This window comes from Roseiflexus sp., from assembly GCF_057785375.1.
The window spans coordinates 1-56,601 of record NZ_JBYNRX010000016.1; the positions used below are offsets into that span (position 1 = coordinate 1).

At 61.1% G+C, this 56,601-nt stretch carries 56 protein-coding genes and 1 pseudogene (1 of these 57 only partly in view); 32 read left to right on the forward strand and 25 right to left on the reverse strand.

The genetic code is table 11. The annotated features are described in order from the left end of the window. The first annotated feature begins 222 nt into the window (after window positions 1-222). Both AC3EA7_RS02750 and AC3EA7_RS02755 read left to right on the forward strand, forming a co-directional pair. Window positions 223-924, forward strand: coding sequence for an HAD family hydrolase (locus tag AC3EA7_RS02750; protein WP_488612496.1), 702 nt, complete (start codon window positions 223-225; stop codon window positions 922-924). Window positions 925-941: 17 nt separating this feature from the next. Further along, window positions 942-2,153, forward strand: a complete 1,212-nt coding sequence (locus AC3EA7_RS02755; RefSeq protein WP_488612497.1) for a glycosyltransferase family 4 protein — start codon at window positions 942-944, stop codon at window positions 2,151-2,153. A gap of 273 nt (window positions 2,154-2,426) precedes the next feature. Here AC3EA7_RS02755 and AC3EA7_RS02760 read toward each other — a convergent pair whose 3' ends face one another. The 3 genes from AC3EA7_RS02760 to AC3EA7_RS02770 are packed head-to-tail and all read right to left on the reverse strand — an operon-like array spanning window position 2,427 to window position 5,404. Further along, window positions 2,427-3,326, reverse strand: a complete 900-nt coding sequence (locus tag AC3EA7_RS02760) for a dihydrodipicolinate synthase family protein (RefSeq protein ID WP_488612498.1) — start codon at window positions 3,324-3,326, stop codon at window positions 2,427-2,429. Between the two features lie 15 nt (window positions 3,327-3,341). Continuing rightward, complete coding sequence (gene accC / locus AC3EA7_RS02765) at window positions 3,342-5,117, reverse strand: acetyl-CoA carboxylase biotin carboxylase subunit (RefSeq protein WP_488612499.1); 1,776 nt, start codon at window positions 5,115-5,117, stop codon at window positions 3,342-3,344. Between the two features lie 20 nt (window positions 5,118-5,137). After that, window positions 5,138-5,404 (reverse strand): hypothetical protein, encoded by a 267-nt coding sequence (locus AC3EA7_RS02770; RefSeq protein WP_488612500.1) that lies wholly within the window; start codon window positions 5,402-5,404, stop codon window positions 5,138-5,140. Between the two features lie 51 nt (window positions 5,405-5,455). Between AC3EA7_RS02770 and AC3EA7_RS02775 the strand changes: the two genes are divergently transcribed. Together AC3EA7_RS02775 and AC3EA7_RS02780 are read left to right on the forward strand one after the other, a co-directional pair. After that, window positions 5,456-5,590, forward strand: a complete 135-nt coding sequence (locus AC3EA7_RS02775) for a hypothetical protein (RefSeq protein WP_488612501.1) — start codon at window positions 5,456-5,458, stop codon at window positions 5,588-5,590. Window positions 5,591-5,780: 190 nt separating this feature from the next. Then, complete coding sequence (locus AC3EA7_RS02780) at window positions 5,781-6,011, forward strand: hypothetical protein (protein WP_488612502.1); 231 nt, start codon at window positions 5,781-5,783, stop codon at window positions 6,009-6,011. A 78-nt stretch (window positions 6,012-6,089) separates the two neighbouring features. Here the strand turns inward: AC3EA7_RS02780 and AC3EA7_RS02785 are convergent, their stop codons facing one another. Next, window positions 6,090-7,841 (reverse strand): Rqc2 family fibronectin-binding protein, encoded by a 1,752-nt coding sequence (locus tag AC3EA7_RS02785; RefSeq protein WP_488612503.1) that lies wholly within the window; start codon window positions 7,839-7,841, stop codon window positions 6,090-6,092. A 36-nt stretch (window positions 7,842-7,877) separates the two neighbouring features. Between AC3EA7_RS02785 and AC3EA7_RS02790 the strand changes: the two genes are divergently transcribed. The 8 genes and pseudogenes from AC3EA7_RS02790 to AC3EA7_RS02825 form a co-directional block, all read left to right on the forward strand. Next, entirely contained in the window at window positions 7,878-8,510 is a 633-nt protein-coding gene (locus tag AC3EA7_RS02790; protein WP_488612504.1) for a guanylate kinase, read from the forward strand. Between the two features lie 33 nt (window positions 8,511-8,543). Then, on the forward strand, window positions 8,544-9,065 hold the full coding sequence (locus AC3EA7_RS02795) for a GatB/YqeY domain-containing protein (protein WP_488612505.1): 522 nt from the start codon (window positions 8,544-8,546) through the stop codon (window positions 9,063-9,065). Between the two features lie 33 nt (window positions 9,066-9,098). Further along, window positions 9,099-11,285, forward strand: a complete 2,187-nt coding sequence (locus tag AC3EA7_RS02800; RefSeq protein WP_488612506.1) for an HD family phosphohydrolase — start codon at window positions 9,099-9,101, stop codon at window positions 11,283-11,285. A 41-nt stretch (window positions 11,286-11,326) separates the two neighbouring features. Further along, the gene (gene ybeY / locus AC3EA7_RS02805) at window positions 11,327-11,794 is read left to right on the forward strand and encodes an rRNA maturation RNase YbeY (protein WP_488612562.1); all 468 of its coding nucleotides are present in this window, start codon (window positions 11,327-11,329) and stop codon (window positions 11,792-11,794) included. Between the two features lie 2 nt (window positions 11,795-11,796). Then, window positions 11,797-12,294: a diacylglycerol kinase family protein gene (locus AC3EA7_RS02810; RefSeq protein WP_488612507.1), complete on the forward strand. Its 498-nt coding sequence runs from the start codon at window positions 11,797-11,799 to the stop codon at window positions 12,292-12,294. Between the two features lie 8 nt (window positions 12,295-12,302). Next, a complete protein-coding gene (locus AC3EA7_RS02815) occupies window positions 12,303-13,559 on the forward strand; it encodes a glycosyltransferase family 4 protein (protein WP_488612508.1) in 1,257 nt (418 codons plus the stop codon). 532 nt (window positions 13,560-14,091) lie between these two features. Next, entirely contained in the window at window positions 14,092-15,219 is a 1,128-nt protein-coding gene (locus AC3EA7_RS02820; RefSeq protein ID WP_488612509.1) for a phospholipase D-like domain-containing protein, read from the forward strand. Window positions 15,220-15,388: 169 nt separating this feature from the next. After that, window positions 15,389-15,670 (forward strand): annotated as a pseudogene (locus AC3EA7_RS02825) (transposase); the annotation flags it as partial. Window positions 15,671-15,988: 318 nt separating this feature from the next. On the opposite strand, the gene AC3EA7_RS02830 reads toward AC3EA7_RS02825, so the two are convergent. Continuing rightward, the gene (locus tag AC3EA7_RS02830; RefSeq protein WP_488612510.1) at window positions 15,989-16,348 is read right to left on the reverse strand and encodes a hypothetical protein; all 360 of its coding nucleotides are present in this window, start codon (window positions 16,346-16,348) and stop codon (window positions 15,989-15,991) included. A 416-nt stretch (window positions 16,349-16,764) separates the two neighbouring features. On the opposite strand from AC3EA7_RS02830, the gene AC3EA7_RS02835 reads away from it, so the two are divergent. Then, on the forward strand, window positions 16,765-17,685 hold the full coding sequence (locus tag AC3EA7_RS02835) for an undecaprenyl-diphosphate phosphatase (protein ID WP_488612511.1): 921 nt from the start codon (window positions 16,765-16,767) through the stop codon (window positions 17,683-17,685). 46 nt (window positions 17,686-17,731) lie between these two features. Further along, the gene (fabF, locus tag AC3EA7_RS02840) at window positions 17,732-19,162 is read left to right on the forward strand and encodes a beta-ketoacyl-ACP synthase II (RefSeq protein WP_488612512.1); all 1,431 of its coding nucleotides are present in this window, start codon (window positions 17,732-17,734) and stop codon (window positions 19,160-19,162) included. A 67-nt stretch (window positions 19,163-19,229) separates the two neighbouring features. On the opposite strand, the gene AC3EA7_RS02845 is transcribed toward fabF, so the two are convergent. Beyond that, a complete protein-coding gene (locus AC3EA7_RS02845) occupies window positions 19,230-19,613 on the reverse strand; it encodes a response regulator (protein WP_488612513.1) in 384 nt (127 codons plus the stop codon). 76 nt (window positions 19,614-19,689) lie between these two features. On the opposite strand from AC3EA7_RS02845, the gene holB reads away from it, so the two are divergent. Together holB and AC3EA7_RS02855 are read left to right on the forward strand one after the other, a co-directional pair. Next, on the forward strand, window positions 19,690-20,742 hold the full coding sequence (holB, locus tag AC3EA7_RS02850; protein WP_488612514.1) for a DNA polymerase III subunit delta': 1,053 nt from the start codon (window positions 19,690-19,692) through the stop codon (window positions 20,740-20,742). Continuing rightward, the gene (locus AC3EA7_RS02855) at window positions 20,678-21,091 is read left to right on the forward strand and encodes a hypothetical protein (RefSeq protein ID WP_488612515.1); all 414 of its coding nucleotides are present in this window, start codon (window positions 20,678-20,680) and stop codon (window positions 21,089-21,091) included. Before holB ends, AC3EA7_RS02855 begins: the two co-directional genes overlap by 65 nt. On the opposite strand, the gene AC3EA7_RS02860 is transcribed toward AC3EA7_RS02855, so the two are convergent. The 10 genes from AC3EA7_RS02860 to tatA all read right to left on the reverse strand — a co-directional run bounded on the left by AC3EA7_RS02860 (window position 21,072) and on the right by tatA (window position 32,644). Further along, complete coding sequence (locus AC3EA7_RS02860) at window positions 21,072-22,568, reverse strand: gluconokinase (RefSeq protein WP_488612516.1); 1,497 nt, start codon at window positions 22,566-22,568, stop codon at window positions 21,072-21,074. The two genes, AC3EA7_RS02855 and AC3EA7_RS02860, sit on opposite strands and share 20 nt — an antisense overlap. 9 nt (window positions 22,569-22,577) lie before the next feature. Beyond that, window positions 22,578-23,207: a phosphatase PAP2 family protein gene (locus AC3EA7_RS02865; protein WP_488612517.1), complete on the reverse strand. Its 630-nt coding sequence runs from the start codon at window positions 23,205-23,207 to the stop codon at window positions 22,578-22,580. Next, a complete protein-coding gene (locus tag AC3EA7_RS02870; RefSeq protein ID WP_488612518.1) occupies window positions 23,179-24,381 on the reverse strand; it encodes a glycosyltransferase family 4 protein in 1,203 nt (400 codons plus the stop codon). The genes AC3EA7_RS02865 and AC3EA7_RS02870 overlap by 29 nt, the downstream gene beginning before the upstream one ends. Window positions 24,382-24,397: 16 nt before the next feature. Continuing rightward, entirely contained in the window at window positions 24,398-25,474 is a 1,077-nt protein-coding gene (locus tag AC3EA7_RS02875) for a lysylphosphatidylglycerol synthase transmembrane domain-containing protein (protein ID WP_488612519.1), read from the reverse strand. A gap of 94 nt (window positions 25,475-25,568) precedes the next feature. Then, window positions 25,569-26,522: an NAD-dependent epimerase/dehydratase family protein gene (locus tag AC3EA7_RS02880; RefSeq protein WP_488612520.1), complete on the reverse strand. Its 954-nt coding sequence runs from the start codon at window positions 26,520-26,522 to the stop codon at window positions 25,569-25,571. Next, window positions 26,474-27,976, reverse strand: coding sequence for an O-antigen ligase family protein (locus AC3EA7_RS02885; RefSeq protein WP_488612521.1), 1,503 nt, complete (start codon window positions 27,974-27,976; stop codon window positions 26,474-26,476). Before AC3EA7_RS02885 ends, AC3EA7_RS02880 begins: the two co-directional genes overlap by 49 nt. A 13-nt stretch (window positions 27,977-27,989) precedes the next feature. Beyond that, the gene (locus AC3EA7_RS02890) at window positions 27,990-28,943 is read right to left on the reverse strand and encodes a UDP-glucuronic acid decarboxylase family protein (RefSeq protein ID WP_488612563.1); all 954 of its coding nucleotides are present in this window, start codon (window positions 28,941-28,943) and stop codon (window positions 27,990-27,992) included. Between the two features lie 474 nt (window positions 28,944-29,417). After that, window positions 29,418-30,926, reverse strand: coding sequence for a sugar transferase (locus tag AC3EA7_RS02895; protein ID WP_488612522.1), 1,509 nt, complete (start codon window positions 30,924-30,926; stop codon window positions 29,418-29,420). A 71-nt stretch (window positions 30,927-30,997) separates the two neighbouring features. After that, window positions 30,998-32,317, reverse strand: a complete 1,320-nt coding sequence (obgE, locus tag AC3EA7_RS02900) for a GTPase ObgE (protein ID WP_488612523.1) — start codon at window positions 32,315-32,317, stop codon at window positions 30,998-31,000. A gap of 123 nt (window positions 32,318-32,440) precedes the next feature. After that, entirely contained in the window at window positions 32,441-32,644 is a 204-nt protein-coding gene (gene tatA / locus AC3EA7_RS02905; RefSeq protein ID WP_488612524.1) for a twin-arginine translocase TatA/TatE family subunit, read from the reverse strand. A gap of 614 nt (window positions 32,645-33,258) precedes the next feature. On the opposite strand from tatA, the gene AC3EA7_RS02910 reads away from it, so the two are divergent. The 7 genes from AC3EA7_RS02910 to AC3EA7_RS02940 all read left to right on the forward strand — a co-directional run bounded on the left by AC3EA7_RS02910 (window position 33,259) and on the right by AC3EA7_RS02940 (window position 38,828). After that, entirely contained in the window at window positions 33,259-34,029 is a 771-nt protein-coding gene (locus AC3EA7_RS02910; RefSeq protein ID WP_488612525.1) for an energy-coupling factor ABC transporter ATP-binding protein, read from the forward strand. Between the two features lie 7 nt (window positions 34,030-34,036). Further along, on the forward strand, window positions 34,037-35,224 hold the full coding sequence (locus AC3EA7_RS02915) for a cysteine desulfurase family protein (protein WP_488612526.1): 1,188 nt from the start codon (window positions 34,037-34,039) through the stop codon (window positions 35,222-35,224). A 254-nt stretch (window positions 35,225-35,478) separates the two neighbouring features. Next, on the forward strand, window positions 35,479-35,733 hold the full coding sequence (locus AC3EA7_RS02920) for a FeoA family protein (protein WP_488612527.1): 255 nt from the start codon (window positions 35,479-35,481) through the stop codon (window positions 35,731-35,733). Then, complete coding sequence (locus AC3EA7_RS02925) at window positions 35,720-35,974, forward strand: FeoA family protein (RefSeq protein WP_488612528.1); 255 nt, start codon at window positions 35,720-35,722, stop codon at window positions 35,972-35,974. Before AC3EA7_RS02920 ends, AC3EA7_RS02925 begins: the two co-directional genes overlap by 14 nt. Continuing rightward, window positions 35,974-36,504 carry a FeoB small GTPase domain-containing protein gene (locus AC3EA7_RS02930; RefSeq protein WP_488612529.1) on the forward strand — a complete coding sequence of 177 codons (531 nt, stop codon included), beginning with the start codon at window positions 35,974-35,976 and terminating at the stop codon, window positions 36,502-36,504. The genes AC3EA7_RS02925 and AC3EA7_RS02930 overlap by 1 nt, the downstream gene beginning before the upstream one ends. Window positions 36,505-36,518: 14 nt before the next feature. Then, window positions 36,519-38,234 (forward strand): ferrous iron transport protein B, encoded by a 1,716-nt coding sequence (gene feoB, locus AC3EA7_RS02935; RefSeq protein ID WP_488612530.1) that lies wholly within the window; start codon window positions 36,519-36,521, stop codon window positions 38,232-38,234. A gap of 294 nt (window positions 38,235-38,528) precedes the next feature. Then, window positions 38,529-38,828 carry a FeoC-like transcriptional regulator gene (locus tag AC3EA7_RS02940; RefSeq protein WP_488612531.1) on the forward strand — a complete coding sequence of 100 codons (300 nt, stop codon included), beginning with the start codon at window positions 38,529-38,531 and terminating at the stop codon, window positions 38,826-38,828. Here the strand turns inward: AC3EA7_RS02940 and AC3EA7_RS02945 are convergent. The 4 genes from AC3EA7_RS02945 to AC3EA7_RS02960 form a co-directional block, all read right to left on the reverse strand. After that, window positions 38,806-40,209, reverse strand: coding sequence for an FAD-dependent oxidoreductase (locus AC3EA7_RS02945; RefSeq protein ID WP_488612532.1), 1,404 nt, complete (start codon window positions 40,207-40,209; stop codon window positions 38,806-38,808). The two genes, AC3EA7_RS02940 and AC3EA7_RS02945, sit on opposite strands and share 23 nt — an antisense overlap. A 186-nt stretch (window positions 40,210-40,395) precedes the next feature. Further along, window positions 40,396-41,127: an SCO1664 family protein gene (locus AC3EA7_RS02950; RefSeq protein WP_488612533.1), complete on the reverse strand. Its 732-nt coding sequence runs from the start codon at window positions 41,125-41,127 to the stop codon at window positions 40,396-40,398. A 1-nt stretch (window position 41,128) separates the two neighbouring features. Then, on the reverse strand, window positions 41,129-41,641 hold the full coding sequence (locus tag AC3EA7_RS02955) for a DUF3090 family protein (protein WP_488612534.1): 513 nt from the start codon (window positions 41,639-41,641) through the stop codon (window positions 41,129-41,131). A gap of 27 nt (window positions 41,642-41,668) precedes the next feature. Then, window positions 41,669-42,406 (reverse strand): MSMEG_4193 family putative phosphomutase, encoded by a 738-nt coding sequence (locus tag AC3EA7_RS02960; protein ID WP_488612535.1) that lies wholly within the window; start codon window positions 42,404-42,406, stop codon window positions 41,669-41,671. A 551-nt stretch (window positions 42,407-42,957) separates the two neighbouring features. Here AC3EA7_RS02960 and AC3EA7_RS02965 point away from each other — a divergent pair. From AC3EA7_RS02965 to AC3EA7_RS03000, 8 genes are all read left to right on the forward strand, one after another. Next, window positions 42,958-44,484 carry a cryptochrome/photolyase family protein gene (locus tag AC3EA7_RS02965; protein WP_488612536.1) on the forward strand — a complete coding sequence of 509 codons (1,527 nt, stop codon included), beginning with the start codon at window positions 42,958-42,960 and terminating at the stop codon, window positions 44,482-44,484. A gap of 432 nt (window positions 44,485-44,916) precedes the next feature. After that, complete coding sequence (locus tag AC3EA7_RS02970; RefSeq protein ID WP_488612564.1) at window positions 44,917-45,126, forward strand: DUF2256 domain-containing protein; 210 nt, start codon at window positions 44,917-44,919, stop codon at window positions 45,124-45,126. A gap of 44 nt (window positions 45,127-45,170) precedes the next feature. Beyond that, window positions 45,171-45,983, forward strand: coding sequence for an FAD-binding domain-containing protein (locus tag AC3EA7_RS02975; RefSeq protein ID WP_488612537.1), 813 nt, complete (start codon window positions 45,171-45,173; stop codon window positions 45,981-45,983). Between the two features lie 9 nt (window positions 45,984-45,992). Next, window positions 45,993-46,985 (forward strand): 1-acyl-sn-glycerol-3-phosphate acyltransferase, encoded by a 993-nt coding sequence (locus tag AC3EA7_RS02980; protein WP_488612538.1) that lies wholly within the window; start codon window positions 45,993-45,995, stop codon window positions 46,983-46,985. A gap of 72 nt (window positions 46,986-47,057) precedes the next feature. Further along, a complete protein-coding gene (locus AC3EA7_RS02985; protein ID WP_488612539.1) occupies window positions 47,058-47,513 on the forward strand; it encodes a hypothetical protein in 456 nt (151 codons plus the stop codon). Continuing rightward, window positions 47,510-49,309: an alpha-amylase family glycosyl hydrolase gene (locus AC3EA7_RS02990; protein WP_488612540.1), complete on the forward strand. Its 1,800-nt coding sequence runs from the start codon at window positions 47,510-47,512 to the stop codon at window positions 49,307-49,309. Before AC3EA7_RS02985 ends, AC3EA7_RS02990 begins: the two co-directional genes overlap by 4 nt. 196 nt (window positions 49,310-49,505) lie before the next feature. Continuing rightward, the gene (locus AC3EA7_RS02995) at window positions 49,506-50,045 is read left to right on the forward strand and encodes a hypothetical protein (protein WP_488612541.1); all 540 of its coding nucleotides are present in this window, start codon (window positions 49,506-49,508) and stop codon (window positions 50,043-50,045) included. Between the two features lie 213 nt (window positions 50,046-50,258). Next, window positions 50,259-51,518, forward strand: a complete 1,260-nt coding sequence (locus AC3EA7_RS03000) for a hypothetical protein (RefSeq protein ID WP_488612542.1) — start codon at window positions 50,259-50,261, stop codon at window positions 51,516-51,518. Between the two features lie 202 nt (window positions 51,519-51,720). Here AC3EA7_RS03000 and AC3EA7_RS03005 read toward each other — a convergent pair whose 3' ends face one another. Next, the gene (locus AC3EA7_RS03005) at window positions 51,721-52,146 is read right to left on the reverse strand and encodes a hypothetical protein (RefSeq protein WP_488612543.1); all 426 of its coding nucleotides are present in this window, start codon (window positions 52,144-52,146) and stop codon (window positions 51,721-51,723) included. Between the two features lie 136 nt (window positions 52,147-52,282). Next, on the reverse strand, window positions 52,283-52,984 hold the full coding sequence (locus tag AC3EA7_RS03010; RefSeq protein ID WP_488612544.1) for a TetR/AcrR family transcriptional regulator: 702 nt from the start codon (window positions 52,982-52,984) through the stop codon (window positions 52,283-52,285). A 116-nt stretch (window positions 52,985-53,100) separates the two neighbouring features. On the opposite strand from AC3EA7_RS03010, the gene AC3EA7_RS03015 reads away from it, so the two are divergent. Continuing rightward, window positions 53,101-53,418: a hypothetical protein gene (locus AC3EA7_RS03015; protein ID WP_488612545.1), complete on the forward strand. Its 318-nt coding sequence runs from the start codon at window positions 53,101-53,103 to the stop codon at window positions 53,416-53,418. Window positions 53,419-53,421: 3 nt separating this feature from the next. On the opposite strand, the gene menE is transcribed toward AC3EA7_RS03015, so the two are convergent. The 3 genes in view from menE to menD are tightly spaced (at most 12 nt apart) and all read right to left on the reverse strand, a layout consistent with a single transcriptional unit that may run on beyond the window. Next, complete coding sequence (menE, locus tag AC3EA7_RS03020; RefSeq protein ID WP_488612546.1) at window positions 53,422-54,897, reverse strand: o-succinylbenzoate--CoA ligase; 1,476 nt, start codon at window positions 54,895-54,897, stop codon at window positions 53,422-53,424. Next, window positions 54,894-55,757, reverse strand: coding sequence for a 1,4-dihydroxy-2-naphthoyl-CoA synthase (gene menB, locus AC3EA7_RS03025; protein WP_488612547.1), 864 nt, complete (start codon window positions 55,755-55,757; stop codon window positions 54,894-54,896). The genes menE and menB overlap by 4 nt, the downstream gene beginning before the upstream one ends. A gap of 12 nt (window positions 55,758-55,769) precedes the next feature. Further along, window positions 55,770-56,601: the final stretch of a 2-succinyl-5-enolpyruvyl-6-hydroxy-3-cyclohexene-1-carboxylic-acid synthase gene (menD, locus tag AC3EA7_RS03030; RefSeq protein WP_488612548.1), read on the reverse strand. 896 nt of this gene lie beyond the right edge of the window; 832 of the gene's 1,728 nt are visible here — the last part of the coding sequence; its start codon lies off the right edge, out of view — the gene reads right to left on this strand; its stop codon occupies window positions 55,770-55,772.

The window sequence follows — 56,601 nt, forward strand, 5'->3', positions numbered from 1 at the left end:
GGGAGGTTGCAGGTGCGAGGGCAGGAAGGCATTCCTGACTTTTGATACCTATCCTCATAGAACAGAAGCATTCACTAAAGGGAGGTTGCAGGTGCGAGGGCAGGAAGGCATTCCTGACTTTTGATACCTATCCTCATAGAACAGAAGCATTCACTAAAGGGAAGTTGCAGGTGCGAGGGCAGGAAGGCATTCCTAACCCCTCATCCCTAACTCCTGATCCCTATGATTACCGCCATCGCATTTGACGCCGACGATACGCTCTGGCACAACGAGAACCTCTATTCTCTCACGCAGGAGCGGTTCAAACGCCTGCTTGCACCCTTTCAGGATGTCGCAACGATCGATCAACGGTTGTATACGACCGAAATGCGCAACCTGGCGTTCTTCGGGTACGGGATCAAAGGGTTTACGCTATCGATGATCGAAACCGCGATTGAGATAAGCGACGGGCGCATCGGGGCGTATGAGATTCGCCAGATTATTGACTATGCCCGCGATATGCTGCGTGCGCCGGTCGAGTTGCTGCCGGGAGTGCGCGAAACGATCGCATTGCTCAGCGACTCCTACCGGCTGATGATTGTCACCAAAGGCGATCTGTTCGATCAGGAAAGCAAGATTGCGCGATCCGGCATCGCCGATTATTTCCAGCACATCGAAATTGTCAGCGAAAAGACGCCTGCCGCCTATGCCGCCGTGATGAAGCGGCATGGCATCGAACCACGCCGCTTCTTAATGGTTGGCAATTCGCTGAGATCTGATATCCTGCCGGTGGTCGAAGTCGGTGGGAACGCGGTCTATATTCCGTACCACCTGACCTGGGATCACGAACGTGTGACCGGCGAAGGAGCAATCGCTGGCAGATATGTGACGTTATCGCACATCGGTGAACTGCCGACCTGGCTGGCACAACTGCCTGCCGTCTGATACTATCGGGATAACCTGTGCCTTACACGATTCTAATGCTGGCGTCGACCAGTTTTTTTTCGGATTACGGCAACCACGTGCGCATCTGGGAGGAGGCCAAAGCCGTTCAGCAACTCGGGCATCGGCTGGTGCTGGCGACCTACCACAACGGCGACGATATGCCCGGGCTCGACATTCGCCGCTCGTGGGACGTGCCCTGGATCCGGCGCGCTGTCGTCGGTTCATCGCGCCACAAATTGTACCTGGATGTCGGGCTTGCGTGGCGCAGCCTGCGTGTTGCGCTGGAGATCCGCCCAACCATTCTTCATGCCCACACCCACGAGGCGGCCTTCATCGGGCTGGCGCTGAAGCGTCTGCTGGGCATTCCGCTTATCCTGGATTATCAGGGGAGTATGACCAGCGAAATGCTCGATCATGGCTTCATCAAACGCACCAATCCGATCTTTCCATTATTGACGCGCCTGGAACGCATGATTAACCGCAATGCCGATGCGGTTATCACATCGACGGTCAATGCTGCGAATCTGCTGCGCCGCGATGGTTCGGTGCATCCCGACCGGCTCTACACGGTGGTTGACAGCGTCAACACGCAGCGGTTCCGCCCCTTCGACGGATCGCCGGAATGGGAGGCGCAGCGCTGTGAATTGCGCCGCCAGCTCGGCATTCCCCAAGATCGGCGGATTGTGGTGTACATCGGGTTGCTGGCGCCCTACCAGGGAACGCATCACCTGATCCAGGCGGCGCAGATCGTCACTGCACATCGGCCAGATGTGCATTTCCTCATCATGGGGCACCCCGACCCGGCCAGTTATCGCGCCTATGCTGAGTCGCTCGATGTGGGAAGCTATGTCACACTGCCAGGGCGCATTTTCTACCGCGACCTGCATGCCTACCTGGCGCTTGGCGAGGTGGCGGTCGCGCCAAAGATGAGCCGGACGGAGGGAAACGGCAAGATCGGCAACTACATGGCGATGGGGTTGCCGGTCGTCGCATTCGATACGCCGGTCGCGCGCGAGTTTCTTGGGGACTGCGGCATCTACGCCGCCTACGGCAGCGTCGAAGACCTGGCAGCGAAGATCGAACTGGCGCTCGATCAACCGGAATGGGCGCAGGAGGTGGGCCGGCGCGTGCGCGAGCGCGCCGTGCGCGATCTCTCATGGGAGCGCGCAGCGCGCCAGATCGAGGAGATTTACCACACGGTCGTCGGCGCGCCAGGGGCGAAACCGTGAGGGTGGAAGCCGGCGCCTGTGGAGCTGTCGGGGGCTGAGCCTGTCGAAGCCCCCGCCAATCACAAGGCGGTCAACGCGCGCAAGATTGGTCAACGGCAGGATGATCGTCCTCTGAGAGCCTGGCGGCTCCGTTGAATCAATCTCCGTTGAGGAATCAATCCGGCATCGCCCGGTTCAGCCCGCGCAGGCGGGCTTGGCAGCAGGAGCCCGCAGCTTCAGCCGCCGGGCTACAAGGCGGAAGAATATTTCTTCACCCTCCAAAAGCTTGTCCGTTCATGACCGCACCTGCGTCGCTTCGACCTGCTGCACCGCCGCCCAGAGCGCCTCCGCTTCGTCGGGGGTCAGATCGATGAGCGGGAAGCGCGATGAGGTGTGCGGCAGATGCGCAAGGCGCGCCAGTAGCGCCTTAATCGCCGGTGGATTGCCATACGGCTTCAGCGCCTGGCTGCGCGCCGTCACCCGCTGCTGAACAGGCGCCACATCGACGCCGTTCAGATGGGCGGTTATGACAGCGCGCATGTCACGTGGGAAGACATTGCTCAGCGCAAAGATGCCGCCTGCTGCGCCATCGCGGAGCGCTTGCGCAAACAGCGCTGCACTGCCGACATAGACCCGTAATGCGGGAAACTGCTGCGTCAGCATGACCAGATAGGCAGGATCGCCGCCGCTGTCTTTCAAGCCGTACACCATATGCGGGTGGCTCTGGTAGAGACCTTCGATGACGGCGGGAGAAATGGGGATCTGGCTCATCGGCGGGATATGGTACAGGATCAGGCGCGCGCCGGACGGCAGTGCATCGCACAGCGCGCGGTAGTATCCAAGTAAACCGGCGTCGCTCAGGTTCTTGAAATAGAACGGCGGCAACACCAGCGCCGCCTCGGCGCCGCGCTCGATGGCGTAGCGCGTCAGTGCAATCGTATCGCTCAGCGCCGCGCAGCCGGTTCCCGCGAATACCCGCAATCGTCCACGGTGTTGCAACACCGTATCGAAGATTGCCATGCGCTCGGCAACGCTCAACGACTGCCCTTCGCCGGTTGTGCCGCAGGGCACGACGCCATCGACCCCCTGCGCTTCGAGCCAGCGCAAATGCCTGATGATGAATGCATGATCGACAGCGCCCGACGGCGACGCAAATGGCGTCACGCTGGCGACGAAGAGTTCTGGTGCAGCCATAGACCTCTCACACTGTTAAGCCGCTGCTTCTCCAGCGGCGCGATAGGTTGCCAGCACCGTGCCAGGCTCGACGGTCTGCCCGACCTGCACGCGCACCTCGCCGATAACCCCCTTGCGCGGCGCGGCGATTTCGTTCTCCATCTTCATGGCTTCGATCACGAACACCACCTGGCCCGCTTCCACCTCCTGACCAGGCGTTGCCAGCACCGCCGAGATGGTTCCCTGCAGCGCACTGGCAACCCCGTCGGCAATGGGATGGAGTGCGCGATGTGCGGCGCGGTCGCTTGCCTGCCGGGCGCGCCGTTCCGTCCGCTCTGCGCGTGTCTCGGCTTCCGCTACCCGCACAGCAAAGAGCCGTCCGTTGACCTCGACCTCGAAGATGCGCGCCGGTCCGCCGGATACTGCGCTGGCTGACACCGGGCTCAAAGGCCCCTGAACCAGTGTCCCCAACTGATCCGCGAGGTGCTGTGGAATAAAGTTGATCGTCGCCTGGCCTTCTTGAAACACCGGGTGAGACATGGTCAGGATATGGAATGGAATGGTATGCGCCACACCGACGATCCGATAATCCATCAAGGCACGACGCATACGCGCAATCGCCTCAGCGCGATCGTCGCCCCAGCAGATCAACTTGGCAATCAGCGAGTCGTAATGTTGCGGAATAGTATACCCCTTGTGCACGCCGCTGTCGACACGCACGCCAAAGCCATACGGTTCGCTGTACTCGACGAGCGTTCCCAGCGACGGGCGGAAGTTGTTGGCAGGGTCTTCCGCATTGATCCGGCATTCAATCGCATGCCCACGGATCGCAACGTCGTTCTGGGTCAGCCAGAGCCGTTCACCACGCGCAATTCGCAACTGCGCCTTCACCAGGTCGATGCCAGTCACCATCTCGGTGACGGTATGCTCGACCTGAATGCGGGTATTCATTTCGAGGAAGTAGAACTCGCCATCCTGGTAGATAAACTCCAGCGTACCGGCGCTGACATACCCGACCTGCTTCGACAGGCGCACGGCCGCTTCTCCCATGCGTTTGCGCATCTCAGGCGTCATCACCGGCGATGGGCTTTCCTCGATCAACTTCTGATGACGGCGCTGCACCGAACACTCACGCTCGCCAAGGTAGAGCACGTTTCCGTGGGCATCAGCCAGCACCTGAATCTCGATATGGCGCGGATCGGTCAGATATTTCTCGACATACACATCCGCGTTGCCGAAACCAAGTTCCGCTTCGCGGCGCGCGCTCTCGAACGCCTGCCGCAATTCGCTCTCCTCGAACACGACGCGGAATCCGCGCCCGCCGCCGCCAGCAACGGCTTTGATGGCGATGGGGTAGCCGTACTCATGAGCGCATGCGCGCAATTCCTCGAGCGTACCGATAGGATGGAGCGTCCCGGGCACAACCGGCACCCCTGCGGCTTTCGCTTCGCGGCGCGCGGCAACCTTTCCTCCCATCCGATCCATCACCTCAGCCGGAGGACCGATGAAGACCAGGCCGGCAAGCGTGACGGCGCGTGCAAAAGAAGGGTTTTCCGCCAGGAAGCCATACCCCGGATGCACGGCGCCAGCCCCTGACTCGCGCGCGACTTCGATGATCCGCTCGATGTTCAGATAACTCTGCGCGGCTGAAGCCGGTCCCACCAGATAGGCGGCGTCGGCATACGCCACGTGTGGCGCGTGACGGTCGGCTTCGCTGTAGATCGCAACCGTCCGCAGCCCCAATTCTTTGCAGGCGCGCATGACGCGCAAGGCAATCTCACCGCGATTGGCGACCAGAACCGTGTCGAACATATGCCCCTCACTGCACACAATCAATCGAATGTTCCCAGAATGCCGGCGCTCCAGCGCGCGGCGCGACCGGCACGGTCAACCGTGCTCCAGGTGCCGGCGCGATCTCCGCGCGCCGGCACGCCACCCTGCGCTGCGACCAGCGCCGCTGCCTGCCAGACGCTGCGTGACGGCGCCACTTCGATGGCATCCGTCTGTTCGGCTTCCAGATAGAGATGGATTGCCGCAAGTGCGGCAGCAATAAGGTCGTCGTCGATGCGGATTGGGCTGGCAGGATGATAAAGATTCATGGCGTTCTTTGCACGTTTCACTACAATACGTGGGCGATAATCCGCTGGAATGTGAATGCTTTCATTATAGAAGCGATGGTTACATCGCCCATGATGACCGTCGCCTATGCGCACCGGATCGCGCGAGCGCTGCTGACGATAGTGTGGGGCGCTTCCACGGGCGCGGCGCCAGCCGCCCGGCGGTAACGGTCATCTCAGACACCGGTACTGTCGGGCTATTGCGCGGGTTGATATAATTTTAACCGACAGGGTGTACCTTAGGCGGCGGCGTCTGCGGTTTTCATGCAGCAGCGCATTGCAGACTCATTCACGACCACCCGCTGTCAACACCTCGAACATCGGACCCGGCGCATCAGTGTAAAGGGGGTGAGAAGGCATGGAACGGCGGCTATCGACGTGGTACGCTGCCATCAACGACACGATGTGTCAGATGGCGGCGCGTGTGCAAACCTGGCGGCTCTGGCACGGCGAAGGTCAGGGATTGGTGGAGTATTCGCTCTTGTTGGCGCTCCTTGTTCTGGTCGTTATCGGTATTGTTTCGGTGATGGGCAACACGGTCAGCGGTCTGTGGTATCAGCGAATTATCGAACGTTGGCCCTCGTCGTAGTTGGAATCTTGTCGAAATAGCGCAATTGTTTTTTGTTCCCCGGCGTCCGCGGTGTGCGGGCGCTTTTTTTGCATCGCGCTACCACGGCGGTCGTGGCGCCACCCGCACGGCGCGCTCTGCCTGGTAGGTCACCAGGCCCGCCGGTCCGCCGCGCACCTTGCGTACACGGCGGCGCGGCGCGATCTCGACGTCGACGCTCGCAGATGAGCGTAGACTGCTGTAGTAGGCCGCCAGCGCCGCCGCTTCCTCGATGGTGCGTTCTGGAACATCACGCCCTGCGGTTTTGATAATGACGTGGGCGCCGGGTGCGCCGCGCACGTGCAGCCAGAGATCATCAGGTGCGCCGAGACGGAAGGTGACATGCTCGTTCTGTTGCGCTGTTCGCCCGACGTAGATCGTGAATCCATCGCTCGACTCAATGCGCAGGGGCGACGCCGGTCGCGCTGCTCGTTTCCGGGCGCGTTCCACCAGCGCAGGTCCCAGGTACCCCTCTGCTTCCGCTTCACGGGCGATCGTTTCGATCTCCTCAAAACGCTCTGCCAGGTCCAGCAGCGCCAGCGTTTCGTTGAGACCTGCCAGCCGCAACTCGACGGCGCGCAATCGTTCGGGGACGCCGGCAAGCGCGCTTTTGGCTTTGTCGTAGGCGCGAAATCGCTCCTGAGCGCATTCGACCGGCGATTTGCGCGGGTCGAGTGCGATGGTGCGCCCTTCGATCTCGACATGGTCCTGCCCTGGCGTCAGTGCGTGGAGAAAGGCGAAGATCATTTCTCCCTCCCAGCGCAATCGCTCGAAATCCGCTGCGCGCTGCAACTCGGATTGCAGTGCGGCGCGCTGCCGCTCCAGGCGTTCACGTGCGTCGTTCAGTCGCTCGCGCAACGCGTCGCGGCGTTGCTGGTGCGCCGTCAGGCGCTCGCGCGCTGCGTAGTACTCATCGAGCGCGAGGCTCATCGAGGGGCAGGGACGCGCTTCGGGCAGATGCGTGATCTCATATGGCGCAAATGCGATCGGATCGCTCTCATCGACGACAATATGCGGTGACCAGGGCGTCTGCCACAACCGGCGGAGCGCTTCGGCGAGCGCATCCCACGGCAGATCGGCGCCGGTCGGCACAAGGGTGCGTCCCAGCGCCCGATACACCGCCTCGCGCGCCGCAAGCGGCGCTAACCCGCGGTAGACGCCTACCAGCGCGCGCGCCAGATCGGGCTGTCCATCCGGGATGGCGGTGCGCAGTTCGGCAGCCGTCGCTTGCCGTGGGTCACGTTTGGCTTGCGGCGGCGGCAGTTCGTATGGCGCCTGCGGCAGCACCGGGCGGCGGCTCATACGCGGCGTCACGTGCCGCGCCGCCGCCAGAATGATGTTGTTGTCGCCGACCAGCACGATATTGCTGCGCTGTTCCATGATTTCGACGATCAACTCGCAACGCAGCGTTTCCTCCTCCGGCGCGGCGGCGTCCGGCAGGGCGTCATCATCGTCGGGATCTGTTTCATGTTCGGAGTTGCGCTGGAGGGGACGTTTGGCTATACTTAGCAGCAGTACGCGCTCTAGATCAGGTTGCTCAACCGCAGTGATCCGGCCGCGATTGACATACTTGCGCAACAACAGCAACAGCGGCGGCGTTGCATCGGCGCCGCGCGAGATGCGTACCGGACTGAGCTGGACCCGCGCGAACTGCGGATGGGCTGAGAGCAGCAGATAGAAGCGGCGACCGGCATAGATTTCGAGCGCGACGCTCAATGCGCCGGGCAGCAGGACACGCTGAACACGACCGCCAACAATGGCGGTGCGCAATTCATCAACCACGGCGGCAAGAGTCAGCGCATCGAAATACATTGCGTTTCGCATTATACACGCTGGTAAAGGAGAAGTATGCCTGTCGCTGATCGCAATCCATTACTCGATGGCCTGCCCGCATATCCGCTGTTGATCGTTATCTCCGGCCCGTCAGGCGTTGGAAAGGACTCCATCCTGAGCCGGATGCGCGAACTGAACATGCCGTTTCACTTCGTTGTCACGGCGACTGACCGTCCGATGCGCACCGGTGAGCGTGATGGATACGATTATCATTTTGTGACAACGGAACGCTTTCGGGAAATGATCAGTCAGGGTGAGTTAATCGAATGGGCGCGGGTCTACGGTCATTACAAAGGCATTCCGGCGTCCGAGGTGCGTGATGCGCTGGCATCGGGGCGGGACGTTGTGCTGCGGATCGATGTGCAGGGCGCTGCCACGGTTCGCCAGCTGGCGCCCGAAGCGGTGCTCATTTTCGTGGCGCCCGGCAGCATCGACGAACTGCGTGTGCGTCTCGAGCGGCGCCGCACGGAGAGCAGTGCGGAGATCGACCGTCGCCTGAGCGTGGCGCAGCAGGAGATGGATGCACTTGAAGCGTTCGATTATGTGGTGCTGAACCGCGCTGATCGTCTGGACGACGCGGTTGCCCAGATCCAGGCGATAGTGACGGCGGAGAAGTTGCGCGTGCATCCGCGCCGCGTCGTGTTGTAGGATGCGGATGCGCCGGTCTGGCGGAGAGCAGGTATGGCATTACTGGAACAATTGCAGAACGATCTGAAAACGGCGTTGAAGAGCGGTGATCGGCTGCGGGTAGATACGATCCGCATGGCGATTGATGCTTTGAAAAAGGCGCAAATGGCGCAGGTGAAAGCCGCCTTCGATGCGGCTGGCGGCGAGGCGGCGGATGCGACGGCGCTGGCTGCGATTGATCGTGAGGCGATGCTGACAGAGGCGATAGAGCAGGAAATCATCGCCAAAGAGGTCAAACGCAGGCGCGAAGCCGCTGAACTGTATCGCAAGGGCGGGCGTATCGATCTTGCCGGAAAGGAAGAAGCGGAAGCGGCTATGTTGCAGGCGTACCTGCCGCAGCAACTTTCGGCGGAAGAACTGCGTCCCATGGTCAAAGCGATTATCGAAGAGATTGGCGCTGTTGGCCCCGCCGACATGAGCAGGGTTATGCCGGTGCTGATGCAGCGGCTTAAGGGGCGCGCCGACGGACGCCTGATCAGTCAGGTGGCGCGCGATCTCCTGAGTCGGACGCAGTGACCAGGCGCCGCAATGCGAAGGCGCAATGTCGCCATGAACATACCTTCCTGGTTCCGCCGATTAAGCCGTACTCGTTCGCGGCAGACGAGTGAAGCGCCCCATCGGTCTCCCGAACGGATGTGGCGACGCCTGATAGTTGGTCTGAGCACGGGGCTTGCCCTGGCCATCTGGCTGGCGCTGGCGTGGCAGCCGGTTATCGCTCCGGACTTGCAGCCTGGGCAGCCAAGCCCGCGTGATATTCAGGCAGACCGGACGATCGTCTATGTCAGCGAGTGGCGCACCGAACAGGAACGCGCCCGTGCCGAGAGCGCCGCCGATACGGTGGTCTACTCGCGTGACATGAGCATTCCCATTCAACAGCGCACCGAACTCCGAAATCTGTTGCTGACGATCACGCAGATCCGGGATGATCCGACGCTGACGAAAGCACAGGAACGCGAACGCCTGACCAGCCTGCCCAACAGCACACTGGTCATTTCGCCCGAACTGGCGGGCGCTATCGCTCGTCAGAAGGATGATTCGTGGACGCTAATCAGTAACCTCGCGCTGGAACTGTATGATCGGGCGCTGAGTGAGAACCGCTATATGCTCAATGATCAAAAGATTGCTGAGCTACGATCGTTCTCATTGCCCTACTGGGCGTCTCTTCAGGCGGAAACGCCGGAACAGGCGGAGTTGATCGCGCTCTTCAGCGGCTCGTTTCTGAAGGCGAACCAGTTTATCGACGAGGAAGCCACCCAACGCCGCAAACAGGAAGTCCGCAATGCGGTACAGCCAGTGACGGTTCGGATTCTCGAAGGTGAAAACATTGTGCGTCAGGGGGACGTAGTGACTCCCGACATGCTGGAAAAACTCGAAGCGCTGGGTGCGCTGCGCACAAAGATGAACTGGGCAGCGCTGGGGGGCAGGGCGCTGCTGGCATTGCTGGTTGCGGGCGCGTTCGGCGCCTATATCGCAGTTGCTCAACGCGATGCACTGAAAGAAACTCGACCGCTTCTGCTCATCTTTAGTCTGATGGCGTTGACAGTCGTCGCAGCCCGGCTGGTCGTTCCATTTGGCATTGAATGGATGCAAGCCTTCCCGCTGGCGTTGATCGCCATACTGCTGGCTGCCCTCTTTAACATCGGTCTGTCGCTGATGAGCGTCGGCGTGCTCAGTGTTGTCATCGCCAGCTTGAGCGATAATCAACTGGCGACGACGATCACGCTCTTCCTGGGCGGGATCGCCGGGGCATTCCTGATAGGCCGTGGTGAACGCTCACTCCTGTTCTTTATCAGCGGCGTGGCGGTGTTCTTGACGATAGGCGCTGCGCAGTTTACCTTTCATCTACTCAACGGTACGATTCCAACACTGAATCAGGCGCTGACGATCCTGGCGATGAGCGGCGTCAACGGCGCACTCTCAGCAATTCTGGCGCTTGGCCTGTATAATCTTGCCGGTCAACTGGCCGGCATTGTCACACCGCTGCGGCTGATGGAACTGGCGCATCCGGCGCAACCGCTGCTGCGCCGCCTGATCCGGGAAGCGCCCGGCACCTATTACCACAGCGTCGCAGTCGGCAATCTGGCGGAGAGCGCAGCCGAGGCGATTGGCGCCGATGCCCTCCTGCTGCGCGTCGCATCGTACTATCACGATATTGGCAAGACAATCCGCCCCTTCTTTTTCACCGATAACCAGAGCGACCGCGAGAATGTCCACGATGATCTCGACCCGCTGACCAGCGCGCAGATCATTGCCGACCATGTGCGCGAGGGGCGAAAAATGGCGCTTGCCGCCGGGCTGCCGGCGCAGATCGTCGATTTCATTACGACCCACCATGGCACCAGCGTGATCAAATATTTCTATCAACGCGCCCTTCAGCAGCATGATACGGTTAACATCGAGGATTATCGCTACCCCGGTCCGCGCCCGCGCACGCGCGAACAGGGTATCATGATGCTCGCCGATTCGGTCGAGGCGACGGTGCGCTCGAAGTTTCAGGCGGGGAGCGTCATTTCCAGCCGTGAGGCGGGCAATGGCGATACGCGGATGCGCGAAAATGGAAAAACGCTCGAAGAGTTGGTCACTGCCATTATCGATGAACGGGTGCGCAGCGGGCAACTCGATGAGTGCCCGCTGACCCTGCAAGACCTGGCGCGTATTCGTCAGGCATTCATTACAACTCTACAGGGAATCTATCATCCGCGCGTTGATTATACGCCGGGAAAACCCGTAACTTGATCGCCGCAACGAGTGTTCTCTTTCTTATGGATGATGCCGAAATCCTGGTCGATGTTCAGGTTGTTCCGCAGTATGCCGGGTTGGTCGATGTTACGACCATCGAACGCGCCGTTGAGCAAACGCTGCGCGCAGAACGGATCGCCGGTCCGGTGGAGATGAGCATTCTGATCGCCGACGATGCGGAATTGCACCAACTGAATCAGACCTACCGCAGCGTCGATGCGCCGACCGATGTGCTCTCCTTCGCCGAGATGGATGACGATAGCGCCTTTGTGCGTCCTCCCGATGCGCCGCGCTATCTGGGGGATATTGCCATTTCCTGGGATCGGGTGGTGGCGCAGGCAGCGGAGTACGGTCATTCGCGCGAGCGTGAACTTGCATTTCTTGTTGTTCATGGCGTTCTGCACCTGTTGGGCTATGACCACGAGCGTGGTCCGGATGACGAAGCCGACATGCGCGCACGCGAGGAGGCGATCCTCGGTGCGCTTGGTTTGAGCCGTGAGAGGTGATCATGGCGACCAATCATCAGTCTCCAGCAACGGATCGTCAGGTCGTCGCGGAGTATCGCACTGCCAGCATGCCGCGTATGCGTACCATGCGGGCGCCGCGCCGCCGGTCCATTCGCTGGGTACAGCGGCGTCTGCGTTCGTTTCCTTTCGCATTTGCAGGAATCAGCCATCTGTTGCGCACACAGGGGAATGCGCAGATCCACGTGGCGGCTGGCGGCGTTGCCATTGCGCTGGGCTTTCTCTTCAACATTGATCGCGTCGAGTGGCTGGCACTGGCATTGACCATCACGCTGGTGCTCGCGGCGGAAGGGATCAATACCGCTGTCGAAGCGGTAGTCGATCTGGTGACGCCCGGCTTCCATCCGCTTGCCAAGATCGCCAAGGATGTGGCTGCCGGAACAGTGCTGCTCACTGCGATTGGCGCCGTCGCTGTCGGGTTCATTGTGTTCCTGCCACGCCTTTGGGCGCTCGTCGCGCCCTGGCTCGATGGCGTGATCTGAAGCGCCCCATGAATCTCCTGCTGCTCGCGCCCTATCCGCCCTATCCGCCACACGGCGGCGGCACAATGCGCATCTACCAGATCATTCGCAGTCTGGCGCAACGTCATACTCTCACCTGTCTCACCTTTGCGCCCGATGCTGCGGCTGAAGCAGCGCTGGCGCCGCTCCGCGATCTGTGCCGGGTCGTGTCGGTGCGTGGACCTGCGCCGCGTTCCGCTCTGCGCCGCGTGTGGACGACCTTTGCCTCGCCTTTGCCCGATATGGCGCTGCGGAATGCGTCGCCTGCCTTCCATGCCGCCTTGCATGATCTGATTGCCCATGAACGGTTCGATGTCGTGCAGGCGGAAAGCATTGAAATGGCGCCCTATCTGCTGAGTCTCTCATCTGCCGGCGGGAAGACGCAACCTGAGCGTCCCTTACTGGCACTTGATCAGTTCAATGCCGAGTATGTGTTGCAAAAGCGCGCGGCGCTCACCGATCTGCGCGCCATGCTTACCTGCTTCGATCCAGTGCGTCGCGGCGCCGGCGGCGTCTATTCTCTGATCCAGTGGGTGAAACTGGCATCCTACGAACGCGACGTGATGCGGAAGTGCGACGTGACGATTGTCGTATCCGACGAGGATCGCAGGGCGCTGGAGCGGATCGGCGGAACACGCTTTGTGGTTGTCCCAAATGGAGTGGACACGGCGTTCTTCAGCCGCGCAGCGCTCGCCCACGAGCGTCGTACACTGCTGTCGTTTGCCGCTCCGACCCTCGTGTTCAGCGGAACGCTCGACTTCCGTCCCAATGTCGATGCGCTCGTCTGGTTTGTTGATGCCGTTTTGCCGCAGATCCACATCCGCCGGCCCGACGTCCGCCTCCTGACGGTCGGGAAACGTCCTGCGCCTGCACTGCGTCGCCTTGCTGACCAGGGACGCCTTGTGCTTACCGGTGAGGTGGCGGATGTGCGCCCCTATCTGGCAGGGGCGACGGTCTATGTCGTCCCTATGCGCATCGGTGGGGGGATCCGCCTGAAAGTGCTCGAGGCATTCGCCCTGGAAGCGCCGGTTGTCAGCACCTCGCTCGGTGTCGAAGGCATTGTCGGGTTGCGCGATGGCGTGCATTGTCTGCTGGCGGATACGCCGCAACAGTTCACCGAAGCGATCCTGCGCCTGCTGGACGACCCGGCGACCAGATGTGCACTTGGCACTGCCGGTCGGGAACTGGCGTGCGCAGGGTACGACTGGAACGTGATCGTGCCTTGTCTGGAAGCCGCCTACCGGTAGCGAAGGCGGTTGCCATACCGGCATTCCCCTGGGCATCACCCGCGCACATCGAGATGTGTCCCCTCACCTCCGACCCTCCTGCTCCCACGCGGGGAGCGGGGTTACACCGCGCCCCTCCCCCCTCCCACTCCCTCCCCCCGCTGGGGGGAGGGCAGAGCAGCAGGTGCTGTTCGGCGGCTCATTGGCGACTCCCTCCCGCCGCTGGGGGGAGGGCAGGGGTGGGGGAAATAGCAGGCAGTGCTCTCCTCATTCCCCCTGCTCCCACGCGGGGAGTGGGGTTACACCGCGCCCCTCCTCCCTCCCACTCCCTCCCGCCGCTGGGGGGAGGGCGGAGCAGCAGGTGCTGTTCGGCGGCTCATTAGCCCGTGGCTTCAGCCGCCGAGCGCAGAGCGAATTCCGGATTATTTTGTAAATGTTCATCAGCCTGCAGCAATACCGGCGTATCGTTACTGCGTCTTATGCGGTTGAGAAAGAAAAGCGGCAGACATGCGCCATTGCCCGCGTGAGATCTGCACAGCACAGGACGTTGCTCGTGCCCTCATCATATTGCCGTCGCCCCCTGCCGCTCCGGCTGGTGCTCCTGGCATTGCTGGGTCTGTACGCGACCTACGCACTGATCCATCTCTCGTCACATCTGGCGCCCACCGAATTGACGCAGCCGAACGACGGTGTGATCGGCCGGCGGGTACAGGTCTTCTTTACCACGCCGACATTACACTACCCGGATGCGCCCAACCGCCGTGTAACACCGCCGATGCTGCGTGAACTGATCAACGATGTCTCCCGCGCCCGCACATCGGTTGACGTGGCAGCATTTGATCTCGACCTGCCGCAACTCGTCGATGCACTGATTGCCGCGAGGCGCCGTGGAGTGCAGGTTCGCGTCGTCATCGACAGCGAGAACCTTACCGATCCGGCGGTTGCAATGTTGACCGGACGCATGCAGGATCGGCGGATTCCGGTTGTTTTTGATCGTCGTGCGCCGTTTATGCACAACAAGTTCGTGGTTATTGATCGTGCAATTGTGTGGACCGGTTCGTGGAATCTGACCGAGAACTGTACATTCCGCAATAATAATAATGCGATTCGGATCGAGAGTCGCCGGATTGCCGCCTCCTATCACGATGAATTCGAGCAAATGCACATGGGGCGTTTTGGTGGCACGAAACACAGCGATAGCGAGCGTCTGGCGACGCAGACAGCCGATGATCGCATTTCTATCTACTTTTCGCCACAGGACAAGGCTTTACCCATTGTTCTCGATCACATCGAACATGCGCGCAGTACGATTGTGTTTATGGCGTTTTCACTCACATCAGCGCCTATTACCGATGCCCTGATCAATGCAGTAGAGCGGCGTGTTCTTGTCAGTGGGGTCGTCGAGCGGCGAAATGCCAGAGGAACGGGGTCGGTGTTCGCTCAATTGAGCGAACATGGGGTGGACATTCTGGAAGATGGCAACTGTTACAATATGCACCACAAAGTGATGGTTATTGACGATGAAATTGTGATCACCGGCTCATACAATTTCACCGATAACGCAGAGAACACAAACGACGAAAACCTGGTGATTATCCAGGATGCAACTATTGCCAGGTTCTTTCTGTCCGAGTATGAGCGCATTCGGCAACAGGCGATCGAACCGGTACGCTGCAACTAATAGAGCAATCAACCAGATGTTGCGCAATCATTGCCTGTGTTGACCGTCTTTTGGCGGACGTTGGCTGAGCCTGTCGAAGCCAACGTTCGCCGCTCTGCGTCCTTATACTAACTCGTGGTCAGCTAGAGCCTGTTATGCACTTCAGAGATAAACGTGGTATGATTTCAGTATGACACGTAAACCCTATCCAAGCGATGTGAGCGATGAGGAGCGGGCCTTCGTCGCTCCCTCCCTGACCTTCATGACCGAAGACGCCCCGCAGCGCGACCACTCGCTGCGCGAGGTCTTTAACGGATTGCGCTGGATCGTCCGCACGGGAGCGCCCTGGCGCATGATGCCCAACGCTCCGCCGCCGTGGTACACCGTCTATCAGCAAACCTAGCGCTGGCTAAAGGCCGGGGTCTTTGAGACGCTCGTCCATGATCTGCGCGCGCCCCCCCGCCCCCCCGCATGCGGTGGGGGGGGAAAGGGGGGGCGGCAAGGTCCGCGTGGCTGAAGCGGTTCATTACCTTTATGCTCGAAAGTACATAACAGGCTCTAGAATTGCAAAGCCCGCCTGTGCGGGCTTTACCGGGCGATGCCGGATTCTTTTCTCAAAACTTGTCCGAATGACCGCACATTAGTATTAGATTGTCCAGGTCTTAGTTGATCGCTCTATAACGTGCTTCCATGCACCTGAGCGACGATCTGGAAAATCTCGCTAATCAGGCGAAAGCATTGCCTTCGCCTGACTCAGCGGCATGTCACGTGGTCATTTTTCGGATAGGCGCTAAGCCGGTTGTTTGCGAGGTCTTCCCGGCCTTCGGCGCGGCGGCTCGCCGTCTGTCGAGTTCGACGATACAGGCGTGGGTGTGGGTTCATGTCGAAGTTCGACGATTTTGAATGGAATAACACTGCCTCGTGTACGGAAGAAGAGGATGTCGAAGCCGCGTCGTTTTGCCGCCGATCGCAGTCGACTGCGCACTGTTGTGCGCTTGTCTTCCGGCTCGAGTTCTACTTCACCATAATCGCCTAGTTCATAATCTTCCAGAAACCGATCATACTCCGCGGCAATCAATGTTCGCACACCCTTTCCTTTGTTTTTGAGGAGGAATGCCTCCTCTTTGGTCAGCTTGCGCACTTTTGGCATTGCAGTTTCCTTTCTGCAGGGTCTTCAGGATACTTTCGATGGTCTATCGACAAGACTTGAGGGCGGAGATAATGTTCTTGTGTTCTTTTTTCTTATTGTATAGCAATCTTTTATTTCATGCAAGCGGTTTTATCTGTGTGGCGAGATGTATTTTGCTCGGGTTTGAAGGTGGCAGATTCGATAGCATGGTCGCTCTTGTTCCGGGCAATTACGAGTTAGACGACTTGCCCTCTATCAGTGCGTGATCTGATCGTATGATATTCCCGATGACGCCTGGCGACTGAGGCGTGAATTCCGGCGGACATCGCCATTCCGAATGTTCAAGTGTGTCTGGTATAATGCTGCGGTACATCATGTTACGCCGATCAGCGCAATATCGATAGATGTCCGCCTGATGCCATTCAGAAAGTATCGCCATGGGGTCCTCTGAACTTGCTACGCTCAATAAATCGCGTGGGCGCAGAATGCGCCTTCTGGCGTCTGGCGCTATCGCCCTGCTTGGGATCGCGTTGATCATTGCCGTTCCCACTGCCGGCGATTGGTGGAAAGTCGTCGTCCTTGGCATCGTCGAAGGACTGACCGAGTTTCTCCCCATTTCATCGACGGGGCACCTCCTGATTGTTTCCCGGCTGCTCGATTTCGAGGGGAGTTTGGGAGGCACATTCGAGATTTTCATTCAGCTTGGCGCGGTCATCGCAGTAGTGGGATATTATGCCGCCGATCTGCTGCATCAGGCGCGGCAGGCGCCGCGCGATCCGCAGACGCGGCGCTTCTGGCTGGCGATTGGCGTTGCCTTCATTCCTGCGGCAGTCATTGGACTGGCGCTGCACGACTGGATTAAGGCGGTGCTCTTTTCGCCGACGGTCATCGGTGCGGCGTTGATTACCGGTGGTGTGGTTCTGATCCTCGTTGAGCGTCTGCCCCGACGTAGTGCTGCCATCCACGACGCCACCCGCCTTTCACTCCGTCAGGCGCTCGGTATTGGCATCGCTCAGACCCTGGCGCTGACGCCGGGAGTTTCGCGTTCAGCGGCGTCAATCATCGGCGGGATGCTGGTCGGGTTGAATCGCAGCGCCGCAACGACTTTTTCGTTCTACCTGGCGATTCCAACGCTGGGGGCGGCAACGATTGTCGATCTCCTGACCAGTATCGACCAGGTGGCGCCTGACGACATCGGACGGCTCTTTCTGGGATTAGCGGTATCACTCATCGTTGCGTGGCTGAGCATTGGCTGGTTGCTGCGCTATGTCGCCAACCACAGTTTTGTCGCCTTTGGCATCTATCGGATCATCGCTGGTTCCATCGTACTGGCGCTGGTCGCTATGGGTTGGTTATAATAGCCTTTTATGCGAACGATCATTAGACAGAGAGGAGAGAGCGCACATGTCGCCTGTCTCTCACAATGCACCATCACGCCGCGCTCAGGTGCGTGAACACCTTCTGGCGGCGGTGACCGGCAGCGTTGATCCCGATACGCTCGCGTTGAAGATCGATCAGTTGCTGGCAGAGGTGTTCGAGGATGACCCGGTGCTGCAACCGCAACCCGCGCTGGTCGATCAGGGTGATGAGGATGACCGCGTTGTGATCACCGGCATGGGCGTGGTGACGCCGCTCGGCAACGATCTGGAAACGTTCTGGCAGGGGTTGGCGGAAGGGCGCAGCGGCGTCGGTCCGGTCACGCTCTGCGATCCCGGCGATGCAACCTCGACGATCGCTGCTGAGGTGCGCGATTTCGATGCGCGCGATTATATGGACGCCAAAGAGGCGCGGCGCGTCTCGCGCGGGACGCAGTTTGCAATTGCCGCCGCGCGCATGGCGCTCGATGACGCGCGCCTGACGATTGATGACAGCAATCGGTATGAGGCTGGCGCATTGATCGCTTGCGGCAGCACCTCGCCTCCCGATACAGAGGCTGCCGCTAAAATCCTCTTTGATCGCGGTGCGGCGCGTATCAGTCCATTCTATATCACCAGCGCGCTGCCCAATATGCCATCGTGCCAGGTTGCCATCCAGTTGGGGTTGATGGGGTACAACACAGCCATCGCCACTGCCTGCGCCGCAAGTGCGCAGGCGATCAGCGAGGCAGCGGAAGTCATCCGGCGCGGTGATGCGGCGATTATGCTGGCCGGCGGCACTGAAGCGCCGATCTGCCGCCTGACCCTCGCCAGTTTTGGCGCTATCCGCGCGCTGTCAACGCGCAATCACGATCCGTCCGGCGCTTCGCGCCCGTTCGATGCCGAACGGGATGGGTTCGTGCTTGGTGAAGGCGCTGGTGTGCTGGTGCTCGAATCGCTCTCCCACGCCCGTCGCCGCGGCGCGCGTATCTATGCTGAGCTTATCGGCTCTGCTTCGACGTGCGACGCATATCACGTCACGGCGCCACGTCCAGATGGCGATGGCGCGGCGCGCGCGATTGTGCGGGCATTGGCCCGCGCGAAGATCACACCGCAGCAGGTCGATTACATCAATGCCCACGCAACCGGTACGCCGACGGGTGATGTCGCAGAAACGCTGGCAATCAAGACGGTATTTGGCGAATATGCGTTCAGTGTGCCGATCAGCGCCACCAAATCGATGATCGGTCACCTGACGAGCGCCGCCGGTGTGGTGGAAGCGGCAGCGACCATCCTTGCCATGCAGCATCGATTTATTCCGCCGACGATCAATCTCACGTCGCCCGATCCGCAGTGCGACCTCGACTATGTGCCGCTGAAAGGACGTCCGGCAGCAATCCGGGTTGCGCTGTCGAACTCGTTCGGGTTCGGCGGAATTAACTGTGTCCTGGTGCTGCGGCACGGCGATCTCAGTCAGTAAGGGTGAATGAGCGTCGGGAAAGCACGCCTCGATTCGTGTCTGCGCGCCAGTCTCTTCGAGACGCTCGCTAAGCCATGATCGCCGGTACGGACAACAGGTTGCGCACGTATTCGATCAGCGCATCGAGGTCGAAGGGCTTATCGACATAATCGACACAGCCGATAGCCTGTGCCCGGGATCGTTTGATGAGGGTGGTGTAGACAGTTGCGCCAAGGATGGGAACGGCTGCAATCTCCGGTAGGGTGCGCAGTTGACGTACCGTCTCCCAGGCGTGTTGCCCAGGAAGTGAGAGCGAACAGAGAATGAGATCGGGGCGCACGCTGGAAACTTGCTCCAGGGCATTTGATGGCGCGGCTTCAACGACGTGATAGCCGGAAAAGCGCAGCAGGCGGGCAAGGATGTCACGGTGGTCGGGAGATTCATCGACGATGAGAATGGTGCGGCGCCCCATACAATCCTCACTGTTCACGGCATTTCTACCAGAATATAATCGGTTGTATCCGTAAAAAGATACGGTGGATCAAACGATGATCGAATTGTCAGACAACTGGGGCATTATCGGTCACGAATGGGCGGTTGATCTTCTCCGGCGCTCGATTGCCGCGAACCGTCTGGCGCATGCGTATCTCATCGGCGGTCCCGAAGGCGTCGGGAAGGCGCTGCTGGCGCTGCGGCTGGCGCAGGCGCTCAATTGTGAGGGCGCTGGCGTCGATCCATGCCTGCGCTGCCGGGCATGCCGGCGGATTGAACGCGGCAATCATCCAGATGTTCGTATTGCTGGAATGGCGACACAGGCCGCCGGCGCAAAAGCCGAGGATGCTGCACGGCAGAAAGAGTTGAAGATCGATACGGTGCGCGAGTGGCAGCGCGATGTGATGCTGAAACCCTACGAGGGACGGCGGCGGGTCTTCATTCTGCACGATGCCGAGAAACTGAACGAAGCCGCGTCGAACGCAATGCTGAAAACGTTGGAAGAGCCTCCCCCGTATGCGACGCTCATTCTGGTCGCGCACACTGCAGGGAGCCTGCTGCCGACGATTGTTTCCCGCTGTCAGTTGCTGCGGCTGCGTCCGTTGCCACGCGCGCAGGTGGCGAGGGCGCTGCGCGAGAAATACAACCTGACCGCCGGTGATGCTGAACTTCTGGCAGCATGGAGCGGCGGACGGATCGGGTGGGCATTGCGTATGGTCAATGCGCCAGACGAACTGGCGGCGCGTCAGGATCAACTGGCTGAACTGCTGGCGCTTACCGACCAACCGCTGGCAGCCAGGCTCCGTTGGGCGGAGGAACGCGCGAAAGCCTATCGCGCGGGCGATCAGACCGCAGTGTTCGAGACGCTCGACCTGTGGCAGAGTTGGTGGCGCGATGTGCTGCTGACCGCTGCGGGCTGCCCACAGGCGGTTATCCATATCGATCGTCGCAATGACCTTGCAGCAGCGGCGGCGCAGTACGCCATTCCCGATCTTCACGCCTTCGTATCAGGCATTTCCCTGGCGGCGCAGCGTCTGCGCGATAATGTCAATCCCCAACTCGCACTCGAAGGCGTCGTGCTGGCGATGCCGGAACGACAGCTTCGATAGTGCTCTGGCGCTGTTTCAGAAAGAGTACACATTTCGCGCATTACATCTTCCCGACGATCTCGCCGGTTTTGCCGCGAATCTCTACGAGCAGGGATATATCCTGCTGAGATCGGGCAATGTCGTCCAGGCCAGAACAACCATGCGTCGTTCATTGGAAATGGCGCAGCAGGCAAACGACGCCATGTGTCTGGGGTGTACGTATCGCGGTTTGGGCGAAATCTCCATCGCTCTGGGTGAGCGTGAACAAGCCAGAGTCTGCTTCTCGTTGAGCGAACAGGCTTTCAGACAGGCCGGCGACCGTATTGCAGCGAAAGAAGTTCAGCAGCTGGCTAATCATCCTGCTGAATAATCTTCTCATACAGCGCCTGCTGGCGTGCAATTGCGTCACGATAGCGTGCGTGATGGTTCAGGTCGGGAACAAACCCTGCAACATCCGCTGCAACCATTCCTTCGTCGACCGCAAATCCCAGCGCATCGAGCGCCAGGAGCGCCGCGCCTCTGGCGCTCACCTCGGGCTCTGCCGCAACGGTCAACGGTCGCCCCAACACATCGGTCAACATCTGCATCCAGGCTGGCGACGACAGCAGCGCGCCGCCGCCGGCGACGAAGACCGACGGTGTTACTCCCGCCTGCTCCATCCGTTCCAGGATCAGCGCAAACCGGTATGCGACCGCTTCCATGCTGGCGCGCAGGATGTCGAGCGGTGTGACGCTCATCGACAGACCAATAATTGCAGCACGCGCGTCGCCAGCCCAGCCAGGGCTGCGTTCTCCTGCCCAGAACGGCAGGATCGTCAACCCATGACCGTCGGGCGGGAGCGTCGCCAGCGCCCGATCAAGCGTATCCGGGTCTTCGTCGATGCGCAACGTCTCACGCAGCCACGCTACAACATTGCCGCCTTCACTAGTTGCGCCGCCGAGCAGTGCGTGATGACGATCAATCCGATAGCACCACAACCCCGATGGAACGCGCTCCACGTCCGGCAATGCCACGCGCAATGCGCCGGTGGTGCCAATCGTGATCGCAGCGCGAGTCGGACTAACGCATCCACTGCCGACATTGGCTGCCGCGCCATCACCGATGGCGGGAAACCATGGAACCTCAGCCAGTTCTGCCCAGCGCGCTGTATGCTCAGGAAGCAGCCCCTGGACGGGCGCATCCCGATCGACGAGTGGCGCCAGCTGCCCGGGGCGAACGCCAAGATCGCCCAGCAATCGAAGATCCCACGACAGAATCGTGCGGTCGAGCAATCCTGTCCAGGACGCAGCGGAATAACTGACGCGCCGCCGACCGAACAGGCGCAACTCCAGATAATCGCCAAGCGTCGCCCAGGAAACCGTCTGGCGAAAGACCGTCGGGCGCGTGCGGCGGATCCAGGCGAGTTGCGCGGGCCAGTAACTGGTGCGCAACGGACATCCGGTGCGTTGATGGACCTCGTGCTCATCGAAGCGTGCCCGCAGCGCAATCGCGTCCTGAGCGCAGCGCGTATCAGCGTAGGTAAAGATCGGCGTCAGGGGGGCGCCGTTGTGGTCGAGCGCCAGCAGTGTTGTCGCCAGGGTTGTAACGGCGACACCGCCGATGGCGCTAGGAGGAATGAGCGTTGCCGACTGTGCCAGCGCCGTATCGAGGCATCGCCCGATGGCGTCGAAGATGGTCTCGGCGTCAATCTCTGCGGCGCCGTCAGGAGACGCGCGCAACAGCACCGGCTCACGCGCACCCACTCCTGCCACGCGCCATCCCCGGGCGTCGAACAACAGCGCCCGCACCGACGAGGTGCCGATATCGAGTGACAGAATAAACGGCAGCGCGGTATCTTTCGAGATCATACAGCGAACCTATGCCAGCGCCAGGAATGAGGCGACGACGACCACTGCGGCGACTGCCAGACCGGCGATGACCTGCCCCGGCGTATGGTTGCGCGTCCGCACCCGCGCCCAGGCGACGGCGGCGGCGCATATCCAGAACACGATGCCCAAAATATTCGAATGGATAAGCGCCAGGGTTGCCAGCGCGCCAATTGCCGCACCGTGCATGCTGATCTTCCAGCTCAGATTGATCAGACCGCAGATGATCCCGATGCCCAGCATGCCGACCGTCAGCGCCAGAAACGGTCGCGGCGCACCCAGCGCCAGCAGCAGGACAATCGTCAACAAGACCGATACCGTGCCGAAAATATACAGTTCGTTACGCTCGTGGCGCACCGACACATCGGCGTCACTGAATCGCCCCTGACGCAGACGTACCAGATAGTACACCAGCGATGGCACGGTTTGCACTGCAATAATGCCGCCGAACCATGCCAGCCCCGCCTCGTCGGGCGTCTGAAGACCGATCAGCAGATAGGCAGCAATGGTGACGAACACGGGGTTGAAGATCTGTGATAGCAATCGGGCAAGAAGAAGACTGCGGCTCTCCATCTCGTCGGAGTCGAGCGCGTCACCGGAGAGCTCTGGTTGTTGCCTCATGCGATGCTCCCGTTGATAACGAGTGATAGTGTTTGATTATCTGTCGGGCAGACGCTTCCCAACGAAACCGTTGCGCCTGTTCCAGCCCCGCCTGTCGCAGGTGATCACGCAGGGCGCTGTCGTTCAGCAGGCGGATCATTCCTTCGGCGAGCGTCGCCACATCATCGGCAGGCGTCAGGAGAGCGGCATTGCCCACCACCTCCGGCAGACTCGAATTGTCGGATGTCATCACCGGCGTCCCGCATGCCAGCGCTTCCAATGGCGGCAAGCCAAACCCCTCGTAGATCGAGGGATACACGAATGCCTGTGCAAGATTATACACGATTGGCAGGTCAGAATCCGCCACAAAGTCGAGCATATGGACCCGACCCCGCAACCGCAGGCGCGCCATGGTCTCGAACACCGGCTGATACATCCACCCCCGCCGGCCGGCAATCACCAGAACGAGATCGTCTTTGCCGGTGTGGCGCAGCGCCGGTTCGATGCGTGCAAAGGCTTCCAGCAGGCGCACCAGATTCTTGCGCGGTTCAATCGTTCCAACGAAGAGAATGAATCGTGATGGCAGACGCAACCGGCGGCGCACCGGCTCACACGCTTCCGGCGGCAGCGGGCGAAACCGTTCGTCAACCGCCGGATAGACCACAGACACGCGCTCAGGGGCGATATTCAGCAGGCGCTGCAGATCGCGCCGGGTCGACTCCGAGTCGGCGATGATAACATCGGCGCGTCGCAGGGCGCGCGGCACAGCATCGCGCAGAAATGCCGCCACGCCGGGAACGGCGCACTCTGGATGCACCATGTACGACAGGTCGTGGATGGTCACGAGCGTGCGAGCGCGCGTCGGCGGCGCCACGAAATCGGGTGCATGCAGAATATCGAGCGGGCCGGTCAGCCATTCGATCGGCAGCGGGAGGCGCAACCGGTGCCAGATTTGCGTCAGGCGGCGGGGCGGCAATGGAATAGGAACCGCGCGGGTGCGCGGGTGGGATGCACAGAGGCGCTGCACCTCTTGCAGGTAGGGCGGAGGAGGAGCGCCGGGAAAGCCAGCCGCATAGAACAGGGTATAGCGAATATCAGGGCTTTGCGCCAGGACTGCGCCGATCAATTCGCGCGTGTAACGCCCAATGCCAGCCCCCTGCCACGCACCCGCCGTAAAATCGATTCCGACGTGCATGCGTCGTCGTCTGTCCTCACCTGCGTTTGCTGACCAGGTACAGGACGAACCCGATCACAACAATGCTCCAGAAATTGATCACCCGGTCGAGCAGCGTGACAGCGCCGCCAAGACTCGTTCCGACCTTGAAGAAGGTGAGCACGCCGGTGATCACCGTTTCGACGACGCCAAGACCGGCGGGTGTAAAGGGAATGGCGGTCAGCAGCGACGATGCCAGCGCGACGAAAATAATCGCCGACAGCGGCAGCGATAACCCTTCGTGGCTGAGCGCCTGGATCACGAAATAGAGCCGCATCCCTTCCAGCAGCCAGACGCCGGATGTCAGCGCAATCAGTTTGGGCAAAATACCCGGACGAAACGAGCGCAGCGCCGCATGTTCGAAGTTGCCGTACACACCGATCAGGCGTTTGGGAATGAACCGCCGAATGACCGGGCTTAACCAGCGCATTCCCGCCAGTCCGCCGACGATGGCCACAACCAGCAGCGCGCCGAAGCCAAACACAATCCGCGTGCTTTCCGGCATCCGCGCGCCGAACGTAAACCACGCCGACAGCACCAGCAACCCGAACAATCCCAGCATGTCGAGGAGGCGTTCGGCAAAGATCGTGCCAAACGTCGCCGAAAACGACACGCGCCCATTCCGTTTGAGCAGGTAGCCGCGGTAAGCGTCGCCGAGCTTGGCCGGCACCACACAGTTGGCAAACCACGAGAGATAGATATATTCGATCAGTGCAGGCAGCGATGCCCAACTTCTGCGCCCTTCGCGCACCGGCACATCGGCATTTTCCAGCAGCATGCGCCAGCGCACGGCGCGCAGCGGAAACGTCAGATAGAAGATGCCAAAACCGGCCAGAAGCAGCCACCCATTGGCGCCGCGCATGTACTGCCACGTCTGCTGCACATCGATATCGAAGCCACGCACAGCAAAGACAACGATGGCAATCGCCAGGGCAAACGAGATGAGGGTGCGCGGGCTGCGCAGCGCTTTTGCCAGAGAGAACCCCTGACGTTCGACCTCCTGAACTTCGGGGGTTTCGGGCGGGTTGACCGATTCTTCGGCGCCTGCATCGCCGCCGACTCGCTCGTTGATCATTGAACCGTCCTCTCGTGGTTCCGTCGGAACTTCCATTGATCTGTCGGAATTGTCTCAGTTGTTCGGAGCGCGTGTGTTGCGCCTATTCCTCCGCTCAGACGCCATACTCACCCCGATACCACGCCCAAAAACGCGCCAGCCCTTCTTCCAGCGGCGTACTCGGCTGAAATCCAAGCATCCGCGCCGCCTTCTCGATCCGGGCATAGGTGATCGGCGGGTCTGCCGCCGGCAGCGGTTGCGCCACAATCCTGGCGCGCAGCCCGGTCACCCGCTCCAGCGTCGTGACGAAATCGATCAACTGCACCGGGCTTGAATGCCCCAGATTGAAGATTTCAAAGGCGTACCCGGAGTCGAGCGCCGCAATCACACCAGACACAATATCATCAATATACGTCCAGTCGCGGTGGATGCCCATGCCGCCATTGAATAACGTAATCGACTTCCCGGCAACCATTGCATCAACGAAGAGATGCGGCGTCATGTCGGGCCGGCCACGCGGACCGTACACGGTGAAGAAGCGCACAATGCGCGTCGGCATGTCATACTGGCGGTGCGCCGTATAAGCCAGCACCTCCGCCGCCTTTTTCGTCGCCGCGTAGTACGACAGCGGTCGGTCGGTCGGCGACTCTTCCGACCAGGGCGTTGGCGACGCGCCATGCACCGATGATGTCGATGCCAGCACCAGACCTTCGACCGCATACCGTGCTGCTGTTTCCAGGATGGTCAGGGTGCCGCGCACATTGACATCTTCATACAGCGCAGGGTTGCGCATCGACGGACGCGGACCCGCCATCGCGCCGATATGCGCTACCCGCTGTGGCCGGTATTGTGCAAAGACGCGATCCATGGTTTCCGCATCCCGAAAATCCGCCTCAACCAGCGTATAACCGGGATGCGTCAGCGCATGCGCGATGTTGCGCCGCTTCCGTTCCGGATCGTAGTAGTCGTTGAAGTTATCGACACTCACCACCTGATCGCCACGCGCCAGCAACGCATCGCTCAGGTGACTGCCAATGAACCCTGCTCCGCCTGTGATGAGGTAGCGCATTGTGGTTGAATATCTTCGGTGTAGCGCGCAATCGCGCCAATCACTGCCCACATGACTGTCAGTTGAATGCCAAAATTGAGTACGTGCAGGTTCTCGAACAGGTTATGCCCCGCTGCTGCTGTGATGATACCACATCCACCGACTGCTACGCTGTACAAAACGGGATCGGTTGCGCGTCGAAGCGCGCACAACGTCTGCCGGATCACCCCGCCGATCAGCGCCAGGTATGCCACAAGCCCGATTATTCCGGCTTCCGCTGCCATGTGCAGGTAGTAATTGTGGGCATGCCCGCGACTCGCATACCACGCGCCAACGGCAAACTCCGGGTACGCCACTGAGTAATTGCCGGGACCGACGCCGAACAACGGTGCAGAGCGGAACATCTCCCACCCCGCCTGGAGGTGCGCCATACGTTCGACAACTGCGAAATTCTCTGGCGTTACGGTCGCTGTCGAAGCATCGAACCAGGCCACACTCCGCCAGATGCTCGCCAGACGCACAATCAACGCTTCGGGAAGCGCGCCTGTGACGGCGAGCAGCGCCATAGCCACGCCTGCTGCCGTCAGCCCCAGGAGAACCGGTAGCGTGCGCCTGCCCAGACTCAGCGCCATGCCCACTACCCCGATTGCAGCGCCGATCCAGGCGCCGCGCGAGAACGAAGCAAGCAGCGCCGCCAGCACCACCCCGGCAATGCCCCACAGGATCGCTGCCAGCCTCCAGCGCCCCGCGGCGGTCCGGCGCGGCTGCGTGCCGTTGCGCCAGGCGCTGCCGGTCATCATCATCGCCAGCGCGAGCGCCAGCGGCCATGCCATGTTCAGGTATCCTGCAAACGCGTTTGGTTGGCCGATGGTGCCATACGCCCGCACATACGGCAGATCAGGCGCAATACGGAAGGTCGGCGGACCATCGCCGGTTGCGAACTGCACGATGCCGATGCCGGCACATGCCGCCGGAGCGATCAGCAGGCACGCCAGCAGATAGATGATATGCCAGCGCCGCGTAATGGTGCTCGCTGCCGCCATCCAGACAACCGCTGCAACACCCCAGCGCAACGTCTCACGCAGCGCTTCCGTGCGCGAATACGGAGTGGTGCTGGCAGAGAGCAGCAGCGCAAAGAGCAATCCGCCCCACAAAAGCAACAGATCGGCAGGCAGCATGCGCTGCTCAGCGCGCGCCAGGGTATGGAACGTCCAGCTTCCCAGCGTCAGCAGCACCGCAGCCTGCGTGACCGAAAGCCCTCCAGGAAGGACGACCAGTTCCTGCACCGGCACCGATAGCACCGTCATTCCCACTGCCAGAACCGGATGCGCCAGCGCCAGGAGTAGCGTCAGCGCCGCACCCGCAATCAGCGCCAGCTGCTCGAATGGGACGAGCGCCAGCAGGACCCCCAGCGCAATGGCGCCTCCCCAGACGGTCATTGGCGTTGATGAGGAAGGGGACGGTGCAGTGGTCATGCCCATACGCATCTCACGGCAATTCCCCGCGTTTGCGCAGCTCTTCACGAAACCAGGGGACGGTGCGGCGCAAGCCTTCTTCAAGACCGACACGCGGCTCCCAGCCCAGAATCCGGCGCGCTTTGGAAATATCCGGCTGGCGCACCTGCGGATCGTCCTGCGTGCGCAGGTCTTTGTACACCACGCCAGCCTTGTTGCCGGTCAACTGATTGACCAGTTCGGCGAACGCCTTGATGGTAAACTCACCGGGATTACCGATATTGACCGGCTCGACTTCGTCGGACATGAGCAGGCGATAGACCCCTTCCACCAGATCATCGACGTACTGAAAGGATCGGGTTTGCGAACCATCGCCGTAGATCGTCAGCGGTTCGCCACGCAGCGCCTGTTGAATGAAATTAGGCACCACCCGACCATCGCGGAGGCGCATGCGCGGACCATAGGTATTGAAAATGCGCACAATGCGCGTCTCGACGCCGTGATAGCGATGGTATGCCATGGTCATCGCCTCGGCGAAGCGTTTGGCTTCATCGTACACGCCGCGTGGACCAATGGGGTTGACATGCCCGTAGTACGTTTCGGGTTGCGGATGCACCTGTGGATCGCCATACACTTCCGACGTCGATGCGAGCAGGAAACGCGCTTTTTTGTCCTTTGCCAGCCCTAATGCCTTGTGCGTCCCCAGCGCGCCGACTTTCAGCGTTTGAATCGGCAACTCCAGGTAATCGACCGGCGATGCGGGTGAGGCGAAGTGCAAAATGGCATCGAGCGGACCCTCGACGAAAATATAATTCGTCACATCGTGCTTGATGAAACTGAATCGTGGATGACCGGCAAGATGGGCAATATTGTCGGTGTTGCCGGTGATCAGATTGTCCATCGCAACGACGGTATGACCTTCCGCCAGAAATCGATCACACAAATGGGAACCAAGAAAACCAGCGCCGCCAGTGATCAGGACACGCATAGGCATACACCCTCTTCATTCATTGCTGGCATGCTACCGGAGTTTGGTGAGGAATCCGTGACTCTGCTCATCACCGCGGTGAACAACCCGTTATCGTTGGAGCAGCGCCATTGTGGTGCAATGGCGCTTCCAGGCGAGCGCCCACAGGGGGCGCCCCTACGATGGCGCCTCCCACGGGCGCCCCCGCACAGCCTGCAACATGCAACCGGCGCCGTCCCCTTTTTTGACGTATATCCGAAGGGGGTTGCGGTGCAACGCCCCTCTGCGGCAGCGCTTCGATGTGCAACGGATGACTGCGGGCGAGGCAGCGCCTCGCCCCTGCCCTTCCCACATTCAACATTCAACCTGCAACCTTTCCGCCTGCAACTGTGTAGCAATTTTTCGACGCGCTTGTGGAAGAAGCCATTCAACATTCAACCTGCAACCTTTCCGCCTGCAACCCTCTCGCCTCTTCCCTCGTCCCTCGCGCCTCCCTCAATACGCCCCGCGCCCGGAAACAACCACCGGGATTGTCTGCAGCAGAATGCGCAGATCCATGCCGGGGGTCCAGTTTTCGGTATAGAAAATGTCGAGACGCACCATTTCGTCGAATGAAATGTCGCTGCGCCCCAACACCTGCGATAAGCCGGTCAACCCCGGCACAACCGTCAATCGGCGATAGTGCCAGTCTTCGTACTGCGCCACTTCTTCAGGCGTCGCCGGGCGGGGTCCAACCCAACTCATATCACCGCGCAGGATATTCCACAATTGCGGAAGTTCGTCCAGGCTATAACGTCGCAGCACGCGCCCGAAGCGCGTCATGCGCGGATCGTTGCGCATTTTGAAGAGCGGACCATCGGCTTCGTTCAGCGCAGCGAGTTCCGCTTTGCGCTCTTCGGCATCAACGACCATGGTGCGAAACTTGTAGCAGATGAACGGGCGTCCATCACGCCCAATCCGGCGCTGACGGAAAATCGCCGGTCCAGGCGAGTCGAGGCGCACCATGAGCGCAATCGCCGCCCCAAGCGGAAGCACCAGCGGCAGCGAAATCAATGTCAGCGCCAGATCCATCGCCCGTTTGACCACCAGGTTCCAGCCGCGCAGCGAGACTTCTTTCAAGCCAATCAGCGGAATGCCGCTCAGATTGCCGATATCGATCCGGTCGAAGCTCAATTCGTACAGATCGGGAACGACACGAAACTCGACCCCGGCGTAGCGACAAGCGGCCACCAGGTCGGGAAGGCGATGATGTTCCCAGAACGGCAGCGCCAGGATGACCAGATCGATATCCCCGCCGCGAAGACAGATCTCGAGGTCGCCGATCCGTCCGATCTGTCGAAAATGCATGGTTCGTCGGTTCGGCGCCGTATCACGATCATCGAGAAAACCGACGAGCGCATACCCCAGATCGGGTTGCGCCACCAGACTCTCCATCACCTCGCGCCCCAGACCGGTATTGCCGACCACCAGCACCCGTTCACGGTCGATGCCGCGCACCCAACGCCAGCGGCGTATCCCGATCAGCACGGCGCGCCATCCGGCGAGGAGCGCGATAATCGTTCCCCAGGCAAACGCAAAGATCAGGCGCGAGTAGAACTCGGATGGCTTGTACAGAAAAACGACCACGATCAGGATGGCGATGCCGGTCGTCGTCGAGCCGACGATAATGCTGGCGTGGTCGAGCACGCCGGCCGTGCGCGGCAGGCGATACAGCCCGCGCATGGCGAACTGAACAATCAATAATGTTGCCAGAAGGAGCGCAAATGGCGCAAAGGCGCTGAGCGGCACAAAGTTCTGCGCCTGCACTTCGCGCACCAGTTGATCGAATGGCGGGGGCCAGTCGAGTTCGTAGCGCATCAGATAGGCGATGGCAAAACCTGCCAGGATCAGGCAGGCGTCGAACAGAGGCAGCAGCGCGCCAACGGGTGCCTTTCGGCGACGACGGCTTGGGAGCAGAGCACGAGCGACAGATGCGGCTGTCGTCGCCTCAGTTGTTCTTTTCACCGTCGGCTCCTTCTGAACAACACGGTTCATCCGATCGCAGTCGGTCGCATTGTACGTCATCGAGTTCCGGCTTAACGGACACCGGGCATACGGTAGGTTATTTCGCCGTCCTCCCAGTCGAACGCCGCTTTTTCGATATACAGCACATCGCCATTCTGGATGCCGGCCTCCTGTAGTGCCGCACCGATTCCACTCGCTTCAAGCACGCGCTGAATGCGCATGATCGCGTCCGGTTGAGCAAAGTTGGTCATCGATATCAAGCGTTCGATGCGGCGCCCGCGCACCCGCCAGCCATCCTCTGCTCGCTCGATCGTGTACAGGCGTTCATCCACCTCTGGCACGGGCCAGGTGAGCGTTTCGTCACGCATCGCGCGGAGCGGCGCAGGCATCGCTTTGAGCCGTTCAGCGACGCGCTGCAACAGCATATCCACACCCTGCCGCGTCGCTGCCGAGATGACGAAGATATCGCACTCAGGCAGCGGAATAGCGGCGCGCAGCTGTTCCAGGTTCGCCTGCGCTTCGGGCAGATCGGCTTTGTTCAGCGCAACCACCTGAGGCCGCTGCGCCAGTTCGGGTTGATAGAGACGCAATTCTTCATTGATGGCGTAAAAGTCGCTCACCGGATCGCGCCCGTCCACGCCGGCAGCATCGATCATGTGAATGAGCAGGCGGGTGCGCTCGATATGGCGCAGAAAACTGAATCCTAATCCGACGCCGCGGTGCGCTCCTTCGATCAACCCCGGAATATCAGCCACAACGAACGAGTACTCTCCGACTTCGACGACCCCCAGATTTGGTTGCAGGGTGGTAAAGGGGTACGGGGCAATTTTCGGGCGCGCCGCGCTGATCACCGACAGTAATGTGGATTTGCCTGCATTTGGGAAACCAACCAACCCGACGTCGGCAAGGAGTTTGAGTTCGAGTTCGATCTCACGGCGTTCACCCGGCTCGCCAAGTTCGGCGATACGCGGAACCTGATAACTCGACGTGGCAAAATGGACATTCCCCAACCCGCCGCGCCCGCCGCGTGCGGCGAGCAGCCGGAGTCCAGGAGCGTCGAGATCGACGCTGTACGTCTCGCCATCAATAATGGTCCGCGCTACCGTGCCGACCGGCACGCGAATAAAGACATCGCGCCCATTCCGCCCATGCTTGCGTGATCGTCCGCCATTGCCGCCGCGCTCGGCAATAAAGCGTGTGCGTTCGCGGAAGGGCAGCAGCGTGTTGAGCCCTGGATCGGCAACCAGATAGACATGCCCGCCGCGCCCGCCATCGCCGCCATCGGGCCCGCCGCGCGGCACATACTTCTCGCGGCGGAAGGTTGCGGCACCATCGCCGCCATCGCCAGCCTGCACGAAGATTCGAGCGTAGTCGTAAAAATCGCCAGCCATAGACCCTGTACCAAACACAACGACGCCAGCCACAGAGCGAAACAATCACACTGCGGCTGGCGCCGGCTCGTCTGCGCGCGGGCCGCATCTATCGCGCAGCGCCACGGGTGCACAACAAGCGAGTCAGACTTTTGTTTCGGCTTTCTTGTCCGTCGGCTCGTTCTCCTCGGCTTTGTTCGCGGCAACGTCGTCGTCGCGTACGGCTTTACGGAATGCTTTGATGCTGCCGCCGAGCGCGCTTGCAACGCCAGTGATGCGTGAAGCGCCGAACAACAACAGGACAATGATCAGAATGATAACCAGTTCGCCGACCCCTAGCGTTGGCATGACATGTCTCCTCGTTCCACGTGCTGCGCCGGTGCGCGATTGCTAACCAATAGCTCTACTGCGTCTTCTGGTATTATACCGCAGCAGAAGGGGATGTCAAACGAAATGCGCAAACGTGCAACGATAAAGACGTGCGGGTTCAGGTCGAGATCGGGCGTGAAGGGAACACGACGCGGATGCGACGGATGCGCACGGATCATCATGACGGAAAGCGATTGATGCTCTGTGCGTCCATCTCGAACCGTGCGTTCCTGCTATACACTGCGCCAGCCTGCGGTGAGCGCTTCAAACTGCCGGAGCGTCCAAACCTGCCCATGGGTCCAGGCATGAATGGTCAGGTGGCAACCCGCCGCTCAGCCCGACGCTGAATCGTCGGGCTGAGCGCACGAAGGGCGCGGTCGCGCCCTCGCTCCGGCGCATGCGCCCACACCGCGCCAGCCGCGCGTCAGCGGGGCTGCGTCCACGCAGCGCGGACGTTCACGTCTGCGCGGACGCCGTCTGCCAGAACCGCAGTGGTTCCTGTCACATCATGCCTGCCCCCCCCGCCCATTCGCCGCTCGTCAACAGTTGCAAAGCGCGCTACAATATAAAGAGGAGCAAGTGCTGTCAGAGTCATGTCTATGCTTCTTCCCGATCTCGCGGTTGGTGCATCGCTCTCCGCCGACTCCGCACCGTTGCTGCTGATCGACGATCTGCACTTCGCCTATCCCGATGGGCGCGTGGCGCTGCGAGGCGTCAATTTGCACATCGCACGCGGCGAGAAGGTGGCGCTAGTTGGACCGAACGGCGCCGGTAAGAGCACGCTTTTGCTGCACCTCAACGGCGTTCTGCGCGGCAACGGGCGCGTCGAAGTCGCTGGCATGCCGGTGAATGACCACACTCTGCCGCAGGTGCGCGCGCGGGTCGGTCTCGTGTTCCACAATCCTGACGATCAGTTGTTTTCGCCGACAGTCTTTGAGGACGTGGCGTTCGGTCCGCTGCACATGGGGTTGGCGGCAGGCGAGGTGCGCGTACGGGTCGAACGGGCGCTGGCAATGGTCGGGATGAGCGCGTATCAGGAGCGGCATCCGTACCATCTGAGTACGGGGGAAAAGAAGCGTGTCGCCATTGCGACGGTACTGGCGATGGAACCGGAGATTCTGGCGTTCGATGAGCCTTCCTCCGGTCTCGATCCGCGAGCGCGCCGCGGATTGATCGATCTGCTGCGCAATCTGCCGCTGACGATGCTGGTTTCGTCGCACGATATGGCGATGGTGCAGGAATTATTCGACCGGATGGTCATTATGGACGAAGGGCGCGTCGTCGCTGATGGCAGCGTGACGACGCTGCTCGCCGATCAGGCGCTGCTCGAAGCGCACGGTCTGGAAATGCCCTGGAACAAGTGAGGAATGTGTGACTGGACGACTGATTTATCTCGACCACGCAGCGACGACGCCAGTCGATCCGGCGGTGCTCGAGGCGATGCTGCCCTACTTTACCACGCATTTTGGCAATCCCTCGAGCATCTACCGCGCCGGGCGCGCCGCACTGCACGCGCTCGATGAGGCGCGCGATCAGGTGGCGTCGATTCTGGGTGCGTCGCCGCGTGACATTATCTTTACCGGCAGTGGCTCCGAGAGCAATAACCTGGCGATCCGCGGCGTCGCGCTGGCGCAACGTCAGGCGGGGCGCGGCGCGCATATCATTACCAGTGCGATTGAGCATCATGCGGTGCTCCATACCGTCGAACACTTGCAGGCATTCGGGTTTGAGGCGACTATTCTGCCGGTTGATGGCGATGGTTTGGTGCAGCCCGACGACCTGCGCGCGGCGTTGCGCCCGGATACGGCGCTGGTGTCGATTATGTATGCCAATAACGAAATCGGCACAATTCAGCCGATTGCCGAACTTGGCGCCATCTGCCGCGAGCGTGGCGTTCCGTTTCATACCGATGCAGTGCAGGCGCCGGGTGCGCTGCCGCTCGATGTATGTGCGCTCAATGTCGATCTCATGACGATCGCTGCGCACAAGTTCTATGGTCCCAAAGGTGTCGGCGCACTCTACGTCCGCCGGGGTACGCCGCTGCTGCCGCAGATCACCGGCGGCGGGCAGGAACGACGGCGGCGCGCAGGCACCGAGAATGTGCCCGGTATCGTCGGCATGGCGACGGCGTTGCGGTTGGCGGAAGAGCGTCGCGTCAGCGACAGCGCTCACTGTGCGCGCCTGCGCGACCGGTTGGTGAAAGGCGTGCTGGAGCGGGTTCCAGGGGCGCGCCTCAACGGGCATCCGACGCGCCGCCTGCCGAACAATGCCAGTCTGTCGTTCGAGGGGGTAGAGGGCGAGAGTATTCTGTTGCTGCTCGATCGACACGGCATTGCGGCATCGAGCGGGTCTGCCTGCACCAGCGGCTCGCTGGAGCCGTCGCATGTGCTGCTGGCATTGGCGCGCGCAACCGGCTCACAGACAGCGCCGGAAGTCGCCGCCGCACTTCCCGGCGCTGTGCGCTTCACCTTCGGACGCGACAACACCGACGCCGATGTGGATGTCGTGCTCGATGTTCTGCCCGGCATCATCGCCCAGTTGCGCGAGATGGCGGGATAGATATTCGCTTGCAACTCGCAACGTTCCTCCCCAAGACCCTTGAGGTTAGATAAGCGGCGAAGACCTCAAGGGTCGGATACGTTCGCACCTGCACCCCCGCTCGCCTCCTGCGTCGCTTTTTCTTTCCTCACGGTTGTTCATTTGCCACTTGTTGTCATGATCATGAGTCTGTATAACGGAAGTTAAGGCGCACCCTAACTGTTTGATCGATTTCCATGAGGAATACCAGAACATTCCTTGCAAAGGACGCGCATATGTCTGATGGAACCACTGTCACCCTTGATCAACTTGCCCGTGGTGGCAGCGCTATCATTGTGCGAGTGGGAGGCGATCGCGCGTTGCGGCGGCGGCTGCTCGATATGGGGCTTGTCCATGGCGAAACGGTGACATTAACGAGGATGGCGCCGCTCGGTGATCCGCTCGAACTGACCATCAAGGGGTATCATCTGTCGTTGCGCAAGAGCGACGCGCGTTGTATTCAGGTGGAGCCGATTGATGCAACTGCATAATCAATCTCTTCCGCTGATGTACGTCGGTCAGGGAGTGCGCACACGATTGGTTGGCATCAGCGGCAGCCAGCGCACCGCGCACCGCCTGGCGGAACTCGGCTTCGTTCCCGGTGTCGAGTTGTCGGTGGTGGCCGATAGCGGCAGTGCACTGATGGTTGCCATCGGCGACACGCGCCTGGCGCTCGGCTATCCGCTGGCGCAGGCGCTGCTCGTTGCTGTGCTGGAAAAGGGGGCTTCCTGATGACTGACGTGATTGTGGCGCTTGCTGGCAATCCGAACGTCGGCAAAAGCACAATCTTCAATGCGCTGACCGGTTTGCAACAACACGTCGGCAACTGGCCCGGCAAGACGGTCGAACGCAAAGAGGGGCGGCTGGTTCTCAACGGTCGGACAGTCACGATTGTCGATCTCCCCGGTGCATACAGTCTGGCGGCGCGTTCGCTCGAGGAGCAGATCGCCCGCGACTTCATCGTGCGCGACCGTCCCGATCTGGTGATTAATGTCGTGGACGCTGCGAACCTGGAACGCAATCTGTATCTGACGACGCAACTTCTCGAAACCGGTGTGCGTTTGCTGGTGGCGTTGAATATGATCGATGTCGCAGCGGCGCGCGGGATGACAATCAACCCCGATGCGCTTGCCAGCGGACTGGGGGCGCCGGTGGCGCCGCTGGTTGCCAGCAAAGGAGAAGGACTGGCGGCGCTAAAAGAAGCGCTGGCGACTCTCATTGCCGGGCTGGAGGTGCGTCAGACAACACAAAGGGTGGCATGATGACAACGTCGGCAATGTCTTTCAATCAGGCGCCGTTTCGCTATCCCCCGCCAATTGAGACGGAGCTGAACCGGCTGGCAGACCTGTTTGCGCAGACGCCCGGGCTGGCGGATGTGTACCCACCGCGCTGGTTGGCGATCCAGGCGCTCGAAGGCGATGAGACACTGATGCACGATATTCGTCGCCTTGGCGGTTCTGCCGTTGCAGCGGCGCTGGACGAAAGTCTGGAGCGATTGCGCGCCGTCTATGGCGATGATCTGGATGTTGCACTCGTTGATCAGCGGTACCGTTTCGTTCACACGATTGCCACGCAGGCGGTGCGCCGTCCCTCCACAGCGCCGGTGACCCTTTCAGACCGCATCGACCGTGTGGTGACGCATCGCTGGCTGGGGATTCCGATCTTCCTGGCAGTGATGTGGGTGGTGTTCAAACTGACCACCGATGTTGCCTCGCCGTTTGTGGACTGGCTCGACAGCGTGTTGAGCGGTCCGGTCAGCCGGTGGGTTGTGGCGTTGCTGGCGCTGTTCGGCGCCGATGGCGGATGGATCGAGTCGCTCATGGTCGATGGTGTGGTTGCCGGCGTCGGCGGGATCCTGGCGTTCGTACCGGTGCTGCTGACGCTGTACTTCGCGCTGGCAGTGCTGGAAGACTCTGGCTACATGGCGCGCGCTGCCTTTGTGATGGACCGGTTGATGCGCGCGCTTGGTTTGCACGGCAAGAGTTTTCTGCCGATGATTGTCGGCTTCGGTTGCTCGGTGCCGGCGATCTACGCCACGCGCACGCTCGATAGCCGCCGCGACCGGATTCTCACCGGTCTTCTGGTTCCGTTCATGAGTTGCAGTGCGCGATTGCCGGTCTACGTACTGATCGCAATGATCTTTTTCCCTGCACAGGCGGGGCAGGTGATCTTCGGGTTGTATCTCACCGGTATTGCGGTTGCGGTTGGAATGGGGGCATTATTGCGTCATACCCTGTTCCGTCATCAACCGCAGACGCCATTCGTTCTGGAGTTGCCGCCATACCGTATGCCGACGCTCCGTAGCGTCTGGCGACAGATGTGGGAACGCACATCGTCGTTTATCCGCAAGGCAGGGACGGTTATTCTGGCGACCAGCATCATTGTCTGGCTGCTGCTGGCCATTCCGGTTAGCGGCGAGGGGCGGTTTGGCGACACGCCGGTTGATCAGAGTGCGTTTGCTGCGGTTGCGAATGGCGTAACGCCGGTGTTTGCGCCGCTTGGCTTCGGTCGATGGGAGACGAGCGGCGCCCTGGTAACCGGTCTGATCGCCAAAGAGGTGGTTGTCGGCACGCTGGCGCAGGTCTATGGCGGCGCAGAAGAGAAAGAAGGCGCGCCGGTCGAGGAACCAGCAACGCTCGCCGACGACCTGACCGGCATCGCCAGCGGTTTTGGCGCAGCGGCCGGCGATGCGCTGCGCGCCTTGCCGGGCATCGTTGGCATCAATCTGGTCGAGGCGGAAGAAGAACCGGTGGCGGAAGGACTGGCGACCGCTATTCGCGCCGGGTTCATGGCGAGCAGCGGCGGTCACGGGGCGCTGGCGGCGCTGGCGTTTCTGGTGTTTGTGCTCCTGTACACGCCGTGTGTGGCGGCGCTGGCAGCCAATCGGCATGAGTTTGGCGCGCCCTGGATGCTGGTCAGCCTGCTGGGGCAGTTCGCCATTGCCTGGCTGGCGGCGTTCATTGTGTTCCAGGGCGGGTTAGTTTTGAGATGAGGTGAGAGGCAAGAGGCGAGAGGCAAGAGGCGAGGGGCGAGAGGTGAGAGGCAAGAGGCGAGGGGCGAGAGGCGAGGGGCGAGAGGCGAGGGGCGAGAGGTGAGAGGCAAGAGGCGAGGGGCAAGAGGCGAGGGGCAAGAGGGGAAGCAGGTTGCCGGTGCGAACGTATCCGACCTTGAGGTCTTTGCCGCAGATCGATGGATGTGATGGAACCGTCCTGGCGGAACGATCCTCGCTCTCTGGGCGGGCGAATCCTGACCTCGAGGGTCTTGGGGAGGGGGTAAGGCGCGAAATATGCTTTATCAGATTCTCGAAGCAATCGAACAGACGAACGGACCGGTATCACTCGACGAGTTGAGCCGACGGCTTCAGATCGAAGCGAGCGCGCTCGAAGAGATGATCACCTTCTGGGTGCGCAAAGGTCGCCTGAAAGATACGTCCGTCGCCGGTTGCAGCGGCGGCAGACGTGGCTGCACCTGCGGCGCGTACCCAAATGGGTGCGTCTTCAGCCATACCGGTCCGCGCGTCATTACCCTGCTCGATGCATCCCCTGCCAGAGAGCGCAGGAAATCTACGAGTTCTTCCCGTGAATAACCTCGAGCATCTCGGGCACAGTTGTCACCTTGACGCGCGGGCGTCCCTGTTCGGCGCCACGCGCGGTTTCGTAAGAGTCGAGGCGCTTCCAGTCTTCATAGGTGACAAAATCGGGTTTGCGCACGCGCAGCAGTGCGATGATACGTTCTGGATCGCGGTTTTCATCGGGAATGCCGGGCAGTTTCGGCAGGTCTTCGACCATTGATGCGACAGTGGCGACCGCATCGGGTTTGTTGGTGCCGATGACGCCAGAGGGTCCCCGCTTCGCCCAGCCGACCACATACTCGCCGAGAACGACTTCATCGTCGCGTGGGCGAATGACGCGCCCATTGACATTCGGGATGATGAAGGACCCCTCCTGGAACGGCACGCCCGGCAGCGGTATGCCGCGGTAGCCGACCGATCGCAGCACCAGCCCGGCTTCGATAGTGTCGTACACGCCAATGCCCTTTGCGCGCAGCCCGCCTTGCTTATCCACCACCAGCTCGTTGCGCTCCACCTTCACCCGCACGACACGTCCATCTTCGCCGATCAGCTCGACCGGCGACGTCAGGAAGCGCATTCGGATGCGCCGGGGGGCGTTGTGTTCCGCGCGTGCAGCGTAGGAGCGCAGAATCTCGACATTGCGCGCCGCCGACTTGTCGGTCTTCACGTGCTCGGCGCTCAGCGGATCGAGTTCCAGGTCCGCAGGATCGACGATGACATCGACGCCTTCCAATTCGCCGAGTTCCTTGATTTCGGCGTTGGTGAACGCCGCCTGCGCCGGTCCGCGGCGACCCAGCATCACTACTTCGCGCACCTTGCTCTGGCGCAACGCTTCGAGCGCATAATCGGCAATATCGGTCTTTGCCAGTTTGTCGGGGTTAGTCACCAGAATGCGCGCCACATCGATCGCCACGTTGCCGTTGCCGACCACCACTGCGCGCTCGTGCGACAGATCGAACGTCATGCTGCAATAATCGGGGTGACCGTTGTACCAGCCGACAAACGCCGTCGCCGGGTAACTGCCGATCAGGTCTTCGCCGGGAATGCCCATGCGCCGGTCGGACGGCGCGCCGACGGCATAGATGATCTGGTCGTAGAGTTGCTTCAGATCCTCGTGGGTGACATCCGTCCCAAACGTGACATTGCCGAAGTAGCGCACTCGCGGATCGGCAGCGATCCGATCATAGATGCGCGTCACCGACTTGATCGACTGATGATCGGGTGCAACGCCTTCGCGCACCAGTCCGTATGGCGTCGGGAAGCGATTGAACATATCGATCAAACAGACGAGATTGGGCTGCTTGAGCAACGCTTCAGCAGCATAAAACCCGGCCGGGCCAGCGCCAATGATGGCAATGCGCACAGGGCGCCCCTCTGTTCCCAATTGTGCGTCCACGCTACAATCTCCCCTTTCTTCCAGAATGCAACGACTCAGGCACACGCGCGGCTCAACACCCATCGGCGGCCGCGTCATCGACGGTCGCGCGTCACGATTGTGATATATGGAACAGGTACTAGTGATTATACCACGGATGTGGGGACCGCTTGATCGTTCATTTGGTGGGGAACAGGATAATTTCTCCTAGACAGGAGGCCAGGGGATGCTGCGGGCGGCGCCAGGGTCAGGGTAGCAGCCGGTATCGATCAGGCGGTCGAGGCGGCGGCGGAAGGCGCGCACTTCTTCGGGGGCAAGCAGCCCTTCGAGCGTGCGGATGAAATGTCCGCCGTTGCGAACATCTTCGCGCAGCGCGCAGAGATCGGTCATAATTTCTTTGCAGATCGGCTCACCGGCGAAGTCCCACAGCACCGTTCGCAGTTTTGGCTCGACGTGGAAACAGATGCCGTGATCAATCGCCCAGAGTCGCCCGTCTGTCCCTTTCAGGCAGTGACCACTCTTGCGGTCAGCGTTGTTGGAAAGGATATCGAAGGCGGCCAGGCGCGCGAGTTGATCGTCGTAGCCGCCTTCTTTCTGCATCGTGAACAGGTGCGCGTCCTGGTCGCAGTCGATGTACAGTTGCACCGAGCCGTACCCATACGGTCCGTCGCGCAGGACGGTTGGCGGAACGAGCGACCAGCCGAGCGCTTCGCTGAGCAGGAATGCGGCGAACTCGCGCTGGCAGAGCGTCCCGCGCGGAAAATCCCATAGCGGGCGCTCGCCGCGACGCGGCTTGTACACGGCAAGCCCCTCCAGATCGCCGTCGCGCACGGTGACGAGCAAGGTGTAGTTGCTGCTCCAGGGCATCATCCCCTGGATTTGCATCTCACCTTTTGCCAGCAACGCCAGCACTTCGCCAATACTCAACTCGTTGCTCATGTCAGTTCATCTGGGGGCAGAAGTGACCGCCGGGATCGATAGGACGACCACAGTTGCCACAGATTTTGCGCCCGCGCGCCACCACGTTTGCCGCATGATCGCTGAGGGCGCGCATCTGTTGACGAGAAGCGCCAAAGCGCGCCGTTGGCGGCTCTTCCTCACCCTCTTCTTCGCGGTATCCCTGCATCACCAGGATGACCATATCGCGCTCGGCATCGTATCCGATCCCTATCTGTGCAATACGAAAACGTGGCTCAATCGGTTCTTCCAGGTTCATATCGCTGACCAGCAAGAGATCGTCGGACGAGGAAAGCAACGGATTCTTTTCCGCCAGTTCTTCGAGCAGGCGATCGATTGCCTGCGCCAGCGCGCGAACCTGTTCTTTTTCCGCAATCAGCGATACCAGCTCGCGCCCGCGGCGCGCCTGGATATAGAAGACGCGCTGCCCCAGCGGACCGACTGCGCTTGCCGTGATGCGCGTCACCGGGTCGAGATCATAGGTGAACTTTGCCATAGTGATATGCCAATACAATGCGTGACGCTACGCCGGTGACGCAGCGCTGGTCGCCTCAGTCGCCGGCGCAGCGACGCCGTTCCCGGACGCCGCTTCGGGCGCCTGTTCGGGTGAAGGCGCACTTTCAGAGGCTGCGGGTGGGGCTTCTTCCGGCTTGGGCTTCAGATGCGCCAGCGAGCCGGTGTCGTTATACGCCAGCAACCGCGGTCCCATCCGGGTGAAACCGATCGCTGTCACTGAGCAGGTAGCGACTTCGAGCCGCTGAAACAGGTCGATGTGAATGCCGATGTAATACGCTGTTGCCAGGCGAATCGCATCCGCATGCGAAACGACGGCGATCACCCCTTTCGGGTGGCGTGCGCGCAGTGCGTCGAGCGCAGCAACAATGCGCATTTGGGTCTCACCCAGCGTTTCGCCGTTCGGGAAGCGGGTTCCGCTGGGATAATGCTGAACACCGGGCCATAATTCGTGTTTGTACAGTTCCTTGAGTTCAGCGCCCTGCCACTCGCCGTAATCGACCTCTTGCAGCGCCTCGACCAGTCGAATCGGCAGACTGCGCGGTGCGGCAATGGCTTCCGCCGTTTCGACCGTCCGATCCAGCGGGCTGGAGTACACCGCCTCGATCGGCAGGTCCGCCAGGCGCGCCGCCAGATGAGCCGCCTGACGCCGCCCCTCTTCATTCAGCCGCACCCCGGGAAGCCGACCCGCAAGCCGACCGTGCACCATGTCGTTCGCGCCATGACGAATCAGCAGCAGTACTGTCACGCTTTTGTCCTTTTGAATATTTCTCTCTAGTACTATACCATAATTCAACGGCGCTTCAAAGGGAAGAGGCGGCGTGACATGTGTTCATACTTCTCCTGAGAGTGAGGGCATCGCGCCCTCGAACACGGACGCAGGCGGGACGCCTGTGTTCCCCGGCGGATGCTTGCGCTGATGCAGGCGGAATGCCTGTGTTTCCAGGCGGGATGCCTGCGCTCTCAGGTGTACGGAGTTACTCAACGATGAACACGTGCATGGAAGTGCAATCGTGCGTTGACCGGAACCATCGCGTTCCGGCGGACCACAACCGCATGGGTGCGCACTTCGTGCTATCAGCCCAACGCCGAGGCTTCGGGCAGCGCGATGGGCTGCCGCTGGACCCATCTCCTGGTCTCGCATACCGTACCGGTGGTCGGGTGTTCCTGCTCGAAGCACCGGGCGTTGATGTTGCGTACAAGTCTGTATTCCCTTTGGAGACGCCTCAATTTCCCCGCCATCCATCGGCCCGACACCGACGTACCCCTTTTCAGCAGCATTTACACTGTACAACGCGGATGAACAACACACCGATTACCGTCTGGCTTCTGGGCGACCAACTGCTCCGCGTGCACCCGGCCATCGAGGCGGTCGAGGCGCGTATGGGGCGGCAGGGGATGCGCGTGGTCCTGGTGGAGAGCGACGCGCGCATTGCGCAGATGCCCTACCAGCGTAAGAAGATCGTTCTGATCCTCAGCGCCATGCGCCACTACGCGGCGGCGCTGCGCGAGCAGGGGTATCTGGTCGATGAAGTGCGCGCGCCGTCGTTCGTCGAGGGGTTGCAGCGCCACGTCGCGCAGCATCGGTCGCACTGCCTGGTGACGATGGCAGCCGCCGAGTATGAAACCCGCCGCTTCCAGCAGGATCAGCTCAGCCAGGCGCTCGGCATTCCGGTCGAGGTGCTGCCCAATACTCAGTTTCTCACCGGTCGGTGTAATCCGTTTCCTGATGTCGAACCATCGCAGCGCGTGATCATGGAGCGCTTCTACCGCGCAATGCGTCGCCATTTTGCGGTGTTGCTCGAACCGGATGGTTCGCCGGCAGGCGGCGAGTGGAACTTCGACCGTCTGAACCGCCGTCCATTGCCGCGTTCGGTCGTTCCGCCGTCGCCGCTGTCTTTCGAGCCGGATGCGATCACGCGCCAGGTGATTGCTGAAGTCGAGGCGCGCGGTGGCGGGGTTGGCACAGCCACCGGATTTGCGCTTGCTGTCACCCACGCACAGGCGGAAGCGGCGCTCGCGGATTTCATCACCCATCGCCTGGCGGCGTTCGGACCCTACGAGGATGCCATGAGCGCCACGCATGATGTGCTGTTTCACTCGGTGCTCTCGCCGTACATCAACATCGGGCTGCTCGAGCCGCTCCAGATGGTGCGCGCCGCCGAGCAGGCATACCGCGTCGGCGCCGCTCCGATCCAGTCAGTCGAAGGCTTCGTGCGTCAGATCATCGGCTGGCGCGAGTACATCTACTGGCAATACTGGCGCCTGATGCCCGACCTGCGCGACGCCAACGCCTGGAATGCGACACGCCCGCTGCCGCGCTTCTTCTGGAACGGCGACACCGACATGCGTTGCCTGCGCCATGTCATCAAACGCGCAATTGCAACCGGCTACACCCATCACATCGAGCGTCTGATGGTCGTCTGCAACTTTTGCCTGCTGGCGGGAATCCGTCCCGCGGAAGTCAACGACTGGTTTCTGGCGCACTACATCGATGCCTACGACTGGGTGATGCAGCCGAATGTGATCGGCATGGGGCTGAACGCCGATGGCGGGTTGACGGCGACCAAACCATATATTGCCTCGGCTGCGTATATCAATAAAATGAGCGACTATTGCAGCGGGTGTCGGTACAACCCGAAGCAGCGCGTTGGACCGGATGCCTGTCCGTTCAACACGCTCTACTGGAACTTTCTCATTCGGCATGAAGCGACGCTGCGCGCCAACCCGCGGCTTGGTCCGGCAGTGCTGGGGTTGTCGCGGCTCGACGCTTCTGAGCGTGAGGCGGTGACGCGGCAGGCGGAGGTGGTGTTGGGGGAGAACTGAGAACCGAGAACTGAGAACTGAGACTGAGAACTGAGAACTGAGAACTGAGAACTGAGAACTGAGAACTGAGAACTGAGAACTGAGAACTGAGAACTGAGAACTGAGAACTGAGAACTGATGCCAAGTTGCGGTCAATCACACAAGGTATTCAGACGCCCGTTTCACGTAGAACAAAGAGCAGCGCCCCGGCAGCATTGTACAAATGACCGCGCATCGGTATGAGAACCGATACTCATACGCGGTCATTTGCACAATAATGGTTTTTGCGAAAAGAATCCGGTATCGCCCGGTGAAGCCCGCGCAGGCGGGCTTTGCAGCCGTAGTCCGCAGCTTCGGCTGCAGGGCGGACTGACCGCAAGTTAGTATGAGAATCGTCATTCCGCATGATGCCAATGTCATGGAAACATGCTGCGCGCAGCGTTGCGTTATGGTATGGGCGGCGGGCAAGCCGGGATCATCACCGCTGGAGAGGAAGAGCCTGTGCGAGGAGTTAAGAAGCAGCATTTGCCGGAAAAGATTTGTGCAACGTGTGGTCGTCCTTTCACCTGGCGCAAGAGCCTGGCAAAGAATTGGACCGATGTGAAGTACTGTAGTGATGCCTGCCGCAAGTATCGGCGGCACGTCAGAAATGTTCACCGGTAAGCAGAGACGTGGCGCCCGCCGAAACAGATTCCGGAGATTCGAGGATGTCTACCGATATGCGCCGTGATTTCGCCAACCGCGATGAGTTGATCGAGTATCTGCGCCGCGAGTTTCCGCAGGCGGCGGCGCGCTGTGACGAAGTGAGCGCAACGCGCGGCGGGAGGCGAGAAGCGGAAGCGCGGCTGCACCGTATCGATCCGCGTCGCTACGCCGCCACACGCAACTATCTGAGCGGCGCGGTCACGCATCTGTCACCATACATCCGGCACGGCGTCCTCAGCTTGGCAGAGGTGCGCGATGCGGCGCTCAGCCGGGCGCGACGCTATGCCGATGTCGCTAAATTCGTGAGTGAACTCGGCTGGCGTGATTACTGGCAGCGACTCTACGAACGCCTCGGTGATGAGATCTGGCGTGACCGGGAGCCGTACAAAACCGGTTATGGCGCCGGTGACTATGCCGCCGAGATGCCGGACGATATTCTCGAAGGGCGCACCGGGCTGGCGTGCATCGACGCATTCAGCCGCGAACTGCGCGCCACCGGTTACCTGCACAACCATGTGCGCATGTGGCTGGCAGCCTATGTGGTACACTGGCGCCGTATCAGATGGCAGGCGGGCGCGCGCTGGTTTCTCGAACACCTGCTCGACGGCGATCCGGCGAGTAACAATCTATCGTGGCAGTGGGTGGCGAGCACCTTCAGTCATAAGCCGTACATCTTCAACCGCGAAAACCTGGAGCGTTTCACCGATGGCGTCTACTGCCGCACATGCCCGCTCTACGGGCGCTGCGACTTCGAGGGAACCTACGATGTGCTGAATCGGCGCCTCTTCCCGAACGCAACCGGTACGACCGGATAAAAATAGATCATGGGCTTTTATACGTTGCGCAGAGAGCGTGATCCCGAACAACTCGACGCCCTGACCCGCCTGAATGTCGAAGACCTGATCGCGTCGTTCAAACTCGACCGCATCCGGTGCGGTCGTCGCCTGCTGGAATTGATCTGCTGGCTCCCTGCACGCCGCTTCGCCCACCAGATTCTGGCATACGAACAGATGGTCGGCGCGTGTGGTCTTCATCTCGGCGCCTCGTGGATTGTGCATACCTTCGCTCGCCGACTCGAAATCTATGGTGCAGAATACGTTCCGAGGCGCGGTCCGCTCCTGATTCTCTCAAACCATCCAGGAATGTCGGATGCGATGGCGCTGTTCGTCGCACTCTCGCGTCCCGATCTGAAGGTGATCGCCGCTGAGCGCAAATTGCTGCGCTTGCTGCCGAATATTAGCAGCCACCTGGTGTTCATCCCGGAAGGAGAAAGTGAAAGCCGCGGACGAATGAGCGGCATGCGCACCATTGCCGCCCATCTGCGGCGCGGCGGTGCTGCGCTGATCTATCCCGCCGGCAAGATCGAACCCGACCCGCTGGTCATGCCCGACGCCATCGACGCGCTGGCGCACTGGTCGGAGAGTGTGACCCTCTTTGCGCGGCTGGCGCCGGAGGCGCTCGTGTTGCCGGTTGCGGTCGGCGGTACGATTTCGGCTGCCGCGCTGCGCAATCCGATTCCGCGGCTCTATCGCCAGCGGCGCGACCGGGAATGGGCGGCGGCGACATTGCAGGTGCTGCTCCCCGCCTACCGACCGCCAGTTGTGCGCGTTGTGTTCGCCGAGCCGTTTCAGGCAGCCAGCCTTGCGGACCTCGGCGACCCGCCCGACATCATGCGCGCCATCACCGGGCGCGTTGCCGATGCGATGCGACGCATGCAGAAGCCGGGGTGCGCCGATGATTATCAGCCCCCATGCCGAACCGACGAAGATCAGACGGTGCATCCGGCGGAAGACCTGCTCGCTCGTAGTATGCGGTGACGGTAGTAGGGGCTGGTCTCAGACCTGCCCGACCGGGAGGTCTGAGACCAGCCCCGACCGAAGGAAGAAACCATGACATCCCCCCAATTCACCTGCCCGATCGTCTGGGTTCACGGCGATTGTCTGAGTCCCTACGGACCGGCGCTCCAGGCGTACCCTGGCGCCCCGGCGATCTGGGTCTGGGACGATGCCCTGATCGAAGAATGGCGCATCTCGCTGAAACGGATCGTCTTCATCTACGAGTGCCTGCTGGAACTGCCGGTCGTCATCCGGCGCGGCGACGTTGCTGCCGAAGTTCTGGCATTCGCCCGCGAGCACGCCGCCGACGGAGTCGCCACCGCCTTCAGCCCCAGCCCGCGTTTCCGCGCAATCTGCGACCGCCTGCGTGATGAATTGCCCGTCGCCGTGTTGCCGGTCGAGCCATTTCTGGCGTATACTGGTCGCCTGGACCTTCGCCGCTTTTCGCGCTACTGGGCGACGGCGGAAAAGTACGCCTTTGGCCAGTTGCCGCTCTTCGACGACCAATGAAAGCATCGATTCTCGCACTCTTGCTGAGCGTATGCCTGATCATCGCCGGTTGCGGGTCGCCTTCCGCAGCAGTCCCGCCAACCGTGGCGCCGACCGCCGTCCCTTCCGCCACGCCGTTGAGCGAAGAGGCGGCGTTGCTTGCTACGATGGCGGCGAATGCGCCATCTCCCGCAGAAGCGACCCCGACCGTGCCGCTGCCGACCCCGTTCCCGACCATCACCCTCGGACCGACGGCGGAACCGCGACCGTTGCCGGAAGGGTGGTGGGACGCCGCTGTTTGCTATGAAATCTTCGTGCGCTCGTTCTACGACAGCAATAGCGATGGGATTGGCGACATCAACGGGCTAATCGCAAAACTCGACTACATCAACGACGGCGATCCAACCAGCGGTTCCGATCTCAGCGCCACCTGCATCTGGCTGATGCCGGTGGCGGAAGCCGCCAGTTACCACGGCTACGATGTGATCGACTACTATGCCGTCGAACAAGACTATGGCACAAACGAAGACTTCAAGCGCCTGATCGAAGCAGCAAACCGGCGCGGCATCCGGGTAATCGTCGATCTCGTGTTGAACCACACATCCAGCGCGCACCCGTGGTTTATCTCGGCGCTGAACGATCCGGCATCCCCCTATCGCGACTGGTACATCTGGTCGCCGGTCGATCCCGGCTATCGCGGACCGTGGGGGCAGCAGGTATGGCACCGTTCACCGGCGCGCAACGAGTACTACTACGGCGTCTTCGTCGCCGAAATGCCCGATCTGAACTACCGCAACCCGGCAGTCGTCGCCGAGGCGGAGAAAATTGCCGCCTTCTGGCTGAACGAGATGGGGGTCGATGGATTCCGCCTCGACGCAATCAAGCATGTGGTCGAAAACGGTTCCGAACAGGAAGGAACGCGCGAAACCCACGCCTGGATGCGCTCGTTTGAGGCTGCCATCGAGCGTATCAAACCGGGAGCATTCACGGTCGGCGAGGTCTTTGGCGGGCGCGCCGGTTCGCTTGCCGCCTACTATCCCGACCAGCTCGACACCTATTTCGAGTTCGGCGTTGCGGAGGGCATCCTGCGTTCCGCCAGCACCGGCGCGCCGGGACCGTATCTGACGGCGGTGGAGGAGGCGCTGAGTCGCCTGCCGTACCAGCGATGGGCGCCGTTCCTCACCAACCACGATCAGGAACGAGTGATGACCGTCCTCGGCGGCGATGGCGGCAAGGCGCGGGTTGCCGCCATCGCGCTGCTGACTTCACCGGGGCTGCCGTTTGTGTATTACGGCGAGGAAATCGGCATGAGCGGCGCCAAACCGGACGAGCGCATTCGCACGCCGATGCAGTGGACCGGCGAACCGGGCGCAGGGTTCACGACCGGCTCACCCTGGCAGGCGCCCCAGAGCGATTTCCCGGCGGTCAATGTCGCCGCGCAGGACGCCGATCCCGGCTCGCTGCTCAACGTCTATCGGACCCTCATCCGCCTGCACACCAGCCGTCCGGCGCTCGGCAAAGGCGATTTCACCCCGCTGGACGCGACCGGCGGCGCAGCGGCGTTCCTGCGGCGCAGCGGCGACGACGCGGTGCTGGTGGTGATTAACTTCAGCGCCGGCCCGCTCTCCGGCGTGACCATCTCGACCGCGCGGAGCGGGCTCGCTCCCGGCGTCTACACCCCCGACCTGCTCTTCGGCAGCGGGGATCTGCCGCCGCTGACCGTCGGCGCCGACGGGTCAATCAGCGCGTATGCGCTGCCTGAGATTCCGCCGCAGAGCGCGGTGATCATCAGTGCGACATGGCTTACTCCAAGATGACCGACGGGCGTTGAATGACGTGCTGGACATGCTCAACGCCGTAACGAGTAATCAAAGGAGCATGTCAGGCGGTGAGCGCCTTGCCGCATGGTATACTCTACCTGTAATCAACCACTGCCTTCATCTTATAACTGATTTGGGGCGTTCCTATTTGATCGTTTGATAGGCTACGAATTGCCGATCACCGGTAGGATGTATGCGTTTCGCTAGCGCGATCTTTCTGCTCTGCTTTGGCTTCTACCTGCTCACGATGAGCGGCCATGCCTATTCGGCAGATGAAGAGACCATGCTAGCGGTGACCCGTAGCCTGATCGAACGGGGCGATGTGGCAGTGGTGGAAGACGGCGCACCGGTTGCGGCATTGCGCCCTGGTCGCGCCGAAGGGCGCTACTCACCCTATGGCGTTCTACCTTCACTGCTAGCCGTGCCATTCTATCTCCTCGGCAGGCAGATTGCTCCTGCGGGTCCGCCTGCTGACTACCTGACCCGTTTCGCTGTTACGGTGCTCAATAGCCTGCTCACTGCTGCAACGTGCGCTGTGTTGGCTCATTGGGCCTTGCGGCTAGGCGCCGCAAAGATATGGGCGGCAATCCTTGCACTGCTTTACGGTCTGGCGACTTTTGCCTGGCCGTATGCGCGCACGTTTTTCTCTGAACCGCTGGCCGGATTCCTGATTCTGATGGCTGCTGAGCGAGCGCATGCTGCCTGGCAGCATACCCAACCAGCTTTGCGATAGATTGCCCTGCTTGTCTCCGGTCTGTCGGCGGGCTTATTGTTGACGACGCGTATTGCGGCAGGTGTAGCGCTGCCGATCATTGGCTTCTATGTTCTGGGGGAAGCATGGCGCAGTTCGCCAGGTGCGATGAGCTCCCGGGGTTCAATCGAGATACCCTCCAGTATTAGGCGCGTCGGTACTACTCTGAGCTTCATAGCGATATGGCTAAGCGGAATGATCTCCGGTCTATCGATATTCATCTGGTACAACCTTGTCCGCTTTGGCACGCCTCTTGCATCGGGCTACGCGAGTGAGGCGTACCTGTTTACCACCCCGCTGCTGGAGGGTCTTATCGGTCTGTTATTCAGCCCCGGCAAGAGCGTGTTTCTCTATGCGCCGCCAATCCTGTTGGCAATACCAGGGAGTGTCGCACTCTGGCGGAGGGGAGAGCGGGCAGTTGTCTGGTTAGCTCTTGGGCTCTTTCTATTGCATCTCGGGCTGTACGCCAGCTGGGGACAGTGGCAGGGCGGAGGTGTGTGGGGTCCTCGTTTTCTCCTGCCTGTACTGCCGCCACTCATCGTTTCGGGCGCCGGGCTGTTTCCATGCGCTGCTGTACGATCAAGCTTGAACCGCCGGTGGTTGGCTATTGTGGCATTCTTAGGGTTGCTCGGATTTACCGGTAATCTTGGTGGAGCGCTGTTCAATTTCAACACTTATGTGGTGCTCATCCCATCAGAGGAACGGGTCTACCGTCCGGATGCTTCGCCGCTCTTGGGGCATTGGCGTCTATTGGCAGACCGTTGGCGGCGTTACACGGCAGCGCCGCCGGTGTGCCGACTGAGTGACGGTCTCTATCCTGCGGAAACAACGGATGGTACGGCGCTCCCTCGACGCACCGGCGCATATGGCGTCGTAAACTGCACAACAAGGGATGGGGCGCGCATTATCTTCACACTCGACAACCAACGCCCGCCACTTGCGCCCGCAAGCGCACTACGCCTGCGTCTCAACGGGTATGATTTGGGGTATCAACCAGAGGGTCAGCGGCGAGTCTACACCGTCCTTCTTCAACCCGGTCAGGCTCGTCTGGAGATTGTCGCCCGGCCATGGAACCCGCTGTCCATAGGCTTTAGCGACCGCAATGACCCCTTGGGACCGCTGATCGTTATGCTCCAGGGAGTCACATCTCGTGGATCTGCGCTGAAGGTTGTCGATACAGCGATTGCGCCGCTGCCCGAGCATCCGCGCTCCCGCTGGGCATGGTACTATGATCCATCGAACCAACACCTCGTTGATCACTGGGCCTGGTACCTGCCACGTTCAGAGCTGACCGGGCTGCCGGCGCTGATATTGATAGGGTTTATTATGAGCCTGGGTGTCGGTTCGCTGGTAGGTGGTTCCAGTCTCGTGATGAGTGTCATCGGAAGCGCGCCTGAGAAAGTATCTGAACATGCGGTTAAGAGTCATGCGCACGAATCTGCGCCAGACGTCTGACCATCACACGGGTCATCGCCGCCGAGATGAGCGCCTCGCCCGGTTTCAGTCTATGTATGACCAGGCAAATCGCAATTTCTTCTTCACCAACTAACCAGAGCTTTCACGTGACGCCGTTCCCCTGTATTACATTGCTGCCGGTGAGCATGGGGCAGGCGAAGGCATTGCCTTCGCCTACCCGACGAGTTTTTCTGGATAGGCTCTACCCATTCACCATGCGCGCCAGACCTTCGGGCAGCAGCGACATCCCGATAACGGCGCATATCAGCGCTCCGCCGACGGAAAACAGACCGTTGCGCGCCTGCACTACAGATGACGCATCGTTCCAGCGCAAAAACTGAAAACTGATGATGATGGCAATGCAGGTCGTGATCCCATGGACGATGCTTGTCAGCGGGAAACCTGCGCCCAGCGTGCCGAACCCGAACAGTATCACCAAACCCAGTCCCCCCTGCACCGTCATCGCGCCAGCAAATCCCGTCAGCACCACGCGGTCGAGTCTCCCGTGCGTTCCATTGTGCGCCCACACCCACCCGCAGCGCACAATGGCGATCAACGCCAGCGCCAGCAGGACCCAGCGCCCCATCGAGTGCCAGGAATATGCCAGCGGAACCAGTTCACGAGGCATGAAACTTTCCCTTTCGCGCATATCGCTTTCGAGCTTATCCGAACAACTGATGGTCAGGCGTCATTGTGAGCGAAGCAAATCCATCTTCCTGCGTGACAGAAGAGCGCTTCGTCACTTTATTGCGCCGGTATGAATCTCAACTCTCTCCCTCCCTGAAAAACTGCCGCTCGATGGACACAATCTCGTATTTGTAGAGCGCATCGACGCCAGCGCCGAACGGAGGCAGACTCCCGGCGATTTCCAGCGAAACCATTCCATGAACCCGCGCCCAGATCAGCAGCGCTACCGAGAGCGACAGCACATCGGCGTCGCCGCTGAACCGTTTCCATTCTTCAAGCGCCGCTTCGTATCCGGGTTTGATCGGCGGGAACGAGTCGGCCCGCAATGTTCCCGCGCGGCGCGCAGCTTCCACCACGCTGACGAGCACGCCGAACGCCCGCACCGCAGATGGAAGGACCTGTTCCATCGGCGCGACGTAACCGGGAACCGGCGTGCCGAAGATGAGCTGGTAGCGCTGCGGATGCGCCAGCGCCCACCGGCGGTACGCATGCCCGATGGCGTGTAACCGCCCGATGATGTCCTCCTCCGGGAAGGCGTCACGCGCGGCGATCTGTGCATCGCCAAAGGACGTGTAGGCGTCGATGATCAGCGCCGTCACCAGCGCATCGCGGTCGGGATAGTAGTTGTAGATCGCGGGCGCAGTAATTTCCAGTGCGCGCGCGATTGCGCGCAGGCTCAGGGCGGGAGCGCCATATTTGGCGATGTATTGCCAGGCGGTCTCTTTGATCGCCTCTTGCAGATTGATGCTGCGCTCGTCTTTGCGTGGTCGCGGTGACATAGGCTTCCAGGGAACAGGCGAAGTTATATTTACGGTGTAAATATACAGCGTTTGTTTTTCTTTGTCAAGAGTAAGATGGCGTTCTATGGTACACTTCGAGCAACGGGGAAGTTCAGATGAGCAATGCAGCAAAACGAGGGGCAATCGCCGGTCTGATCACCGGCGTTCTTGCGTTTGGAGGCGTCCTGTTGATTGTTCTGCAGTGCCTTCCGTTGCGCATTGCTCCGCCTGCCGCTCCCAGACCCTGGTATTGCGCCGATCCTGGCGGAGGTGACGGTCACTGCGGGGTGACAGGCGGTTGCGTGGTCATCGCCCGGCGCAGCATGTTGGGCGGTGAGGCGCAGCCTGGCGGAGGTGACGGTCACCGGCGGGGAGCGGGGCGCCTGGCGGAGGTGACGGTCACCGGCGGGGAGCGGGGCGCCTGGCGGAGGTGACGGTCACGTTGGCGCCTGCAACAACTCCGTCACCGCCGCTCGCAGCACCTTCCCCGACGCAGTGCGCGGCAACTCGTCGACGATACGGACAACGCGCGGTTGTTTGTACCCCGCCAGCCGGGTGCGGCTGAACGCCATGATGTCCTCAACGCTCACCGCTGGATCGCGCAGAACGATGGCGGCGCCGACCTGTTGCCCCCACTCCGCCGATGGCACGCCGACCACCGCGACATCGGCGACTGCCGGGTGCTGGCGCAACACCTGCTCGACTTCCGCCGGGTAGATGTTCTCACCACCGCTGATGATCAGGTCGCTGCGCCGTTGCACCACCCACAGGTCGCCGTCGGCGTCGAGGTAGCCGATGTCCCCCGTGGGAAGCCAGGTATCAGCGGCGAGCGGCATGGTGCCGAGGTAGCCGCGCATGAGGGTCGGACCCTGCACCACGATGTCGCCGTAGACGTTGGGAGGCTGATCGCGCTCCTGGTCGTCCACGACCCGCACGCGGGTGAAGATCAGCGGTCGCCCGACGCTGCCGGGCTTGCGGCGCACCTCTTCAGGCAGTGCCGTCGCCACCTGCGATGCCGCCTCGGTCAGTCCATAGGTCGTGGCAATGGGCCATCCTGCTTCCAGGGCGCGCTCCAGTAGATCAGGGGGCGCGACAGCCCCACCGAGGAGCACGAGTCGCAGATGCGGCGGTGCAGTGCCAGCCTGTTCAAGCAGCCGGTAGAGCATCGTTGGCACCAGCGAGATGAGTGTCACCGGCGCACGTCTCAACCGTTCCATGATCGCCGGAGCGTCGAAGCGTTGCCAGAGATCCACCGCCGTGCCGTAGAGGCATGACCGCAGCAGGATGCTCAACCCGCCAACGTGGTAGTTCGGCAGCACGCAGAGCCAGCGGTCGTGCGGCACGACGCCAATGCGGTACGCCGATGCCATGGCGCTGGCGAAGAATGCGCCATAGGGTAGCACGGCGCCGCGTGGTGTTCCGGTGGTGCCAGAAGTGAAGATGATCACAAACGGCGCGTCGAGGTCGATGGCGCCTTCGCAGTACGCAGCGCCATCCCCGGCAAGCCGGTCGATTGGCGTCAGGCGCGGGTCATTGACCGGATCGACACACAGCACGCGGGGCGCCGAAGGAAGCGCCAGCGCTGCCGGCAGGGTATCGTGCTCACACACCAGCACGCAACACTCCGCTGCACGCACCTGCACATCGAGTTCCGCCGGGGTCAGGCGCGTATTGAACAGCGCCAGCGTCACACCGAGGCGCGGCGCGGCGTGAATCGCCAGCGCCGCTTCGAGCCGGTTCGACAGCAACACGCCAACGACCGTGCCGCACTCGACGCCGGCTGCTGCGAGACGGGCAGCGAACGTCGCTGTCTGTTCGTGCAGCGCGCGGTAGGTCAGCGTCGCTTCGCCAACGAACAGCGCCGCGCCGTCAGGGCGCGCTAGCGCCTGCGCCGAGAGCCAGTCGCGCATCATGGACGGCGGGGGAACTTCGAGAAATCGGGTTTGCGCTTCTCCAGGTAGGCTTTCCTGCCCTCGTTGCCCTCTTCGGTCATATAGAAGAGCATGGTCGCGTCGCCTGCCAGCACCTGAATGCCGGTCTGACCATCGAGGTCAGCATTGAAGCCCGCCTTGAGGAAGCGGATGGCGATCGGACTCTTCTCCAGAATCTCCTGCGCCCAGCGCACCGCCTCATCTTCCAGTTCGTCCACCGGCACGATTGTGTTGACCAGCCCCATCTCCAGCGCCTGCTGCGCATTGTACTGGCGGCAGAGGTACCAGATCTCGCGCGCCTTCTTCTGCCCGACGATTGATGCCAGATAACTCGAGCCAAACCCAGCGTCGAAGCTCCCGACGATCGGACCGGTCTGCCCGAAGATCGCATTCTCCGCCGCGATCGTCAGGTCGCAGATCACGTGCAGCACATGCCCGCCGCCGATGGCATACCCGGCGACGGCGGCGATCACTGGCTTTGGCATAGTGCGGATGTAGCGTTGCAGTTGCAGCACATTCAACCGCGCAACCCCCTCGTCATCGATGTACCCCGCCTGCCCGCGCACTGTCTGGTCGCCGCCGGAACAGAAGGCGTACTTGCCGTCCTTCGGACTCGGACCATTGCCGGTCAGGATGACGACGCCGACATCCTGGTTGTGCCAGGCGGACAGAACAGCCTCGGTCATCTCATCGATTGTTTTGGGGCGGAAAGCGTTGCGAATTTCAGGGCGATTGAAGGCGATGCGGGCAATTCCCCCGCCAATGTGGAAGGTGATGTCTTCGTACTCCTTGACTTCGGTCCATTCGACCAGCGATGAGAGTGTGGGTATAAAACGCGCCATCGTATTCTCCTTCTATATTGCTCTCATAATGGCATTCCGTCGCGCCAGGTCGATGCGCGCATCGGTGCGCAGTTCGATGAGGGTTGCAGCGCGCGCGTCGATGCTGGCGCGGAAGGCGCTGCGGAACGCCTCACGATCCTTTACCAGCACATATTCCAGACCGTACATCTTCGCCGCAGGCGCAAAGTCGAGTCCATGCGGCGTTAGGAAATAGTCGGTGAACTCCGGGTCGAACCGGTTGATCGGCAGGCGGTGGAAAATGCCGCCGCCGTCGTTGTTGAGCAGCACAATCGTCGCCGGAACGCCGCAGCGCCGCACCGCCAGCAACCCATTCATATCGTGGTAGAACGTAATGTCGCCAACAATCGCCGCCAGCGGCGCGTCCGGCCGTCCTGCGCCAATGCCGAGCGCCGTCGAGATATTCCCGTCGATCCCCGACGCGCCCCGGTTCGCAAACGCATGAATGCGCTTCATCCCTGGTTTGCCGAACTGATCGAGATGGCGCACCGGCAGACTGTTGCCGGCGAAGAGCGAGGCGCCCTCCGGCAGCAGGTCGATCACGTCATACACCGCGCCCCCATCAAAGTACGGCTCGTTGGCAATTCCGGCTTCGACGGCTGCCCACACCCGCGCCTCCGCTTCGGCGAAACGCTGCATCCACGCACTCCGGCGTTCGGTCAGGCGCGGGAGCAGCGCGCGAATGAAGGCGGTTTCGTCAGCCACAACGAAGTGGCTCACCCGATGACTGTCATCCGCCCATACGCCACTGGCGCGCACATGGATGACGACCGGCGACGCTGCTGTGTCGAGGTACTGATTGAGCCACTTCGAGGTGGGAACCGCG

Coding starts and splice junctions, on each gene's coding strand:
- AC3EA7_RS03005 (WP_488612543.1), bottom strand. CDS start 52,146: ATGCCTCGTGAACTGGTTCCGCTGGCATATTCCTGGCACTCGATGGGG.
- AC3EA7_RS02845 (WP_488612513.1), bottom strand. CDS start 19,613: ATGGGGCGCCGCACCATTCTCATCGTCGATGAATCTCCCGACCACCGT.
- AC3EA7_RS02790 (WP_488612504.1), top strand. CDS start 7,878: ATGCCTGTCGCTGATCGCAATCCATTACTCGATGGCCTGCCCGCATAT.
- AC3EA7_RS02980 (WP_488612538.1), top strand. CDS start 45,993: ATGGGCTTTTATACGTTGCGCAGAGAGCGTGATCCCGAACAACTCGAC.
- fabF (WP_488612512.1), top strand. CDS start 17,732: ATGTCGCCTGTCTCTCACAATGCACCATCACGCCGCGCTCAGGTGCGT.
- AC3EA7_RS02885 (WP_488612521.1), bottom strand. CDS start 27,976: ATGACCACTGCACCGTCCCCTTCCTCATCAACGCCAATGACCGTCTGG.
- AC3EA7_RS03000 (WP_488612542.1), top strand. CDS start 50,259: ATGATCTCCGGTCTATCGATATTCATCTGGTACAACCTTGTCCGCTTT.
- AC3EA7_RS02750 (WP_488612496.1), top strand. CDS start 223: ATGATTACCGCCATCGCATTTGACGCCGACGATACGCTCTGGCACAAC.
- AC3EA7_RS02870 (WP_488612518.1), bottom strand. CDS start 24,381: ATGCACGTCGGAATCGATTTTACGGCGGGTGCGTGGCAGGGGGCTGGC.
- AC3EA7_RS02925 (WP_488612528.1), top strand. CDS start 35,720: ATGCAACTGCATAATCAATCTCTTCCGCTGATGTACGTCGGTCAGGGA.
- feoB (WP_488612530.1), top strand. CDS start 36,519: ATGTCTTTCAATCAGGCGCCGTTTCGCTATCCCCCGCCAATTGAGACG.
- AC3EA7_RS02780 (WP_488612502.1), top strand. CDS start 5,781: ATGGAACGGCGGCTATCGACGTGGTACGCTGCCATCAACGACACGATG.
- AC3EA7_RS02810 (WP_488612507.1), top strand. CDS start 11,797: ATGGCGACCAATCATCAGTCTCCAGCAACGGATCGTCAGGTCGTCGCG.
- AC3EA7_RS02785 (WP_488612503.1), bottom strand. CDS start 7,841: ATGTATTTCGATGCGCTGACTCTTGCCGCCGTGGTTGATGAATTGCGC.
- accC (WP_488612499.1), bottom strand. CDS start 5,117: ATGTTCGACACGGTTCTGGTCGCCAATCGCGGTGAGATTGCCTTGCGC.
- tatA (WP_488612524.1), bottom strand. CDS start 32,644: ATGCCAACGCTAGGGGTCGGCGAACTGGTTATCATTCTGATCATTGTC.
- AC3EA7_RS02800 (WP_488612506.1), top strand. CDS start 9,099: ATGAACATACCTTCCTGGTTCCGCCGATTAAGCCGTACTCGTTCGCGG.
- AC3EA7_RS02795 (WP_488612505.1), top strand. CDS start 8,544: ATGGCATTACTGGAACAATTGCAGAACGATCTGAAAACGGCGTTGAAG.
- holB (WP_488612514.1), top strand. CDS start 19,690: ATGATCGAATTGTCAGACAACTGGGGCATTATCGGTCACGAATGGGCG.
- AC3EA7_RS02975 (WP_488612537.1), top strand. CDS start 45,171: ATGTCTACCGATATGCGCCGTGATTTCGCCAACCGCGATGAGTTGATC.
- AC3EA7_RS02920 (WP_488612527.1), top strand. CDS start 35,479: ATGTCTGATGGAACCACTGTCACCCTTGATCAACTTGCCCGTGGTGGC.
- AC3EA7_RS02835 (WP_488612511.1), top strand. CDS start 16,765: ATGGGGTCCTCTGAACTTGCTACGCTCAATAAATCGCGTGGGCGCAGA.
- AC3EA7_RS02860 (WP_488612516.1), bottom strand. CDS start 22,568: ATGATCTCGAAAGATACCGCGCTGCCGTTTATTCTGTCACTCGATATC.
- AC3EA7_RS02760 (WP_488612498.1), bottom strand. CDS start 3,326: ATGGCTGCACCAGAACTCTTCGTCGCCAGCGTGACGCCATTTGCGTCG.
- AC3EA7_RS02930 (WP_488612529.1), top strand. CDS start 35,974: ATGACTGACGTGATTGTGGCGCTTGCTGGCAATCCGAACGTCGGCAAA.
- AC3EA7_RS02970 (WP_488612564.1), top strand. CDS start 44,917: ATGGGCGGCGGGCAAGCCGGGATCATCACCGCTGGAGAGGAAGAGCCT.
- AC3EA7_RS02880 (WP_488612520.1), bottom strand. CDS start 26,522: ATGCGCTACCTCATCACAGGCGGAGCAGGGTTCATTGGCAGTCACCTG.
- AC3EA7_RS02855 (WP_488612515.1), top strand. CDS start 20,678: ATGTCAATCCCCAACTCGCACTCGAAGGCGTCGTGCTGGCGATGCCGG.
- AC3EA7_RS02955 (WP_488612534.1), bottom strand. CDS start 41,641: ATGGCAAAGTTCACCTATGATCTCGACCCGGTGACGCGCATCACGGCA.
- AC3EA7_RS02865 (WP_488612517.1), bottom strand. CDS start 23,207: ATGAGGCAACAACCAGAGCTCTCCGGTGACGCGCTCGACTCCGACGAG.
- menE (WP_488612546.1), bottom strand. CDS start 54,897: ATGATGCGCGACTGGCTCTCGGCGCAGGCGCTAGCGCGCCCTGACGGC.
- AC3EA7_RS02815 (WP_488612508.1), top strand. CDS start 12,303: ATGAATCTCCTGCTGCTCGCGCCCTATCCGCCCTATCCGCCACACGGC.
- AC3EA7_RS02995 (WP_488612541.1), top strand. CDS start 49,506: ATGCGTTTCGCTAGCGCGATCTTTCTGCTCTGCTTTGGCTTCTACCTG.
- AC3EA7_RS02875 (WP_488612519.1), bottom strand. CDS start 25,474: ATGATCAACGAGCGAGTCGGCGGCGATGCAGGCGCCGAAGAATCGGTC.
- AC3EA7_RS02940 (WP_488612531.1), top strand. CDS start 38,529: ATGCTTTATCAGATTCTCGAAGCAATCGAACAGACGAACGGACCGGTA.
- AC3EA7_RS02910 (WP_488612525.1), top strand. CDS start 33,259: ATGTCTATGCTTCTTCCCGATCTCGCGGTTGGTGCATCGCTCTCCGCC.
- AC3EA7_RS02830 (WP_488612510.1), bottom strand. CDS start 16,348: ATGCCAAAAGTGCGCAAGCTGACCAAAGAGGAGGCATTCCTCCTCAAA.
- AC3EA7_RS02890 (WP_488612563.1), bottom strand. CDS start 28,943: ATGCGTGTCCTGATCACTGGCGGCGCTGGTTTTCTTGGTTCCCATTTG.
- AC3EA7_RS03010 (WP_488612544.1), bottom strand. CDS start 52,984: ATGTCACCGCGACCACGCAAAGACGAGCGCAGCATCAATCTGCAAGAG.
- obgE (WP_488612523.1), bottom strand. CDS start 32,317: ATGGCTGGCGATTTTTACGACTACGCTCGAATCTTCGTGCAGGCTGGC.
- AC3EA7_RS02985 (WP_488612539.1), top strand. CDS start 47,058: ATGACATCCCCCCAATTCACCTGCCCGATCGTCTGGGTTCACGGCGAT.
- AC3EA7_RS03015 (WP_488612545.1), top strand. CDS start 53,101: ATGAGCAATGCAGCAAAACGAGGGGCAATCGCCGGTCTGATCACCGGC.
- AC3EA7_RS02990 (WP_488612540.1), top strand. CDS start 47,510: ATGAAAGCATCGATTCTCGCACTCTTGCTGAGCGTATGCCTGATCATC.
- AC3EA7_RS02965 (WP_488612536.1), top strand. CDS start 42,958: ATGAACAACACACCGATTACCGTCTGGCTTCTGGGCGACCAACTGCTC.
- AC3EA7_RS02950 (WP_488612533.1), bottom strand. CDS start 41,127: ATGAGCAACGAGTTGAGTATTGGCGAAGTGCTGGCGTTGCTGGCAAAA.
- AC3EA7_RS02770 (WP_488612500.1), bottom strand. CDS start 5,404: ATGAATCTTTATCATCCTGCCAGCCCAATCCGCATCGACGACGACCTT.
- menB (WP_488612547.1), bottom strand. CDS start 55,757: ATGGCGCGTTTTATACCCACACTCTCATCGCTGGTCGAATGGACCGAA.